General features: G+C 42.3%; 38 protein-coding genes and 4 pseudogenes (1 of these 42 running past the window's edge). 25 read left to right on the forward strand and 17 right to left on the reverse strand.

The window, feature by feature from the left end:
- The 3 genes and pseudogenes from V7K35_RS01360 to V7K35_RS01370 all read left to right on the forward strand — a co-directional run.
- A protein-coding gene (locus V7K35_RS01360) for an ATP-dependent helicase (RefSeq protein ID WP_335075746.1) crosses the window boundary here: on the forward strand, positions 1-1,492 show its 3' portion. The gene continues 908 nt to the left of window position 1, outside the view; 1,492 of the gene's 2,400 nt are visible here — the last part of the coding sequence; its start codon lies off the left edge, out of view; the stop codon is at positions 1,490-1,492.
- A gap of 94 nt (positions 1,493-1,586) precedes the next feature.
- On the forward strand, positions 1,587-2,318 hold the full coding sequence (locus V7K35_RS01365) for a hypothetical protein (protein ID WP_335075748.1): 732 nt from the start codon (positions 1,587-1,589) through the stop codon (positions 2,316-2,318).
- A gap of 6 nt (positions 2,319-2,324) precedes the next feature.
- Positions 2,325-2,546, forward strand: a pseudogene (locus V7K35_RS01370) (hypothetical protein); the annotation flags it as partial.
- Positions 2,547-2,672: 126 nt separating this feature from the next.
- On the opposite strand, the gene V7K35_RS01375 reads toward V7K35_RS01370, so the two are convergent.
- Positions 2,673-3,341 carry a DUF1345 domain-containing protein gene (locus tag V7K35_RS01375; RefSeq protein WP_335075752.1) on the reverse strand — a complete coding sequence of 223 codons (669 nt, stop codon included), beginning with the start codon at positions 3,339-3,341 and terminating at the stop codon, positions 2,673-2,675.
- Positions 3,342-3,513: 172 nt separating this feature from the next.
- Here V7K35_RS01375 and V7K35_RS01380 point away from each other — a divergent pair.
- Positions 3,514-3,711 (forward strand): annotated as a pseudogene (locus tag V7K35_RS01380) (alanine--glyoxylate aminotransferase family protein); the annotation flags it as partial.
- Between the two features lie 196 nt (positions 3,712-3,907).
- Here the strand turns inward: V7K35_RS01380 and V7K35_RS01385 are convergent.
- Entirely contained in the window at positions 3,908-4,312 is a 405-nt protein-coding gene (locus V7K35_RS01385; protein WP_334797252.1) for a response regulator, read from the reverse strand.
- A gap of 835 nt (positions 4,313-5,147) precedes the next feature.
- Entirely contained in the window at positions 5,148-5,507 is a 360-nt protein-coding gene (locus V7K35_RS01390; RefSeq protein ID WP_334797237.1) for a VOC family protein, read from the reverse strand.
- 279 nt (positions 5,508-5,786) lie between these two features.
- Here V7K35_RS01390 and V7K35_RS01395 point away from each other — a divergent pair, with 279 nt between their 5' ends.
- On the forward strand, positions 5,787-5,945 hold the full coding sequence (locus V7K35_RS01395) for a hypothetical protein (RefSeq protein WP_335075754.1): 159 nt from the start codon (positions 5,787-5,789) through the stop codon (positions 5,943-5,945).
- 125 nt (positions 5,946-6,070) lie between these two features.
- On the opposite strand, the gene V7K35_RS01400 is transcribed toward V7K35_RS01395, so the two are convergent.
- Entirely contained in the window at positions 6,071-6,760 is a 690-nt protein-coding gene (locus V7K35_RS01400; protein ID WP_335075756.1) for a class I SAM-dependent methyltransferase, read from the reverse strand.
- Between the two features lie 213 nt (positions 6,761-6,973).
- Between V7K35_RS01400 and V7K35_RS01405 the strand changes: the two genes are divergently transcribed.
- Positions 6,974-8,050: a sulfonate ABC transporter substrate-binding protein gene (locus tag V7K35_RS01405; protein WP_335075803.1), complete on the forward strand. Its 1,077-nt coding sequence runs from the start codon at positions 6,974-6,976 to the stop codon at positions 8,048-8,050.
- Positions 8,051-8,252: 202 nt separating this feature from the next.
- Here the strand turns inward: V7K35_RS01405 and V7K35_RS01410 are convergent, their stop codons facing one another.
- Both V7K35_RS01410 and V7K35_RS01415 read right to left on the reverse strand, forming a co-directional pair.
- Positions 8,253-8,852, reverse strand: a complete 600-nt coding sequence (locus V7K35_RS01410; protein WP_335075758.1) for an arsinothricin resistance N-acetyltransferase ArsN1 family B — start codon at positions 8,850-8,852, stop codon at positions 8,253-8,255.
- Positions 8,853-8,880: 28 nt separating this feature from the next.
- On the reverse strand, positions 8,881-9,087 hold the full coding sequence (locus V7K35_RS01415) for a hypothetical protein (protein ID WP_335075760.1): 207 nt from the start codon (positions 9,085-9,087) through the stop codon (positions 8,881-8,883).
- Positions 9,088-9,721: 634 nt separating this feature from the next.
- Between V7K35_RS01415 and V7K35_RS01420 the strand changes: the two genes are divergently transcribed.
- The 4 genes from V7K35_RS01420 (at position 9,722) to V7K35_RS01440 (ending at position 13,331) form a co-directional block, all read left to right on the forward strand.
- Entirely contained in the window at positions 9,722-10,573 is an 852-nt protein-coding gene (locus V7K35_RS01420; protein WP_335075761.1) for an ABC transporter ATP-binding protein, read from the forward strand.
- On the forward strand, positions 10,530-11,384 hold the full coding sequence (locus tag V7K35_RS01425; RefSeq protein WP_335075763.1) for an ABC transporter permease: 855 nt from the start codon (positions 10,530-10,532) through the stop codon (positions 11,382-11,384). The genes V7K35_RS01420 and V7K35_RS01425 overlap by 44 nt, the downstream gene beginning before the upstream one ends.
- 239 nt (positions 11,385-11,623) lie before the next feature.
- Positions 11,624-12,097: a MarR family winged helix-turn-helix transcriptional regulator gene (locus V7K35_RS01435; protein WP_334871600.1), complete on the forward strand. Its 474-nt coding sequence runs from the start codon at positions 11,624-11,626 to the stop codon at positions 12,095-12,097.
- On the forward strand, positions 12,063-13,331 hold the full coding sequence (locus tag V7K35_RS01440) for an MFS transporter (protein WP_335075765.1): 1,269 nt from the start codon (positions 12,063-12,065) through the stop codon (positions 13,329-13,331). The genes V7K35_RS01435 and V7K35_RS01440 overlap by 35 nt, the downstream gene beginning before the upstream one ends.
- 560 nt (positions 13,332-13,891) lie before the next feature.
- Here the strand turns inward: V7K35_RS01440 and V7K35_RS01445 are convergent.
- Positions 13,892-14,275 carry a hypothetical protein gene (locus tag V7K35_RS01445; protein ID WP_335075767.1) on the reverse strand — a complete coding sequence of 128 codons (384 nt, stop codon included), beginning with the start codon at positions 14,273-14,275 and terminating at the stop codon, positions 13,892-13,894.
- A 578-nt stretch (positions 14,276-14,853) separates the two neighbouring features.
- Here V7K35_RS01445 and V7K35_RS01450 point away from each other — a divergent pair.
- The 4 genes and pseudogenes from V7K35_RS01450 to efeB all read left to right on the forward strand — a co-directional run.
- Positions 14,854-15,077, forward strand: a pseudogene (locus tag V7K35_RS01450) (TonB-dependent receptor domain-containing protein); the annotation flags it as partial.
- Positions 15,078-15,706: 629 nt separating this feature from the next.
- Positions 15,707-16,540, forward strand: a complete 834-nt coding sequence (gene efeU / locus V7K35_RS01455) for an iron uptake transporter permease EfeU (protein WP_335075769.1) — start codon at positions 15,707-15,709, stop codon at positions 16,538-16,540.
- A 31-nt stretch (positions 16,541-16,571) separates the two neighbouring features.
- On the forward strand, positions 16,572-17,759 hold the full coding sequence (efeO, locus tag V7K35_RS01460) for an iron uptake system protein EfeO (RefSeq protein WP_335075771.1): 1,188 nt from the start codon (positions 16,572-16,574) through the stop codon (positions 17,757-17,759).
- Positions 17,760-17,788: 29 nt separating this feature from the next.
- On the forward strand, positions 17,789-19,057 hold the full coding sequence (gene efeB / locus V7K35_RS01465; RefSeq protein WP_335075773.1) for an iron uptake transporter deferrochelatase/peroxidase subunit: 1,269 nt from the start codon (positions 17,789-17,791) through the stop codon (positions 19,055-19,057).
- Positions 19,058-19,065: 8 nt separating this feature from the next.
- Here the strand turns inward: efeB and recN are convergent, their stop codons facing one another.
- Entirely contained in the window at positions 19,066-20,814 is a 1,749-nt protein-coding gene (recN, locus tag V7K35_RS01470) for a DNA repair protein RecN (protein WP_335075805.1), read from the reverse strand.
- Between the two features lie 248 nt (positions 20,815-21,062).
- On the opposite strand from recN, the gene V7K35_RS01475 reads away from it, so the two are divergent.
- Complete coding sequence (locus tag V7K35_RS01475; RefSeq protein ID WP_335075775.1) at positions 21,063-23,051, forward strand: ABC1 kinase family protein; 1,989 nt, start codon at positions 21,063-21,065, stop codon at positions 23,049-23,051.
- A gap of 137 nt (positions 23,052-23,188) precedes the next feature.
- On the opposite strand, the gene V7K35_RS01480 is transcribed toward V7K35_RS01475, so the two are convergent.
- Positions 23,189-23,623, reverse strand: coding sequence for a hypothetical protein (locus V7K35_RS01480; protein ID WP_335075777.1), 435 nt, complete (start codon positions 23,621-23,623; stop codon positions 23,189-23,191).
- Between the two features lie 294 nt (positions 23,624-23,917).
- A complete protein-coding gene (locus V7K35_RS01485; protein WP_335075779.1) occupies positions 23,918-26,902 on the reverse strand; it encodes a valine--tRNA ligase in 2,985 nt (994 codons plus the stop codon).
- 145 nt (positions 26,903-27,047) lie between these two features.
- On the opposite strand from V7K35_RS01485, the gene V7K35_RS01490 reads away from it, so the two are divergent.
- The 3 genes and pseudogenes from V7K35_RS01490 to V7K35_RS01500 all read left to right on the forward strand — a co-directional run bounded on the left by V7K35_RS01490 (position 27,048) and on the right by V7K35_RS01500 (position 28,591).
- Complete coding sequence (locus V7K35_RS01490) at positions 27,048-27,416, forward strand: GxxExxY protein (RefSeq protein WP_335075781.1); 369 nt, start codon at positions 27,048-27,050, stop codon at positions 27,414-27,416.
- A 48-nt stretch (positions 27,417-27,464) separates the two neighbouring features.
- A pseudogene (locus V7K35_RS01495) lies at positions 27,465-27,650 on the forward strand (MFS transporter); the annotation flags it as partial.
- Positions 27,605-28,591 (forward strand): N-acetylglucosamine kinase, encoded by a 987-nt coding sequence (locus V7K35_RS01500; protein ID WP_335075783.1) that lies wholly within the window; start codon positions 27,605-27,607, stop codon positions 28,589-28,591. The pseudogene V7K35_RS01495 and the gene V7K35_RS01500, both read left to right, overlap by 46 nt.
- Before the next feature lie 26 nt (positions 28,592-28,617).
- On the opposite strand, the gene V7K35_RS01505 is transcribed toward V7K35_RS01500, so the two are convergent.
- A complete protein-coding gene (locus V7K35_RS01505; protein WP_335075785.1) occupies positions 28,618-29,358 on the reverse strand; it encodes a dienelactone hydrolase family protein in 741 nt (246 codons plus the stop codon).
- A gap of 379 nt (positions 29,359-29,737) precedes the next feature.
- On the opposite strand from V7K35_RS01505, the gene V7K35_RS01510 reads away from it, so the two are divergent.
- The 3 genes from V7K35_RS01510 to V7K35_RS01520 are packed head-to-tail and all read left to right on the forward strand — an operon-like array spanning position 29,738 to position 33,567.
- Positions 29,738-31,852: an McrB family protein gene (locus V7K35_RS01510; protein WP_335075787.1), complete on the forward strand. Its 2,115-nt coding sequence runs from the start codon at positions 29,738-29,740 to the stop codon at positions 31,850-31,852.
- Entirely contained in the window at positions 31,830-33,413 is a 1,584-nt protein-coding gene (locus V7K35_RS01515) for a DUF2357 domain-containing protein (RefSeq protein WP_335075789.1), read from the forward strand. Before V7K35_RS01510 ends, V7K35_RS01515 begins: the two co-directional genes overlap by 23 nt.
- A gap of 22 nt (positions 33,414-33,435) precedes the next feature.
- On the forward strand, positions 33,436-33,567 hold the full coding sequence (locus tag V7K35_RS01520) for a hypothetical protein (RefSeq protein ID WP_335075791.1): 132 nt from the start codon (positions 33,436-33,438) through the stop codon (positions 33,565-33,567).
- A gap of 201 nt (positions 33,568-33,768) precedes the next feature.
- Here V7K35_RS01520 and V7K35_RS01525 read toward each other — a convergent pair whose 3' ends face one another.
- Positions 33,769-35,040: an FGGY-family carbohydrate kinase gene (locus V7K35_RS01525; protein ID WP_335075793.1), complete on the reverse strand. Its 1,272-nt coding sequence runs from the start codon at positions 35,038-35,040 to the stop codon at positions 33,769-33,771.
- 199 nt (positions 35,041-35,239) lie between these two features.
- On the opposite strand from V7K35_RS01525, the gene psaM reads away from it, so the two are divergent.
- Positions 35,240-35,329: a photosystem I reaction center subunit XII gene (gene psaM / locus V7K35_RS01530; protein WP_040630342.1), complete on the forward strand. Its 90-nt coding sequence runs from the start codon at positions 35,240-35,242 to the stop codon at positions 35,327-35,329.
- A gap of 248 nt (positions 35,330-35,577) precedes the next feature.
- Positions 35,578-35,988: a hypothetical protein gene (locus V7K35_RS01535; protein ID WP_335075795.1), complete on the forward strand. Its 411-nt coding sequence runs from the start codon at positions 35,578-35,580 to the stop codon at positions 35,986-35,988.
- 374 nt (positions 35,989-36,362) lie between these two features.
- Here the strand turns inward: V7K35_RS01535 and V7K35_RS01540 are convergent, their stop codons facing one another.
- Positions 36,363-37,082, reverse strand: a complete 720-nt coding sequence (locus tag V7K35_RS01540) for a tetratricopeptide repeat protein (RefSeq protein ID WP_335075797.1) — start codon at positions 37,080-37,082, stop codon at positions 36,363-36,365.
- 519 nt (positions 37,083-37,601) lie between these two features.
- On the opposite strand from V7K35_RS01540, the gene V7K35_RS01545 reads away from it, so the two are divergent.
- Positions 37,602-38,066 carry a hypothetical protein gene (locus tag V7K35_RS01545; protein WP_334796268.1) on the forward strand — a complete coding sequence of 155 codons (465 nt, stop codon included), beginning with the start codon at positions 37,602-37,604 and terminating at the stop codon, positions 38,064-38,066.
- Between the two features lie 6 nt (positions 38,067-38,072).
- Entirely contained in the window at positions 38,073-38,630 is a 558-nt protein-coding gene (locus tag V7K35_RS01550) for a glutathione S-transferase family protein (RefSeq protein WP_335075799.1), read from the forward strand.
- A gap of 339 nt (positions 38,631-38,969) precedes the next feature.
- On the opposite strand, the gene V7K35_RS01555 is transcribed toward V7K35_RS01550, so the two are convergent.
- From V7K35_RS01555 to V7K35_RS29570, 4 genes are all read right to left on the reverse strand, one after another.
- A complete protein-coding gene (locus V7K35_RS01555) occupies positions 38,970-39,461 on the reverse strand; it encodes a YajQ family cyclic di-GMP-binding protein (protein ID WP_273767944.1) in 492 nt (163 codons plus the stop codon).
- Between the two features lie 81 nt (positions 39,462-39,542).
- Positions 39,543-39,941, reverse strand: coding sequence for an MAPEG family protein (locus V7K35_RS01560; protein ID WP_335075801.1), 399 nt, complete (start codon positions 39,939-39,941; stop codon positions 39,543-39,545).
- An 80-nt stretch (positions 39,942-40,021) separates the two neighbouring features.
- Entirely contained in the window at positions 40,022-40,525 is a 504-nt protein-coding gene (locus tag V7K35_RS01565) for a DNA recombination-mediator protein A (protein WP_334796264.1), read from the reverse strand.
- An 81-nt stretch (positions 40,526-40,606) separates the two neighbouring features.
- Positions 40,607-40,690 (reverse strand): hypothetical protein, encoded by an 84-nt coding sequence (locus tag V7K35_RS29570; protein ID WP_442939660.1) that lies wholly within the window; start codon positions 40,688-40,690, stop codon positions 40,607-40,609.
- Positions 40,691-40,961 lie beyond the last annotated feature (271 nt).

The following is a 40,961-nucleotide window of genomic DNA, read 5'->3' on the forward strand; positions in this document are numbered from 1 at the left end:
AATTTTGGCGAGTGATGGGGACAACAGGGATAACTCCTCACTCCTCACTCCTCACTCCTCACTCAATCTAGTACGAGTTGGCGACCCCAACCAAGCGATTAACTCCACCTTCACCCCAGCCGATCCGATTTATTTTCGGCAATTTTGCGAAGAGTGCGATCGCATCGAACGATTGGCAACGATGGATCAAGCTGGACGTAGTACTAGAATTATCATTGAAGCTGCTAACTTTGCCCTGAAATGGATCAATAATCAATCCTTAGCAAAAACGAACAACGGACAACAGACTCCTGACAACCGACAAGTACCATTTCGCTTGCAGACAATTCGCCTTGTTGAAGTTGGTGATCCCCAAAAGGGAGCCAACCCAGCACCAGTAGGACGAGGACTGGAACTTTATACCCCGCGTGACATTCATCACACCGTTGAATTGTTATCTCAAAGAGTGATTGAGTTATTTGGTGAAGATCCAACAAAAACTAGTGCCGCGATTTTAGTGCGAGAAAATCGCCAAGGACGATGGTTAGCAGAGGCTCTAACACCTATATGCAAAGAGCATAATATTACACTTTATGATGTGGGAGAACGCGATCGCCGTTCCCATGTCCCCCAAGAGATTTTAGCATTACTGCAATTTTGCGATCGCCCCCACTCCCCTGATTACCTCAAAGCCGCACTAGAAGCATTAGTACAGCGCCAGTTAATTCCTACCCAAGACCTCAATGCCCTTGCTAGTCTCCCAGAAGAATTTTTGTATCCTGGCCCCCTAGCAGCACCCCAGTCAGAAACAATCCAAAAAGCCGCTCGCTTGTGTCGCAGTTTACTCCGCGCTCGGTTAGAATTACCCCTGTATCAGCTAATTTCCTTTCTTGCCTTGACCTTAAATTACGATCAAGCAGAATTGGCAACTGCTGACAAACTCGCAGAACGGGTAAACCAGCAGATAGCTGGTAATAGTTCGATGGGGGGAATGCTGTCAGCTTTAAGTGAAATCGTCAGTTCCGAACGGTTTGAACCAGTGGAAACCGAGGATTCGGAAGAACGTTATACTCGTTGCGGTCAACTGACTATTATTACGATGCACAAAGCCAAAGGGCTGGATTGGGACTATGTGTTTCTTCCCTTTCTCCACGAAAACTTGATTCCTGGGAGATTTTGGGTTCCTCCTCAAAGCCAGTTTTTAGGGGATTTTACTTTATCAGAAGTAGCCCGCGCTCAAATTCGTGCTGCTCTCCACGGTGAATCTACCATACCAGATGTTACGCAAGCATGGGAACAAGCAAAGCATTTGAAAATATCTGAGGAGTACCGTTTACTCTACGTTGCGATGACACGAGCAAAGGTTTTGTTATGGATGTCTGCGGCGCAGAAAGCCCCCTTTACTTGGAGTAAACCGGAGAATTTACAAGAACAAGCGCCTTGTCCGGTTTTTCCAGCATTAAAGCGCCAGTTTCCTGAATGTGTGGCAAATTTAGCGGTAATGACCAAATAAGCTTGATGAAAATACTTGAACAATTAAAAGTGTAGCGTCAAATGAAGTATTGTCTGTAGTTAGTAATATTATCCGTTAAATTTTCAAGGTATCTATGAAATCTTTGATCAAAATATCTGTTGTAATTAAAAGCACCCTCCAGTTGCCCAGAGGAGTTGTATTGACGCTGGCGTTGACGAGCTTGCTATCTTGTGGATTGGGACTCACCCAGAACAATTCTGCTGCGGCTGTTGTGAACACAAACACCACTCAATTGTCCCAAAGACTACAGGCGCAATCAAACAATTTGCCGAGAGCGATCGCCAATAGAATTTTACGGGATGCGTTCAAGCGTTCCGGCGTAGCTAAAAGGGAATTACAGATTACCCAAGTGATATCGAAAACCTTTAGCAATCCCTGTCTGTTCAATTTTGGAGAAATTTGCACCAGGGAATACAACCCCATTGAGGGCTGGGAAGTAGTTGTCAGAGTCCGGCAAGATTTGTGGACTTACCATGTAGATAAATCTGGAAAACAAATCGTTTTAGATCCCAAGGTGAGCGCTTTACAGATATTGCCGAAGGCGATCGCATATACAATTTTGAGCGATGCTTCAAACCGTTCTAGGGTACTAATTGCTGATTTAAAAATTACTCAAGCTACACCAAAAACCTTTGGAAATCCCTGCCAATTTAACTTTGGTGAAATCTGTACCCAGCAGTACGACCCCGTTGAGGGCTGGGAAGTGATTGTCAAGGTTAAAGGGCAATTTTGGACTTACCATGTCAATAAATCTGGTTCGCAAATTGCTTTAGATCCCAAAGTCAGCGCCATTAACAAAAGTTAAATAATCAAGGAGTACCGTTTACTCCACGTTGTGATGACACGAGCAAAGCGTCTAGCGTGGATGTCAGCACAGAAAGCCCCCTTTACTTGGAGTAAACCGGATAATTTACAAGAACAAGCGCCTTGTCCGGTGTTTCCAGCATTAAAGGCGCAGACGGAGATTGGATTGAGCGGCGGAATACAATTACCCAAGCCAGGACACACCCAAGTATGCAGTAGCAGTGCTTGATACTGCTTTAGCGTTGCTTACGGTTATAGCTTAATATCAAACAATCTTAAAAAATTGGCAATATAATTTCTTCTTTCTGTAGGTAGAGAACTAAATAATCATCCTTTTGGCGGAGTCAAGCAATTTTTAAATCAGCGATGCAATGATATTAATAGTCATAGATACAATGGTGGTATTGAAAAAGAAGGAGAATATGCTATGTAACAAAGTCAAGCGCCTCATCTCAGGTGATGTCGTCTGCACATCTGAAACTTGACTAGTCATGCCAACTACAAAAGAATAATATAAAAATTCCCAATAGTCTGGACAGTCGTTATGAGGAAAATCTAATCCTCTGGTGATTTCTTCACTATTATTACGATTAATATATTTGTAATAGCTGTGTGCATATTGTACTGCAAACATCGTATGCACTAGTAACCAGGAAGCGAGAAGGGTCATAATTGCAAGTATGACATGTAGGGTAAGCAGAATTGTTGACAACCCTTTTTTATCATTTAGTAAAAACCCAATGGCTAAAACACTCGCACTAGCTGCACATATCACCAGCATGAATATAGCCAAATGTCCTTCATATTCATTCTCAGCATAACGGCGAATTTTTTCTGGCGTAGCCTTGTTCATTTTCCACCACGTTAAGGCTAAGAAAAATTCAGCACCGGAGTTCCAAGCGCAGAGAATGCGAGTGGGTAAGCGCAGCCAAGGCGGAACGATTACTAAAACGAATACAGCGAGTCCGATAGCAATGATCAGTCGGGGTCGGGAGTCAAAGTTTTTAAATAAATTCAGGTTCACAAATATCTTGCACCAAGTGATAGAGATTAGAAATTGTACTTCAATTGATAGCCTTTGGAGAACCCGAAGGAGTACAAGTCTATGAAGTCACCCAACATGCTGACTCGGCTATACAGAAGCAGCTTCCCTTAGTCGGTAGGGAAACAAGCTACGCCCAGCGTCAGCCAAAAAAATGCACGTTGAGCAAGAGTATAGACTGTCAACGCTTACTACTGTCCGCATTCCAACAGGGGTAGATGGGAAAGCGATCGCTCGGCAGTTACTCAATGAACATAATATTGAAATTGGCGGTGGTCTTGGCGAACTCACTGGTAGAGTTTGGCGCGTGGGATTGATGGGCTTTAATAGTCGTAAGGAAAGTGTTAACTAACTTTTAGCAGCACTACGGCAGGTTTTGCCTAAGTAGTTTTGGGTTAATTAGGTGTGTTAACTGTCTTCGTAACGCACCTGATAAAAGGCGTAGGCGTAGCCCGCCGTAGGCATCGCGCTAACATTGTTTGATAATTAAAGCAAAGCTGATACTCCACACTTGTATTATGTCCGGTTAATCAAGCTGAGTAAAATCGTTACCAATTACAACAAGCAACCAAGCTTGCCACTATCTCAACTAGTTCTTCTGGATCAATCGGTTTACATACATGAGTGTCAAAGCCACCTTCCAAGGCACGAATACGAGCCTCAGTATCAGTATAGGCTGTTAAAGCAATAGCCGGGACTCGTCCACCATTCTTTGGTTTGAGCGCACGAAATTTGCGGATGAAAGTGTAGCCATCCTCCCCAGGTAACCCAATATCAGAAATTAAAACATCGGGCTGCAATTCGGATAACACTTTGCGTGCCGCATCTGCTGATATTACTGGTATAACTTTTGCTCCATCCATTTCCAACACAGTAGTGATGAAAAAGCGAGTATCATTATCATCCTCAACTACCAGAATATCTAAACCAGCAAGAGTTCCAGAAGGTTCCATAAATGACATTTTATTCTAACTTTCTGTAACGCATTCCCCACGAATAAAGTCGCAGGCTTTTAGAAGTGTAAACTTTTTAGCTATTCCAGCCCATTCAATTTGCAAATTTTTGATTTTAGTAACTTTATACCGTCATCAGGTTATTTCTTCCAAGGTAGTTTAGTTCCCATTTCAGTCAATGCAGAAAAGATGAGATAGACAATAAGTAACCCAGCAGCTGCAAAGAAAGCCAGTAAATCGTTATCCATAAATCCTATTCGCTAAAACTTTGCTAATCATAGCGGAATCACCTAATCTTTAACATTTTTCTGAGCCTGTAATCTTTGGTCTTCCCGGTGCAAATTGGTATAACGCGGAATTGCTCGACTGCAACTTGGTATAAACATCAAAAGCCCGGTCATGAAGACCGAGCTTTTGAGCGGAAACAATGGGGCTATATTCCCCGAAGGTTAGTTATAGAGGTTCAGTATAATATCGATGCTCTAATAAGTGATACCACCCCGCTGTTATCGATTCCGGAAAATTCGCTAAGAATTTTTGAGTAGCCTTTATCTCCCAAAATACAGCAAGCGACTAATGCAGCACAGTAGAAATAACTATCCAGTTGAAAAAACCTAAAAAGCTTACTGTATAAGCTTTATTACTTCTTGGATTATAGCAATCCGATTTGAAACGTGAGAAAATACGGAGATTAAAAGTACGTATTTATAGGCATTTCAGCGATTTTATCTCTCACGAATGATTTAGGATTGCTATCTATAGCGCTGTTGGATGATTTTGATTAGCCAATCTGATTGCAGCCTTCACAGCAAATCCTTTTTGGGCTAAAAATTAATTATCCAAACTCAACATACTCAATAATGGTTCCATCAGGATGCATCGCTCGCATATTAACTCCAGTGGGAACATTGTTAGGTTCTGCCAGAATCACTGCACCCTGCTGAATAAGTACTTCTTTAAAATCATTGAGGGAGTCAACGAGAAATGTTGCGTGTGTACTTTTGAATGGAGAGAGTGTTTCATCTGAACCAGCAATTAAAAGAATAGAACCCACACCTGCGAGTTCCAACTCCGCCTCGGAATATTGAAACCACAACCAACATTTTTCTGTAAAAAGGTTTTCATAGAAAGCGATCGCCTCATCCAAGTCTATCGGACTTAGATAGACTCTGGTTAATACTTTAATAATTTGCATTGCAAACTGTCTATTAGGCAGCTAGTGTATTTTATTTTGCTTACTCGGCAATCATAGTTTACTAAGATTGTAAATAGCTTATCTTCAATTTGAAAAAGGTCTTTAACTCTCTGTTTACCTAGCTCTTGATCACGTTGTTCACTGTCAATCAAAATACATTTCATTTCTACACCTTTAGCTCCACAGAAGTCATCTGTATAGCTATTACCAATATATATACATGCTCAAGCATCAGTACTTAGCTTTAGAGGATGTCTGAAAATTTTTTGCATACACAAAATGCTTAGAGATCCCTCTAAATCCACGCCACTTGCTTATGGGGAGCAAATGCGGTCTTGTCCCCAAGTGCGGATCTGGCGACTTGAGCGGACTGGCGTCAAGTGGCGTGAGACGATACCCTACCAGAGGCTGCGCCAAAGAGTCCGCGTTCGCCTCTGATCTTGTAAAGAGCGTCTGAGGTTTCCCCAAGTCGAGCGACTGGCGTGGGGAGTAGGGGGATCAGCAAATATTTGATACTTCTGAAACATCCTCTCAGGAGTGTGTCACAAGTCTCTGGGCATCTGCTAAACCTTTTTCCCCTGTGCATAAATAAAATAGTTATCTGTCACCTTCACCTCAGCCTGAAAACCTGCTTTTTTTAGCTTATCCTTAAGTTTATCTGGCTGATAAAAAACTTTAAAAATCTGGAATTCTTGACCATTATTTAACTTACGGGTTTTATATATGTTTCCATCGTCTTCAAGAATATGATTGTTAGCCGTTGATGTCGGTTCAAAAGAAGAATCAATGATAAATACTTGTCCACCAACGCGAACAGATTGATAAACTTTCGTCAAAAATGAATCGAGTAATTTTGGTGGCACATGAGACAGCCAAAAGGCAAAGAACACCAAATCATATTCAGTATCAGGTTGCCATGCAAATAAATCAATTAAGTGATATTCAACACTAAGTGAAAATAACTTAGAGCGATTAATTGCAATCACTTCTTCAGAGGCATCGATCGCAGTAATTTTTTTACCGATACTTAAAAGCTCCTGCGTCCAGATACCTGTTCCACATGCTAACTCTAAAATATCATCCACTACGCCAATTTGGTGTAATGTATTTTTAATAACAGCTACTTCATTAAACCAGCGCTGATTGTTTTCGATACCGCGATCGTAGCGTCCTATCCTATAGAACCACTGATCATATTCGTTGGCTCTAGCGCGATAGTACTCAATCTGTTGTTGAAGAATATTATCTGTCATCGCCTACTTTGTGATCCGATTGAGTTTAGATTTGACACCAACAGCCATAGCTTTGAGGAAAATTTTTTATTCAGCGAATAAACTTGCTTTTTTACCTTAACTATGTGATATTTTTATCATTCTCTAATCATACGGTAAATCAATAAACTTGCCGGAGTTATGCCGTAGGTTTGCTGAAGTCTGATATTAATTTATCCTGAAAGCAGAGTGATGATGTTGAATAAGTTCTCTTTAACCCAACTGTTGGGTATGGGTTTTGCCTTCCTCCAAAGGTTGCAACAACAAAGAATCCGCACCTTTTCCCTACTGTTTGCAGTGGGATTTAGTTTAACTTTGGCTGTCTCTGCTTGTTCTCCAAGCGCAAGCAACAATGCCACACAAGAGACAACTAGCCCCAGCCCAGCAGCTAGCGGCACTACAGTTCACATAGGTTATCAGAAAGCGTCAACTGTCCTTTATGCACTGAAGGCGAAAGGGGAATTAGAGAAAGCTTTTGCAGCTTCAGGATCTTCCGTAACTTGGTCGGAATTTCCGGCTGGCCCTCCACTCCTAGAGGCATTGAATTCAGGCAGTATTGATTTTGGCTATACCGGAGAATCACCACCTATATTTGCTCAAGCTGGGGGTGTTCCTTTGGTTTATGTTGCCTACGATCCTTGGAGTCCCAAGGCTGAAGCCATCCTGGTGCCCAAGGATTCACCTATTAAAAGTGTGGCTGAACTCAAGGGCAAAAAAATTGCTTTTGCCAAAGGTTCTAATGCTAACTACCTATTGGTGAAAGCACTGGAAAAGGCAGGGGTAAACTACAGTGACATCCAACGAGTAACTCTCACTCCCGCCGATGCTCGTGCTGTCTTTGAAAGAAAAAAGGTTGATGCCTGGGCAATTTGGGACCCTTACTTAGCCGTAGCAGAAGCAGCAACAGGCGCACGTACTTTAACAGACGCGACGGGATTAGCTCCCAATCGTGGTTATTATCTGGCTGCAAAATCTTTTGTTGATGCCAAGCCGGATGCCTTGAAAATAGTTCTAGATAAGGTAAAAAAAGTCAGCAATTGGGCAAAGAATAATCCTGGTGAAGTTGCTAAATTGCTTTCTCCTGCTTTGGGTATAGATGCTCCTGTGTTGGAAATAGCAGAAAAGCGGCGTAAGTATGATGTACTTCCGCTCACAGATGAAGTAATCACTAAACAACAAGAGGTTGCAGATACCTTCTACAAAATTAAATTGATCCCGAAAGAAATCAAAGTTAAGGAAATTGTTTGGCAAGGCAAAGTGAATAATTCGTAATTCCTAATTTGGATAAAAATCACCCCAACCTAAATATTTTGTAGTATGACCAATCTCAGCGTTAACCTTAACAAAGTTGCTTTACTCAGGAATACTCGAAATTTTGGTAATCCTATCTTTGAATTAAATTTAAAAACTTTTCTGAATTCCAAAAGTACTTCAAAAGTTAGTCTGTCAGAATCTATAATGGCAAGAAGCTAATTTAAACTCGAAGTAGCAAGAGTCCACTTCTTAAGGCTTCATCCCACAGAGACAATTTTTTAAGTTCTAGTAAAGAAAGAGGTGGATTTAGAGGTAGGGGTTGCTCTTGTTGCAGAGATAGTTGCCACCACCCGACATCATGCCACTCACTAAATTTATACCCAACTCTGCAAAATACACCTACAGGTGAAAAACCGACAGCCTCATGCACAGCTACACTTGCTGGATTAGGTAAAGCGATCGCGGCAAAAACGTTGTAAAATCCTTGGAGTTGAAGTAACTGAAAAAGGGAACTATACAAGGCTTTAGCAACTCCTTTTCTGCGATGCTCAACATTTACGTACACGGATGATTCCACAGACCATTGGTAAGCGGCACGAGTCCGGTAAGGAGTAGCATAGGCATAACCTAGAAGCTCACCGTTAATTTGACACACTAGCCAAGGCATTTGCTGTTGATAGTTCTTGATGCGCCCTTGAAATTCAGTTTCACTAGGAGGTTCTATCTCAAAGGAAATCGAAGTTTCTCGGACAACTGGCGCATAAATTGCCAACATTTTTAAGGCATCACTTTCATTAGCTAGTCTAATTGTAGCCTTCATAGCAGATCCTTTTTGGGCTAAAAATTAATCAAGCGAACTCAACATACTCAATAATTGTTCCATCAGAATGCATCACTCGCATATTGATTTTAATGGGAATTTTATTCGGTTCAGCCAGAATCACTGCACGCTGCTGAATAAGTGTTCCTTTAAAATCATTGAGTGAGTCAACGAGAAATGTTGCTTGTGTACTTTTGAATGGAGAGAGGGCTTCATCTGCTATCAAGGATTTCATGCAATGCATAATTAATTTTTGGAGATATCTAATGGGATTGGGGATCGTAGTTCTAATTCTGGGCTAAGGGAAACAACGATCGCCATAATCAGAATTATTAATACTGTTATATTAAATCACGTCAATTTTGGAAACTGTAGCTTTTTCAACAGCCTGTTGAAGTATATATAAATAATCTTAAATGAGTTGTGAAAATGAACGAACCGCCAAGCCGCCAAGAGCGCCAAGAAAAGAAAAAGAAGTTTTAACATATGATTTAGGACTGCTATAGCCTTAGATATATAAGCTTTTCAGGCAATACTATAAAAACTATAGGTTTAAACTTGTACGAGGTTTAAGTTATTACATATGGCACTTGTAAGAATTTCCCAGTAAAAAAACTATCCTTCATTTTCATCACCCAGAAAAATAAAGCATAATTAACCTTTATAGCCATTAGCCACAGTAAAATTGCTGACGATGGGTAGACTGTGATCGCTGTCAGTGATACTTCGCCCATGAATAACTTCACTGCCACTCTACTGTGTTTATTTTTACTCAGATTCAAATTTCCGCTAGAAATCTATTGACTTCAAACAAATATATTGAGAAACTAATAGTTAGTTTAACTAATTAATGCTGGTGCATCAAACTTGTGACAATACTGACGGGAAAAATAAATCGGTTAGAACCTCCTAGCGAACCAAAACCGTTGATTTTGGAAACTCAGGGACTTACACGCCGTTTTGGCAGGTTAACGGCTGTTAATAACCTGAGCATATCTGTGGAACAGGGTGAAGTATTTGGCTTACTTGGCCCCAATGGGGCAGGTAAAAGTACAGTTATTAAGATGTTGACAACTTTACTGCCTATCAGTGCAGGAAAAGCAACTCTGGCTGGCTATGATGTGACTCACCAATCTGATCCGGTGAGACGGGCTATCGGCTATGTCCCCCAGGCGCTTTCTGCTGATGGTAGCCTCACGGGTTACGAAAATCTCTTAATCTTTGCCAAGCTGTATGGAATACCTGCCAAAGGACGCGATCGCCGCATCTATGAAATTCTAGAATACATGGGTTTGCAAGATGCGGCGAAGCGCTTGGTACGAAACTACTCTGGTGGGATGATTCGTAAGCTGGAAATCGGCGTATCAGTTCTGCATCAACCCAAAATTTTGTTTCTAGATGAGCCGACTGTTGGACTAGATCCGATCGCTCGAACTCAAGTATGGCAACTTGTGCTACAACTCTGTGCTGATTACGGCACAACTATATTTTTAACAACCCACTTTTTAGAAGAAGCGGACAGCTTATGTAACCGAGTGGCGATTATGCGACAAGGTGAAGTCGTAATTACAGGCGCACCAAGCGATTTAAAAGCCTCTTTAGATAAGCCTAACGCAACTTTGGATGATGTCTTTATTTACTATACAGGCGACCAGTTAACATCAGGAGTCAATTACCGTGACACAGCAAGAACCAGACGTACTGCTCAACGGTTGGGTTAAAACACCACCTATTCGCCGAGTAAATATCATCTCTGCAATTAAAGAGCTAATTACGAAAACTCTGGCGATCGCTGAATTGGAAGTGCGTAAACTCCGCCACGATCCCACTGATTTAGTAGTCAGATCAGTGCAACCGTCATTATGGTTGCTAATTTTTGGGCAAGTGTTCTCCAAACTCCGGGAAATTCCGACAGGGAACTTACCATATTTAGACTTCATGGCTGCTGGCATTCTCGCTCAAAGCGTGTTGAATGTGGCCATTTTCACCGGTGGAATGACACTAATTTGGGAGCGAGATTTAGGAATTGTCCATAAATTCCTTGCTAGTCCTACACCCCGTCTAGCAATGGTCTTGGGCAAAGCTCTAGCATGTGGGGTACGGTGTTTATCACAGGTAGTAGTAATTTATGTATTGTCTTTTGTCTTACGTGTAAAATTAAATCTCCATCCTCTAGCTTTTCTACAAGTGCTACTGATAGTAATGCTGGGGGCGGCTTGCTTTTGTCTTTTTTCATTAATTATTGGCTGTTTGGCAAAAACCAGAGAGCGGATGACCGGAATTGGACAAATGTTAACTATGCCGTTATTCTTTGCCAGCAATGCTATTTATCCAATCTCAATGATGCCCGACTGGTTAAAGTTTCTTTCCCACTTAAATCCCTTAACTTATGAGGTTGACGCCTTACGCAGCACAATGTTAGTGGATGGAATCAGCGTCTATGGCTTTGGTTGGGATTTGGCAATTCTCTTATTAACAGTAACAGTCTTGGCAATCATCGGTGGACGACTTTATCCACGGGTAGCAATGTAATCCCCAATGGCACTAGTACAACACGGTGTAAATAGAGCAACCATTTAAAAACCCTAAAAAGCCCATTCCGTAATACTTTTGACTTTTGGCTTTTGACTTTTGACTTCCGCCTTGCGGTACTAGCATCTATGACTTTGGTCAGGATTGTACAATTCTCTTATTAACACTAATAATCTTAGCCATCATTAGTGGAAAACTTAATCCACAGGTGGTGATGTAATCAGGAGAACAACAAGCCCATGACCTTGGATAAACCTACTCAAGGTACAACTTCCGAAGAATGTGCCGCTAGGGTAATGGACACAGTTCCATTAATGATGCGGTTTATCCGAGCGGATATGCGTGCCCATAGTGCCGCCTTTTTATCTATACCTCAGTTGCGATCGCTAGCATTTATCAACCGCAATCCTGGTGCTTCATTATCTGATTTGGCAGAGCATTTAGGTGTCACCTCTGCCACAGCATCAGCAACCATAGAACGCTTGGTACAACGCGACTTTGTGCAACGCATCGCTCATCCTCAAGAGCGGCGGCGGGTGCTGCTCAATTTGACTGAAGATGGAAAACACCATCTCAAGCAATCTCAAGATCAAACTCGTGCTCATATTACCGATCTCCTGAAAGGTCTTACAGAAGAACAAATTTCCAACATTGAAGAAGGCTTAACTCTACTAAAAAATGTCTTCGAGAAAACAGAACTCAAATCCCCATAAATCTGAGGTTGTACAGCACGATCCCTTTGCAGCCCTGAAGTTTCGAGACTATCGGCTATTTACCATTGGACGGCTGGTGCTGTCCATAGGGTCGCAAATGCAAACTGTAGCTATCGGCTGGGAACTCTATGAGCGGACTAACTCAGCTATCATTTTGGGTGGTGTGGGATTAGCGCAAGTCTTGCCGATGATTGCTCTCACCTTAATTGCCGGAGATGTGGCCGATCGCCGCGAACGCAAACTCACGATGTTACTGTCAGTAATGTTGCTAGCTCTCTGCTCGCTGGCTTTAGCAGTACTTTCCTATACTCAAGGTACAATTTTTCTAATTTACGCCTGCTTGGTATTAACAGGTGTCGCTAGGGCGTTCTCTAGACCTGCTAGTGATGCTCTGATGTGGCAGTTGATACCTGTCAGTGTATTTACGAATGCAGCTACATGGAATAGTAGTAGCTTTCAGTTAGCCGCTGTGATTGGCCCTACCTTAGGGGGATTCGGCATCGCTTTGCTAGGAAGGGCTACAGGCGTATATGTGCTAGCAGCGATCGCCGCGTTACTGTGTTTTATTTTAACAGTACCAATTAAAGAGCAAAAAGTCATCCGCACAACTGAGCCAATCTCATTCAAAGCCCTGTCATCTGGTGCTAAATTTGTCTGGCAGAATCAGTTGATTTTAGCAGCGATCACATTGGATATGTTTGCTGTATTGTTGGGTGGTGCGATCGCCCTGCTACCCATCTTTGCCAAAGATATTTTACATGTGGGGCCAGTGGAGTTGGGATACTTACAGGCAGGCCACTCCATCGGTGCTTTGACTATGGCGATTACCCTCGCGTATTTACCACCGTTACGTAAAGCAGGCCCAGCCTTATTGTGGTCAGTGGTTGGCTTTGGGGTTGTAACAATTATCTTTGGGCTTTCTCGTTCCTTTTGGCTGTCTATGTTAATGCTGACTCTTGGTGGCGCACTGGATAGTATTAGCGTTGTGATTCGCCATACATTAGTTCAAATCAGAACTCCAGATCATTTGCGTGGTCGGGTTGCTGCTATTAATAGCGTGTTTATTAGTGCCTCGAATGAGTTAGGGGGCTTTGAGTCAGGCTTGACTGCTGCATTGTTTGGCCCCGTGATTTCGGTTGTGGGTGGTGGAATTGGCACAATTGTAGTAGTGATTGCTACAGCTATGATTTGGCCGGGAATTCGGAAGTTAGGGGCTTTGCAGGAGTATAAATAGAAGTGCTTATCTATTTATATTAGTACTTACGCACACTCTACGATTCTTGGCGTTCTTGGCACGGCAGTTGCTTCAAGTCGGCAGAGCCGCCCAACGCACTGCCTCGTCTTGGCGGTTCGATAAATTAAGCGAAGTTGGCAATTTTTGCGTAAGTCCTATATATAAATTGCATTCTATAGCAATCCGATTTAATTTTTGAAAAAATCTAAGTATACATAGGGAAGCCAGCCGCGTGGGCGGGTTTCCCGACTTTAGCGGACTGGCGTTGTGTTATAACGGAGTCCGTAACGTACCAAAAAACCCCTTCAAAAGACAGAATTGTTTCAATATAAAAAGGAAAATCGTAGTATCAGATGATTAAGTTATAGCTTCTATAAAATCTTACATAGATAACAAAAATTCCACCCCAGCAAGAGATAACAATCAGAATATCGTAGCTTTTGCATAGGGTAGAATTTTTGTTTAGCGAAAGTAGCACATCGCGTAATTAAAAGGTAGAAAAACCCAGATTTTTGGGATAATGTCTAACTTCAATTGCCTTGAAAGTTATGCAATTGGCACTAAGCAATCGGGAAAGGACTGTTACTAGCACCAAGATTTGGTATACTGCCATTAGTTGGACTACCAATATTTAAGCTGCCTTCATTTGGAATTCCATACTTAGTAGGGTCAAAGCTGTTAGACGTTGGGATCACAGAGCTACCCAAATTAAAGCTGCCTTCTTTTGGAATACCATATTTAGTAGGGTCAAAGCTGCCTTCTTTCGGAATACCATACTTAGTAGGGTCAAAGCTGCCTTCTTTTGGAATACCATACTTATCAAAGTCGAAGCTGTTAGCCGTTGGGATGCCAAAAGCGCCTCCAGGTGCGAACGGATCGCTGAGATTGCTAGGCTGAGTACCACCAAGGGAGTTACCAAAAACAGAATTTGCATCAGATGCCATTAGATTTAATCCTCCTATTAGGATATAAATTTTGCTTCATTAATAAATTTCCAGAAAGCATGATTTAGCTTACTTGGTAGCTTTTTTTTGTTTTTTTAATTGCTAATATTGAGCTTTTTAGACTCAATTACAGAGCGTTTTGATGAAATTTACTGACTCAAACAAACCTGTAATTAATAGTCGTTATGTCAATAAATATATAAAAATTAACTTATTTTTACAATGAAAAATTTTTAGATGCTTGTGTCAAATCTTTAGATACTTTGACTACTAAAATTTGCCGATAAAAATCATTTAAATTGGTATAAATCGGGCTTGACAAATGGACATAACAAATAATGCTACTTTTAAAACTTCAAGAAGCAGATTGCTCGCATACCTCAAACAGTGTCTGGAGAAGGGGAGTGGCAAACCTATTTTTTACCAAAATCTTTAATTCAAATAGCGTGCATTTGAATAACTACAGTTTTTGCTACTAATAGCACGAACGCAAAGATAAATGAAAATCGTTCTTTGGCTCTAGATTGACACTATTTTGGCAAAAGGTAACGAGTGGCAGACAGTGGCACAGCAAATAGTCATTTACTCCAGTAGGGGGAACTAGCTTTGAAGGTAAACAGTTCCAACCGGAGCGCGGTACTCAGTATGAAGTTGGGGTTAAGGCAGATGTCAATGACAGACTTTCGGCAACGCTTGCTCTTTTCAACCTGACTCGCTCTAATGTTACGACAGATGATACTAGACTCGGCGTACCCCAGACTTTTCCATTCAGGTTGGTGAACAACGAAGTCGTGGGATTGAATTAAGGAATAAGAATTAAATAACATACAATTTATGTCACCGACTTACCTCACCCTCAATCCCTCTCCGATATATTGGAGAGGGAAGCAAGATAGAGGATGAACTTTTGCATTTATATTTAATCCACGTTCTTAAGGGTTGCAGGCGAAATTTTACCGGGATGGAAAATCATTACGGGCTATATTTACACGGATGTAGAAATCAATAGAGACAATACACTTACAGTTGGTACTCTTCTAAGAGGATGTCCCTGAACATAGCTTTAACGTGTGTGTGAGCAAAGTTTCGGGCTTCAGTGCGTAAGTCATAATCTTATTTTTAGCGATCGCATCAAAACGGAAAGCTAAATGTTCAATTTAAACAACACCCATATTCTATATTTTACATCAACTCCTTCTATTGGACTGACACTCTAGCAATGCGTTGCAAGAGTTGTTTTATTTATTTACGTAGTCTCAGTGAGTAATAATTTACAGTCGGCAATATTTTTTTGACAGACTGTCATTTAAATAGAAAATTTATTCTTCCAGGATTTTAGAGATTTTTAACTTGCAGTTATATACAAATGTTCTCAAGTAAGTTATTATTTTCATGATGATTTGATAGTAATTATAACTAATAAGGTTATCCATGCTTTTTCCCTTCTTGATCATGTTCCGAGAGGGCGTTGAAGCTGCACTTGTCGTGGGGATTATTGCCAGTTATCTCAAGCAAACTGGACGTACCCATTTGATGAAGTCAGTCTGGATTGGCATCGCACTGGCGAGTTTGATTTGTCTAGCGGCTGGGATTATTTTGCAAATAACCAGTCAGGAGTTTCCCCAAAAACAACAAGAACTATTTGAAGCGGTAATTTCCATCGTCGCAGTTGGGGTTCTCACCTGGATGGTTTTCTGGATGCGCCGTGCTGCTCGTTCGATTAAAGGTGAGTTACAGTCTCAAATTGAAACTGCGATTCAGTCGGGTGATAAATGGGGACTAGCGCTGGTGGGGATGGCATTCTTTGCAGTACTGCGGGAAGGTTTGGAAACAGTAGTGTTTTTGCTGGCCACGTTTCAGCAAAATTTGGGAATTCAAGCTCCTGTGGGGGCATTGTTTGGATATGCAGCCGCCCTAGCCGTCGGTGTAGGCATCTATCAGGGTGGTATCCGCATCAACTTGAGGCGATTTTTTAAATGGACAGGAGCCTTCATTATCGTGGTTGCTGCTGGACTCTTAGCAAGTGGGGTGAGAGCTTTCCATGAAGCGGGAGTCTGGAATTCATTACAATCAGTAATATTTGATGCTAGTGGGGTACTTCCCAAAAACGGGTTTCTCGGTTCACTTTTGACAGGATTTTTTGGCTATAACGATACCCCGACTATCAGTGAGGCGATCGCCTATTTTGGCTATCTAATTCCTACCATGTCGCTGTTCTTCTTAGGGGATAACGCCAGACAGAAGGCTACAGCAAGGCATTCTTAGCTACTTGAATAATTTTTAGGAAAATACAAGAATGAAAAATGTTTTAAAGTACTCAACAATTATCTGTCTAATTGCCTTGATAGCTGCCTGTGAATCCAACAAATCAAGCGATACTTCCACGAATAATTCTCCAGAAGCTAAGGTAGCCAGCGATACCTCTACTAAAAATTCTACAGAAACTGCTTTGACTGTGACAGATAAAGGTTGCGAACCCAATCAGCTGACACTAGCATCTGGGGAAAACAACTTTGTGCTTACCAATAAAAGCAGCCAACCTTTAGAGTGGGAGATTTTGTCTGGGGTGAAAGTGATTGAGGAAAAGGAAAATATTGCTCCTGGCTTCGTTCAAAAACTCAAAACCAATCTACAACCGGGTGAATATGACATGGCTTGCGGTTTACGCAGCAATCCCAAAGGGAAACTCACTGTCAAAGCAGGAGGAGGAAATTCTGAAGCCAAAGGGACTGTAGATCAAGGACAATTAGTCGGTGCGATCGCCGAATACAAAGTCTACGTCACTAAAGAAACTGACCAACTAGTGGCAGACACCAAGACCTTCACGGATGCTGTGATTGCTGGAGACGTGGCGAAAGCTCAGAAACTCTATCCCTCTACTCATGTCCATTGGGAACGCGCAGAACCGATAGCTGAACTGTTCTCCGATCTCGATAAAACTATGGATTCCCGTGCTGATGACTTTGCTAAAAAAGAGGCTGACCCAGCATTCACTGGATACCATCGTATAGAGAAAGCTTTATTCCAGGACAAAACTACAAAAGGCATGAAACCTTTTGCCGAAAAGCTCCAAAAAGATGGACTAGACTTGCAAAAGCGCATTGCCACCTTGACCATTGAACCCAAAAATATGGTTGGCGGTGCTGCTGGCTTGATTGAAGAAGTAGCTGCTACCAAAATTTCTGGGGAAGAAGACCGTTACAGCCATACTGACCTCTGGGACTTCAGCGCTAATGTAGATGGTTCCCAAAAGATTGTAGAGTTATTGCGCCCCGTCATCCAAAAAGCCAACCCAGATTTATTAGCGCGTGTGGATGCAAATTTCACCAAAGTTGACCAAAAACTTGCTAAATACAAAACCCCTGATGGTGGTTTTGCTACCTACGACAAAGTGAGTGAAGCAGACAAGAAAGACATGAAAACAGCGATCGCTGCTCTTTCTGAAGATTTGTCTCAGTTGCGCGGCACTCTGGGTGTTAACTAATTGATCAAGAATTCCTAGACGAGTAAATTATGTCTATTACAAAGCAACCAAGTTTACGCATTACTCCTAAGCTAGGCCGTCGTGACTTGTTAATCGGCATGGCAGCAGCAGGTGGAATCGCAGCCTTGACGACTTTGGGTTATCGTACTCTTCTGGGATCGCCTCTTGACCCGTCTGAAGAGGTCGTGCCGTTCTTTGGGCTTCACCAAGCAGGTATTCTTACCCCTACTCCTGCTTCGGGTCTATTTGTATCATTTGATACTAGTGCTATAAATAAAGCAGATTTAGTGCGGTTGTTCAAAACTTTAACTGAGCGCATCCAATTTCTCATGGCAGGGGGAACACCCAAGCCGCGCGACCCCAAATTTCCCCCCAGTGATTCGGGGATTATGGGCCCGGAAATCGCTCCCAATAACTTGACAATCACCCTAGCTGTGGGTAACTCACTATTCGACAACCGCTTTGGACTTGGCAACTTGAAACCCAAGCGGTTAGATACTATGGCTAATTTTCACAATGACCAGCTTGACCCAGATTTATGTCATGGGGATATACTGTTGCAATTTTGTGCGAATACTGAGGAATCGAATCTCCACGCTTTACGCGATATCATTAAGAACTTACCTGACTTGCTCACTTTGCGTTGGCAAATAGCGGGGTTTCTGCCACCAAATACCCACAAAAAACAAGGCAAATCTACGGTGCGTAACCTGCTTGGTTTTAAAGATGGGACAGCAAATCTAAATGCTAGTGACGACAAATTGATGAACCGGATTGTCTGGGTACAGCCAAATAGTGGTGAACCAGCTTGGACAGTGGGAGGAAGCTATCAAGTAGTGCGAGTGATCCGCAACTTAGTCGAACGCTGGGATCGCACACCACTACAGGAACAAGAGACAATTATTGGACGCATTAAGGATTCTGGCGCACCTTTAGCGATGAAGTACGAGAAAGATACTCCCAATTATGATCAAGACCCTAAAGGTAAACAAATTCCTCTCGATGCTCATATCCGCCTTGCTAATCCACGCAAATCAGAGTCGAGTTTGATTCTGCGGCGTGGTTTCAATTATTCACGCGGGTTTGACAAATCTGGACATTTAGATATGGGTTTATTGTTTGTGTGTTTTCAAGCTGATTTAGAGAAGGGATTTGTGACAGTGCAAAATCGCCTAATTGGGGAACCTTTGGAGGAGTATATTCGCCCTATTGGTGGTGGATATTTCTTTGCTTTACCTGGTGTCAAAGCTGAAGAAAATTACCTTGGTCAGTCATTACTAGAAGTATCAGGGGTGTAGATTCATCTTTAATTTTTAATTTTTTGGCGATGATTAGCAGCTTGTAATAACAGAGATTCTGCAAAAGCGATCGCATCACTTGCAGATTTACCACCAGCTAATTGCGCTAATTCTTCCCGGCGAGTGCTTAAATTATCCAAGGTACTAACTCTGACAACGGTACGCTGTTCAGCATTTCCATTGTTGGTTTTTTTACCCTTGCCTTGATTGATAGTTTGCTTATCTACGCGGAAATGGCGATCGGCCATGGCAGCAACTAAAGGTTGATGGGTAACACATAATACTTGGTTGCGTTGACTTAGCTGGTATAACTTTTCCGCGATCGCTTGGGCTACTCTTCCCGAAACCCCGACATCAATTTCATCAAATACCATTGTTCCAACTACATCAACCTGAGAAAAACAAGCTTTCAGAGCCAGTAAAAAGCGGCTCATTTCCCCACCAGAGGCAATTTCTGTTAAAGGTTGTAGTGGTTCTCCAGGGTTGGGACTAAACATAAAGGTAATTTTATCTGCTCCGGTGGCAGTTGGGGAAGCTGGTACGATCTCAACCTGAAACTTCACTTTTTCCATCGCTAGGGGCTTGAGTTCAGCTATCAAACGTGATTCTAAATTAGCAGCCGCCTTACTCCGCAGTTGAGTTAACTGATTACTTGCTTGGGTGAGTTTCTCAAAACACGCCTTTTCTTGCTGTTCTAGATTTTCGATAGATTGCTCGCTGTCGTTAAGTTGGGCTAATTCCTCTTGAATACGTTGGTAATAAGCGATCGCTTCAGTAAGTGTCGGCCCGTACTTGCGGCAAATTTGCTTTAATTCCTGAATGCGGAGTTCCACCTCTTCCAACCTGTGGGGATCGGCTTCTAAACCATCCCCGTAGGCATTAATCTGCCTTCCCACTTCCATTACCGCAGCTTGCGCGTCCCGCACCAATTCCAATAGGGGTTGCAGTTGGGTGTCGTATTCCACCATATGATTTAATGTCGCCTCACTGTCTCCCAATAAATCTGCGGCGGCTGGGATTTCATTATCGTTTTGATACAAAGCCTGATAAACTTTGTAACTCATCTGTTGCAAATCGACGACGTGATTTAGGCGTTCCCGTTCTTGTCCTAACTGTTCCAATTCATTCGGTTCGCTGAGATTGGCTGCTCCCAATTCTTGCACTTGATAGGTGAGCAAGTCGAATTGTTGCAACCGTTCCCGTTCTGATGTCCGGCGTTTTTCTAATACTAAATGCGCCTGTTGGTAAGTACTGAAGCTGGTGGCAACTTTATGACGTTGCTGCATCAAGGAGTCGCCGCCATATAAATCTAGCCAGTCGCGGACTTGGGCAGATTGTCCCACTTGTACCGTTTGACCTTGGGCTGTGATTTCCACCAAGCGATCGCGCATTCCTCCCATGATCTGCCGATTTACCAACACGCCATTCACCCGCGATCGGCTGCGGACATTACTAGCAGTGACTGTGATTTCGCGGCTAATGACTACAGAATTTTCATCAAGCAAATCTATTTCCTGTTCACTCAACCAAGCTGCTAGGGGGGCGTTTGAGGTGAAAGTAGCTTCTACCATTGCCCGACTTGTCCCGGTGCGAATCACTCGACTAGAGACTTTGCCACCCAAAGCGGCATCAATGGCATCCAAAATAATCGATTTTCCAGCGCCGGTTTCACCTGTCAATACATTTAGTCCCGCGTCAAATTCCAATTCCAGTTGGTCAATTAGGGCAAAGTTTTCAATTCGCAGGCAAAGCAACATCAAACCAAATTCTCCGTTAGGACAGATGCCGGATACTTCTAACTTACAGGACAATAAGTATGATATTTCAGCAACTAGCAATACCTACTACTATTGAACTAGTATGCCCATTTAAGTGTAGCAAACCGCTGGGAACTGGAAAAAAATTATTTTAATTCCAATGCCCTGTTTTGCCTATACCTAATGCTCAATTTCTAAACATATTGTTACAATACTTAATGTGATCGTTCTGACTGGTGGCCTTCTTCATGATTGTTAAGACACTTCCCCCTAGTTCCCGACCGATTCAGGAGGACAGTCGCAACGGCACAAATAGCCGAGGCGAACTGGACGTTATTGATGTAGTGCCAGAAAATGGTACACCAAGCTTAGTTGTACGCTCGCCAAGACTCTTAGCTGCCCAAAAGGTGAGGACAGCAGCCCAACCTGAGACGCTTTACGATCCTGTGGGCATAGCGGCGCATTACCAAAATAGAAAAGTGCAAGTTTTACGGCGGATTTTTGCCGTGTTGGGGCCGACTCTATCCTTTGCTTTTGGGTTGTGGTCGGATAGCAAACGGGGAATTGTCGCTAAAAATAACCGCCGCCGAGCCACTCAGCTACGAGTATTACTTACCCAACTGGGGCCTGCTTACATCAAAATTGGACAAGCTTTGTCCACCAGACCGGATTTGGTTCCTCCCGTATACTTAGAAGAATTAACTAAGTTACAAGACCAATTGCCGCCTTTTGCCAACGAAATTGCTTACCAGTTTATCAAAGAAGAACTAGGCGCACCTCCAGAAGAAGTTTACGCCGAACTCTCAGCCCAGCCAATTGCTGCGGCTTCATTGGGACAAGTCTATAAAGGTAAGCTAAAAACTGGTGAAGAAGTCGCTGTTAAAGTTCAACGCCCCGACTTAAGAGAAGGGATCACCATTGACTTATATATCTTGCGTAACCTCGCCGCTTGGGTGCAGAAAAAGGTTAAACGCGTAAGAAGTGACTTAGTTGGTATTCTTGATGAATTAGGCGATCGCATCTTTGAAGAGATGGACTACATCCATGAGGGTGAAAATGCCGAAAGATTTTTCGAGTTATACGGTCATATAAAAGACGTATATGTACCGCAAATTTACTGGGAATACACCAATCGTCGTGTCTTGACGATGGAGTGGATTAACGGTACGAAATTAACCCAGACAGAAGAAATTAGCGCCCAAGGGATAGATGCTCGTTATCTAATTGAAGTGGGTGTCCAGTGTTCCCTACGCCAACTGCTAGAACATGGATTTTTCCACGCCGATCCCCACCCTGGTAATTTGTTAGCAACAACCGATGGCAAATTGGCTTATCTCGACTTTGGGATGATGAGCGAGATTAAGCCACCACAGCGTTATGGTTTAATTGAAGCGATCGTCCACGTCGTCAACCGCGACTTTGAAGGATTAGCAAAAGACTACGTTAAGTTAGATTTCTTATCACCAGAAACTGATTTAACACCAATTATCCCAGCTTTTGCCAGAGTCTTTGCTGATGCCCAAGGAGCCAGCGTAGCCGAACTTAACATTAAAAGCATTACCGATGAACTATCGGCTTTGATGTATGAGTATCCTTTCCGCGTACCGCCCTACTACGCTTTAATTATTCGCTCTCTGGTGACGCTCGAAGGGATTGCAATATTTATAGATCCCAACTTTAAAGTCCTCAGTGAAGCTTATCCCTACGTTTCTAAACGCCTGTTAACAGACCCAGCACCGCAATTAAGAACATCATTGCAAGATTTGCTATTTAAAGATGGCAGATTTCGCTGGAATCGCTTAGAAAACTTGTTACTTAATGCGCGTAAGAGTCAAGACTACGACTTTGACTTAGTGCTGAATCAAGGGATAGAATTTCTGTCATCTGAACGCGGTGCTTTCATTCGTGACAAGCTGGTAGATGAATTTGTCAACGGAATCGATGCTTTAGGTAAAAATGTTTTGCACAACTTCACCTATCTGCTGCGAGAACGCGTTGGGTTGACAGCAGTAAATAAAACTCCGGCGGCGACAGTTGAGCAACAACAAACCTTGGAGCATATTAAACGTATATTAGGTATTCTCCGAGAAACACGAGGCTTTGATCCAGTGCAACTTGCGCCCCAAATTGCCCAGTTATTGGTAAATTCTGATGTCCAACGTTTGGGTCAAAAAATTGCCAGCCGCTTCACGCAAAAGGCTGTAGCCAGGTTAATTCGGCAATTATTGGCATCCTAGTAAAAATTATGAGTTAAAAACTTTTTTAACTCATAAATCATTCACTCTAGCAACTATATAACCCAACTCTTCCAGCTTTTCTAAGACCTTAATTACACTTTGAGTAACGCTTTCTTAGTTAGTTTTGCATTCGACTTTTAACTTTCCTCTTGGAGATAGCCATTTTTATCGCGTTTGAGGCTTTCTTCTAAGGCTTGAATTTGTTCACGACGAGCTTCCAATTCCAAGGAACGCCGCGCTAAGTCTTGGTTTTGCAACGTCAGGGATTGTCGCCAATGTTCTGCTCGTTCAGCTTCCTGCTGCAAAAATTCTGGAGTAATGCCGCTGGTGAGGTAGTTTTGTACTAAATGAAGTATCCAGTTAGTAGCATCTTCTAGTTTTTGAATGTCGCCTGTAGGGGAAAGTTCTACTAAAACAAGCAAGTTCTCACTGATAATTTTTCCCTTTCCCAGCAAAATAAAAGCCTCTTCTGGAATTATCGCCCACAAGTTATCAGCTTCTTGACGCGCCAACAAGCGTAACTGGTGCTGGTCTAAAAAATCGTTTTTACGCACCTGGGCTAGATATAGCATGAGAGTCGCTTCGCTCCAATTCAAAATTCAAAATCACCGTTGGCGCAGCGTCTGCGATTGGAGAAGTTCTAATCTAAGGAAGCCTTAAGCTTCGACTTCTCTGGAGTAACGGAAACGTTCCCGGCTCCGCTCAAAATTCCAAAAATGATTTTTAATAAAAAACAAGGACAAAATTGGTATTTGGAATAAATTTAATTGGTAATGGGTGATTGGGAATTAATAACTTTCCCATTACCCATTACAGTTATCCTAAGCCATGTAGGTGACGCCTACAGCAATCCCTTCAAACGATGCCTACGGCAACGCCTTAAGGCGTACGCGCAAAATTTCAGCTTGCTTCTGTGCTTCTGCTAAGGCATCCCGCGCCCCCTGTACCACGTCGGCTCTAGCTCTATCCACAAAACTAGGATTGTTTAATCTGGTACTCAGGGATTGAACTTCGGCTTCAGCTTTACTCAGGCTTTTGTCTAACTTGGCACGCACAGCTTCAATATCCACTACACCGCTAAGAGGAATTAGCACTTGTATTGTACCAATCACACCAGCGATCGCATTTTCTGGTTCTTGTGATTGTTGTGATTGTCTCTGCGGGAAAAAGCGTCTCCATAAACTAAGTCTCGCTTGAGCAGTTAGTAAATTTTGGCTAACAAACCAAGCTGTGTAACTAAAACCAACTATTTCAAAGAAAGTTCCGACAATGGGAGTATCATCAATGGCATTCCCTACAGCTAAACCCAATCTACCTAAGAAAATCGCCAAAATAACTAAGCCAATTGTCTTCAAACCACTCTGAGGTTTTTTAGCAGCAACAGTTTGGTTTTCTTGCTTGTCAGTAATGCTTAAAGTCTCAACCTTAGCCAAATCTTTAATGTAATCTTGTCCAGCAGTCAGAATTTCCCGCTCCTTCTCACTTTCAGTTTGCAAATTCGCTATCACTTTTACCCCTGGCTTAATATCCGCTTCAGCACGCAAATTCCGAATTGTGCGGATAGTCGCAATCAGCAATTCAAACTGTTCTTCCAAAGCTGGAGCAATCAAGTTTGCATCCACCTGGGGATAGATTTGTAATGGTAAAGTTTGTGGGGAATCTGCTGGTTGTTGGGTGAGAGTTTGCCAAATTTCCTCGGTAATATGAGGCATCAAGGGATGAAGCAGTTTCATAATCCCTTCTAATATGTAGCCGAGGGTTTGCTGTGCTAACCGCCGCGATGCTGGATCGGCATCTGCTTGCAATCTGGATTTCACCAGTTCAATATACTGATCACAGAAATCACCCCAAATAAAATCGTACAATCCCTTAGCTGCTTCCCCTAAACCGTAGTTGTCGATGAAATTGGTAGTTTGTTTGACAACTTGATGATACCGCGAGATAATCCAGCGATCGCTCAATTCGGTAGCGACTGGGTTCCCCAATTGTTCCGGTGTCTGTCCATCCAAATTCATCATCACAAACCGGGCTGCATTCCACAACTTGTTAGCAAAGTTGCGGGACGCTTCTACCGATGCCGATTCATCCTTTTTGCGATCGTATTCCAGGCGGATATCTTGACCCGCACCAGCCACTTCTCTAATTAGGGTGTAGCGCAGGGCATCAGTACCATATTTGTCAATTAATAACAGCGGGTCAATGCCATTACCTTTGGTCTTAGACATCTTCTGACCTTTTTCATCTAACACCAAGCCGTGGATGTAAACTGTTTGGAAAGGCATTTGCCCCGTAAAGTGCCCACCCATCATAGTCATTCTCGCTACCCAGAAAAAGATGATGTCAAAACCTGTCACCAAGGTAGTAGTCGGGTAGTAAGTTGTTAAATCCTGAGTTTGTTCCGGCCAGCCCAGAGTCGAAAATGGCCAGAGTCCAGAAGAAAACCAAGTATCTAGCACATCTGGGTCTTGTTCTAGTTTGACATTCTCACCAAATTGTGCCTTCCCTTTCTCCCAAGCTTCAGTTTCCGATTTCGCCACCACAAACGGCGTATTATCAGTAATTTGCCCATCCGTTTCACTGACAGCGTACCAAGCCGGAATTTGGTGTCCCCACCATAATTGGCGAGAGATACACCAATCAGTGAGTTTTACTAGCCAATCACGATAAACTTTAGTCCAGCGTTGGGGGACAAACTCTGGGGAAGTTTGCTGGTCAAGGAATTCGAGAGTTTGGTCAGCGAGGGGGCGAATTTTGACAAACCATTGAGTCGAGAGGAGAGGTTCAATGGGTACTTTACCGCGATCGCTGTAGGGAACGGTATGTTTATAATCTTCTATCTTCACCAGAAAGCCATCTGCTTCTAAGCGAGAAACCACATTTTTTCTAGCAGCAAAGCGGTCTTGTCCTTGAAACTCCCCAGCATTGGCGTTGAGAGTGCCGTCTTTGTTCATAATGTTGATTAACGGCAGATTGTGACGCTTACCCATGTCAAAATCGTTCGGGTCATGGGCGGGAGTTATTTTTACGCAACCCGTGCCGAAAGTGGGATCAACGTATTCATCGCCAATGATCGGAATTTCTCGGTGTAGAATTGGCAGAGTTAGAGTTTTACCGATGAGATGTTTATAGCGATCGTCATTGGGATTAACTGCTACAGCCGTATCGCCCAGCATCGTTTCTGGTCTAGTTGTCGCCACCTCCACATAACCGGAACCATCGGTGAGGGGATAACGGAAGTGCCAGAGATTTCCGTTAACTTCTTGATTTTCTACTTCCACGTCAGACACAGCCGACTGGGAAGCGGGACACCAGTTAACTAAATATTCACCACGATAAATTAAGCCTTCCTCGTAGAGGCGAGTAAATGCCTCGACAACAGCTTTGGATAAACCCTCATCCAGGGTAAACCTTTCCCGTGACCAGTCCACCGAGACACCCAAGCGTCGTAGCTGATTCAGAATCGTTCCCTCAGATTCCGCTTTCCATTGCCAAGCGCGTTCTAAGAATTTCTCGCGCCCCAATTCGTAGCGAGTTTTACCCTCTTTTTTGAGTTGCTTTTCCAGCATACTATGTACAGCAATGCTGGCGTGGTCAGTTCCGGGTAGCCACAGGGTATTGCGCCCCTGCATCCGGTGGTAGCGCACGAGGGTATCAATTAAGGCACTTTCAAAAGCGTGACCCATGTGCAAACTGCCGGTGACATTCGGTGGGGGAATGACAATGCAGTAGGGTTCGCCGCCTTTGTTGGGGTCAGCTTTGTAAACTTGGTTGTCTTCCCAGAATTTTTGCCACTTGGCTTCGGTGGAAAAGGGGTCGTAGAGACTGGGGAGATTGGGAATGGTTGCGGTCATGCTGGGCAAACTAGGTATGGAAGGACTTTAATAAATTTTGCCATAGGGTTGGAGAGGGATTGATGGAAACGTAGACACGAAGTGGCTTCCCGAAGGGTACCGCCAAGACGCCAAGGACGCCAAGAGAAGGGAGCCAAGTGAGGAGGTGGATAGACTAATTTATGCTGTGATTGGGGCGGCGATTGAGGTGCATAAAGTGTTGGGGCTAGGGTTTTTGGAGGAGGTGTATAAGGAGGCGCTAATTATAGAATTTTTCAGGTGCGGTATACCTCATGTGGTTGAGAAAGGGGTAACAGTAAATTACAAAGGACATGAAGTAGGCAAGGGTAGATTAGATTTTCTGGTTGCCAATTGTTTAATTGTGGAATTAAAAGCTGTCCAAAATTTAGCCCCAATCCACGAAGCTCAAGTCCTCTCCTACCTTAAAATGACTAATTACCCCCTAGCCCTCCTCATCAACTTTAACGTCCCCCTCCTCAAAGACGGCATCAAACGCATCATCCTCTCTTCTTAATCTTCCCTTGGCGCACTTGGCGTCTTGGCGGTTCGTTAACCAAAATCCATGAAACAAACCATATCCCCTTCCCCTTGGACATACATCCCCACCCTATATTTCACCTCCGGCATACCCTACGTCATCATCAACACAGTTTCCGTAATCTTTTACAAAAAACTCGGAATAGATAACACTCAAATCACCTTATGGACAAGTTTTCTCTATCTACCTTGGGTCATCAAAATGTTTTGGGAATAGATGGCGGCGGTAGCAAGACTGTTTGTGTCTTGATGGATGATTTGCGTCAAGTGCTAGGTCGTGGTGAAGCAGGCCCATCTAATTATCAGAGTATAGGTATTGAAGCCACTCTCCAATCTATTCAATCTGCAATTCACAATGCGGTTGAGACAGCAAGAATTACAAATAATGTGAAGATTGACGCGATATGCTTGGGTTTAGCAGGTGTAGGTCGTGCAGCAGATATCGAAGTAGTAAAAGCTTTAGTACAAGAGTTGCAGAATAACAAATTGCCTATTACTTGGACATTACAGCCAGCGAATATTGTAATTTGTAACGATGCTTTAATTGCTTTAGTTGGTGGAATTGGTCAACCTGTAGGAATCGTAGTTGCAGCAGGTACTGGCTCGATAGTTTTTGGGCGAAATCATCAAGGACATACCAAGCGAGTTGGAGGCTGGGGATATATTTTAGGAGATGAAGGTAGCGCCTATGAAATTGCGATCGCAGGCATGAACGCAGCATTAAAATCTGATGACGGACGGGAAATATCAACGAGTTTGATAGAGGATTTCAAACAGCATCTTGATTTGGAAAGTATAGAAGATTTAATAGAAGTAATATATCGCCAAGGATGGGAAGTAAAACAGATAGCTGCTTTAGCACCAATTGTAGATTTTGCAGCAGCATCAGGTGATATAGTAGCAAATACTATCATTGATGATGCTGTCAAAGAGTTAGTGAAAGCTACATCTACAGTAATTGATGCAATTTTTACTGCCAACTCAGTTTTAGAAGTAGTTACAACAGGAAGTGTCTGGCAGGGTAAATGCAATATTCATGAAAGATTTGCAGCATCTATTGTTAAGAAGTTTCCTGAAGTAAAGGTGATTTTTCCGAGGTATGAACCTGCTTATGGTGCTGGTTTGTTAGCATTGCAGACAACTCAACTTTGATGCCAAGAAAGCAATAATAGGAGTTTTCAGTCTGTAAATATGCGCCCCAAAAAAGTTATTATTTCAGACCAAGCTGCGGTGCTAGCACTAGAATCATAACGATAACCGTCATCGCGCATAAATGTATGTTCTGCTTCATACAAGAAAACTTGGTGAGGTATGTTAGCATTCTCAATTGCTTTTATTATAGTTTGGCGATCGCTCTCTGGTATATGAGGGTCAAGAGTACCGAATACCATTAGCATCTCGCCTTTAATTTCACTTACTCGCTGAATTGTATCGGCTACCTCTTTACCCAGTTTACCACTGGGAATACCAGTAGGGTAACAGCAAACAGCAGCCCGAATTTCGCTTTGAAATGCGGCGCGGAATGCTAAATGTCCACCAATACAAAAGCCGAGAGTGCCTATTTGATTTGGAGAAACCGCACTCTCTGTTTTCAAAAATTCAATCACAGCAAGGCAATCGGCATCATAATCAGCTACGGAGGTTCGACGCGCATCATCATTACCGCGCATCCTTCCCAGATCGTCTGGTTCAATTACTAAACCAACTGGCTCAATTCGGTGAAAAATTTCTGGGGCTGCTACTACATAGCCGTATCCTGCTAAGTAGTTAGCTAGACGAATCATGGGATCACCTAACTGATAAATATCACTGTAGAAGACAATACCAGGGTATTTTCCTGCTGCTTTGGGAGCTGCAACATAAACACGCATTAAGCTGCCATCTACTCTTAACTCAACGTTGCGCTTAGTGATTTGCACTTTTTTGTCTCCGTGTTACGCTTGCTGTCATTAGCTTCTACACTGTAGCGCCGCAGTATCCGGTTACTTTCAACCCACAATTTGGCGTTCTTTTACCATCACTGCGATCGTTTAATATCACCAGTTGTTAAGAATTTTTCTGAGGTAAAAGTAATTTTTGTGAGGTATGAACCTGCTTATAGTGCTGGTTTATTAGCGTTACAGAGGTTAGCAAGGGAAGCTGAATGAAAAAGCGATCACATTTTAACAAAGAAACGAACCGCAGAGGCTCAGAGGACACAGAGAGGTTAAGAGTGCGATCGCATTTCTCAAGTAGTGAAGTGCTTGAATTTGGTGTAGTATGTCACAATAATAATTTTAGTTATTGTTATCAGGCCAAATGACAGAAGTTTTTGTAAATCCAGAATGCCCATTTTCATTAAAAAGCTTTGACCTTCTTGCACAATTAAAGAAAAATTCAAGAAAAAAAGATTTTTATTTAACAAATGAAGAAGATTTCAAAAACTATATTGAGCAACCATTTCAGCAGCTATACCAGCTTATCATTGCTCAATTATCAGGTGAAATAATAAAACAAATTAATACAAATATTCAGTTAGATAGTTATTTGACTGAACCATATTTTGAATACAATTTATTTTTAAAACAAATGGAAACTCAATGGAATAATGCTCAATTTTTTATACGGATTATCGAAAATGGTTTATGGTTTGGGTTATATATCTCTGAGAGAAGTGTGAATAGGCAAAAATTTATTAAAAATCTCCAAAATAACACAACACTCAAAGAAATTCTTCTTCAAAATACTCGAATACATGAGAATTTGTCTTTTTATTCTGAATCTAGTCAGCAGATTAGTACAATTAATCGTTTAGCTGACTGGTTAAAAATTGTAGCTCGGCAAAAGAGTGCTACTAAGTGTATTCAAGCTACTAGATATCTTACATTTTATCAAATATTAACTTTTGACTATCAACAGCTAACTAATGAAATAAAACAGGTATTTGAAGGAATTTTTCCTATATTTTTGGTTGCAACGTGTGATGAACCAATTACAGCTATTGAAGAATATTTACATCAAACTAATATAAAAAATGGTAAATATTACTGCCGACAAGGAGTGAATAAATATCAAGAAGGAAACTACCAAGATGCTATTAAACAATTTGATATAGCTTTAGAGCAAGCTCCAAATATAGCCGATGCTTATCGATATCGAGGAAAAGTAAAAGCTGAATTAGGACATACTGACGATGCTATATCTGACTATAATTATTTACTACTTATTCAACCTAAAAATTACGAAGTTTACGATGAGCGAGGTCAGATTTACTATAAGCTTGAAAATGACGAGAAAGCCATTGATGATTATAACCAATCTTTACATATTAATCCTAACTTTGCTTTAGCATATTACCATCGAGGACTTACATATTTAGAACTGAATAATCAGCAAAAAGCTTTTGAGGATTTATACAGAGCTACAGAATTATTTGATAAGGAAAAAGACGTGGATAATTACGAAGAAGCAGAGCGTATCCTCAAAACTATTTATCCAGACTATTCTGAACCTTTGTTTACAGAGATTAATCAAAATATCCGCTCTAAAGGTCTGCGTATTTCTGAAAGTATCTTGCGACGCTACCACTTAGCCCTTAAAACTAGAAAATTTGTAATTCTTTCAGGAACTAGCGGGACTGGCAAAACTTGGCTTACCAAAGCTTATGCTGAGGTAGTAGCGGCTGAATACCTTTTAGTTCCTGTGGCTCCTAATTGGACTACTAACGAAGATTTGCTCGGCTACTTCAATCCAATGGACAAAGAATACCATTACACTGCGTTTAGTCTTTTTTTAGAAAAAGCGGCTCAAGAGTATGAACAAGCTCAAACAGAAAAACGCACCCCCAAACCTTACCATTTGATCTTGGATGAGATGAACTTAGCACGGGTAGAGTATTACTTTGCCAAGTTTCTCTCAGTGATGGAAGTTAGGATGCGTGAAGGACTAGCCCAAATTGAACTTGCATCTGAGAAACAAATTTTGTTACCACCTAACCTTTACTTTATTGGCACAGTCAATGTAGACGAAACTACTCACAATTTTGCTGACAAAGTTTATGATAGAGCGCAAATGATAGAACTTGAGGTTTGCCGTAATGATTTATTTGAGCATTTGGGCGAAGTTGACTATCGTGAAATTTTAATGGAAGTTTGGGATAATCTGCACCTAGTAACTCCATTTGCTTTTCGTGTTTTAGATGAAATAAATAACTATGTGAATGAAGCTAAAGTTTTGGGTATCTCTTGGGAAGAAGCTTTAGACGAACAATTGTTACAAAAGATTCTGCCCAAACTAAAAGGTGCTGATGATAGAGTGGGAGAAGCCCTTAAGGCATTTGTTGATATTGCTGAAAATAAATTTAATCTAAGCCACGCTAAAGCTAGCAAAATGCTAAAAACATTTGAACAACATGGATTTACCTCCTACTTCTAAACTGAGTTTTATTAGCCGCGAAGGCGAGATTATAGAGGCTCCAGGTGAGTGGCAACCTGCTTGGCTGGAAGTTCATGTACCTCAAGAAAAATTACAACAAATACGGCTTTGGCTTCAAGATAAAAAACTCCCACTTTTGGTAATGGATTTGAGTGGAAAGTTTCGAGTACTAGCTGATTGGCCTCGCTCAAACCCTGGCTATTACCAACTGCGACTTGAGTATCAAAATGAGATTGAGGAACAGACAATTGCGGTTTGGCCTCAGAAAATTAGTCGTGAAGCCTTTGCTCAGATGCTAGAGGATCTCGATTCTCGTCTGCCAACCTCAGTAGCGATAGGCTTACAGCGTACCGGGGCTTTAGCTGGTCTGAAATTACCACAATTAGGCGAAACTACTTTAGCTCAGGAACTACTTCGCTTACGTCGGGCTATTAATGGCACAGGCAAAAGACCAGGACTGAGTGAGATTTTGAGTCGACTTGCTCGCAATCCTCATCAAATTCTCAAAACTAATGAAATTTGGGTTCGGCAAGATCAAGTCCGCAAACCTCCTCTTGGGACTCTAGTTCAAGCTTTTTTTCGAGGGCATAACTTGGATGTGAGCGGAAGACCGATTCGCGTACCGGATCTCAGAGTTGAGCATACTGTTGATGTTTATGAGAACCAGTTGGTTAGGTTATTTTTTGAGCTTGTCAATCAGAGACTTAGACGAATTCGGCAAGCTTTTGAAGCTGACCCTAAAGGTAAGCCTTTGGAAGAGATTAAATCTCTGTTTTACCAATTAAAAAAAGCCCGTCAACAAGCAGATTTTCTGGATGAGGTGAGCCAGCCTAAATATTTGCCCAATCAAATTACAATGGTTTTGTTAAACCGTCCACTTTACCATGCTGCTTTGGAAGGCTATCTGGAATTTATCAGAAGTCCTGCTGTGCGTTTGGATGATTCAGACCTTGATGCACCTTTGGAGAATCTCTACAAACTTTACCAAATTTGGGGAACTTTGTGGATAATTGCAACGCTGCTGGAAGTAGCTATAGACAAAGGATACAAAGTTGAAACCCAGTGTTTAGTTGCTAGGGATAAAACGGGAGTCTACGTCAGAATTTTACCCAATGGACAACCAGCATTAGTTTTAATTCACCCGCAACACAAGACAAAAATTAAGTTAATTCCTGAACGAAGCTATGGCAAAGATGGAGAACTGCAAAGCGCCAGCGTTACATTGCGCCCTGATGTAGCAGTAGAGATCAAACTAGCTAATGGCTCTCAACAAGTCTATTTATTTGATCCCAAATACAAACTTGAGAGTGAGTCACTGGAAAACACAAGCAACGAAGGAAAGCCTAAAAGTGTTGATATTCAGAAGATGCACACTTACCATGACGCTATCCAAAACAGAGAAGGTAGGCAAGTAGTTAATTATGCTGCGATTATTTACCCTGGTTCCTATGTATCTCATTCCAACGCTGAAATTGAGGCTCTTCCAGCTTATCCTGGAGCTGAAACTACCCTACAGGAGCATCTGAGTCGGGTGCTAAATAAAGCCCTCGAAGTTTCCTGACAATAAATCATCTGGACTTCTGATGTCGGACTTGACGAATCCGGTAAATGACATTCATGGCTTTCTTTTACCATCACTGCGATCGGTTAATATGCCCAGTGAAAGTTTGTGCGATCGCCTTAATACACTCGTTACCTTAGCGACGGTAGGCTAGTTAAAACTCACACCAATAATTAATAAAGGGGATAGATGACATTCGCTTGTGGCGAAGCACCCATCCCCGAATAGCTGCCCAGAGAATTAACCTGGAATCTATAGTCCGGTATCTAATAGTTCCAATATCGGCCGAGATATATCGATTGTCACTGGGATAGATACTGATTTACGAAATACCTATGAAAAGATAGTTACACAATTACTCTTGTTCACCCCTTCTTCCTTTCCCCATCGCTAATAGCGCCGTTCCGTAAGCAGCTTCTGTATATACTGACGCGACTACAGGAACCTGCAAATAACGCGCCCTAATCGCAGTCCAAGTATCATTCGCTGCGCCACCGCCAGCAGTATAAACACGGCTCAACTTATCTGCGCCCATTTGTTGTAATAATTCATATCCTCGCGCTTCTATACGGGCAATGCTTTCTAACAACCCATGCAAAAATTCCACTGGATGATCTGGGCGTGGTTCTAAACGTGGGGCTAGATTGGGATCATTAATCGGAAAGCGATCGCCTGCTTTCAACAACGGATAATAATCTAACTCGCTGGCAATTGAAGCATCAATCTCCCGGCTAAGGCTTTCTAAGTCAGCGTTTGTGAAAAATTGCTTTAGCACTGCACCCCCAGTATTAGAAGCACCCCCAGTTAGCCACAAATCACCCAACCGATGGCTGTAAATCCCATATCGCGCATCTTCTACACGGGTACAACTTAACAACTTTAGTACCAACGTTGAACCAAGGGAAGTCACAGCTTCACCAGGTAATTTTGCCCCACTGGCGAGAAAAGCGGCAATACTATCAGTTGTACCTGCACACACCAGACAATCACGGCAAAAACCGAACTTATCGGCAATTTCAGGACGCAATTTTGCAATGGGAGTCCCAGGAGTTAAAACTTTGGGTAGCTGTATCGGTATTTGCAACTTTTCTAGCCATTCTGGGTATTTCAACTCTTCTACGTCATAACCCAGCTTTAAAGCATTATGGTAATCGCTAATACCCAACTGACCATGTAGGAGAAACGCCAGCCAATCTGCTTGATGCAGGAAATATCTAGCTTCGCTAAAAGAGGGTAATTGCCTCATCCACAAAAGTTTGGCCAGGCTGGAGGTGGCACTCAACACGGTATGATTAGGAGGTACTATACTCCTCAAATGCTCTAGCATCAATGATCCCCGCGCATCGTTATACAACAATGGTGCATCTGTGGGATTGCCAGCAGCATCGACCAACAAGACGGTGGAGGAAGTACCATTAATTGCGATCGCTTTAATTTCTCGCCGCAATTGATCAGGTATTAGTTCCACCAGCACAAACAAAGCCTCCTGCCAAATTTTTGGCATAACAGGGGCTGGTGAATCCTGGAAGGGATATCGTACCTCAGCTTGAATACAAGAACCTTCCTCGTCAATCACCACACCGCGGGCGCCAGATGTGCCAAAGTCGATACCCAAATACAAATTCATATTTTTATAAATTTTTCTAAAGTCGAATCACTAACGACTACTGACCAATAACTGCTTTTGTTGCATCTTGTAACAAGATATTCCCCAATCTTGGCAAAACAAGGAAAAGTAGTAAACGAACTGTTCAAAATCCATTCAGGTTAGGAGGTTTTCAGCCATGCCTATCTTAGATACTCTGTACATTGCTCAGATATCTTCTATCTCAGATACTCAAGTCTACATCGCTCTAGTTGTGGCGCTGATCCCAGGAGTTCTAGCTTGGCGATTAGCCACAGAACTTTACAAATAACGCTACGATGTGACACAGTTAAAAAGCTAATAATCCTGGCAGTACGGGGTGCAATTTCCAATGCTTGTGGCTTTATGCCATAAGTAGCTAGGATGGCACTTACGTAAGCCAGGTTATTTTTTAACTGCTGCAACACTTGTAGTTATTTCAAAAAAATGAAGTAATATGACAGCTAAATCAAGCAGTAATTAGCGCCAGAACGCTTTTGCAGTGCTTCCCTTTATTAAACGAGGTTATTTTTTAGCATCATGAACGCGATTCAACCCTCCAAACCATCGTTACAACCTATACAAAAACGCCGGGCCGTTCCTCGACCAAAGCGGCATCTTCGTCAACGTTCTTACCAGGTGATGGCACTGGAAAGCACAGCCAAAATAGCGGTTAATCTTGCCGTTACAGCCGTTGCAGTATCTGCATTAGCACAACTTTTGCCTTATCATTGGTTACAGCAAGAAAAGTTGCGAGAAATTAGTACTGAAGTCAAGCTGATGGAAAGACATGTAAATGGTTTGCAGGCGAAATTTGGCCGTAACTTCGATCCTCAGCAAACTAAAACTATTATGCAAGAACAAGGATACCGATTTGATCCCAGCCAGCGTCGGGTCGTGTTGATGAATCAGGATCGCCGAGAAGATGAACAAACTGAGTCATCACCCTAAGACAAATAGCGAATTTGGGATTATTCAGGTTTCTTGTGATTCAAGCTACGCATAAACCGGGTGTTAATTTATATTATTGCTAATAAATAATGGTTAATAGCTAATTTTTGAATAGCTATGTAGTTATCATCTATTAGTCATTAGCGATACAGGGTCGCTCCAATTCAAAATTCAAAATGAAGAATCTACTTTTTGAATATTGAATTTGCAAAAAGAACTAAATCTAGGACTTACGCAAAAATTGCCAACTTCGCTTAATTTATTGAACCGCCAAGACGAGGCAGTGCGTTGGGCGGCTCTGCCGACTTGAAGCAACTGCCGTGCCAAGAGCGCCAAGAATTCGTAGAGTGTGCGTAAGTCCTATAATCTACCAATTAGGATGCTGATTCAGATAGCAACTCGTTTAGCCAATTTTCGAGTTGTAAACGCAAGCGACAACCCGTAATATCCTTATTGTTGTCGATAGAGGGCAGTTGAGTGAGGGCACGACGATAATCAGCGATCGCACAATTCCAGTCGCCCCAAAGATGGTAAGTCCTGCCGCGTTCAGCCCAGATATGACCTTCTAGTTGACCGAAAAGCAGTGCTACCTCAAAATTCTCAATTGCCTCTTCATAGTGTCCCAAATCACGCCAGGTAATGCCTCGGTTAATCCACGCCCGGACATGACGAGGATTGAAATCAATCGCTTGATCGTAGTCGGCAAGTGCTGCTGCTAATTCTCCACAAGCAGCGTAGTAATTTGCCCGATTATTATAAGTACTAGCTAAATAGGGATTAAGTTTCAAGGCGGTGTTATAGTCGTCAAGCGCTTTTTGCCTTTCACCACTTTGGAAATAAATCAGCCCGCGATTGTTGTAATCAACGGCATTGTGCGGATGGCGAAAAATTAGTTGGTTAAAAAGTGCGATCGCCTCAGTATAATCTCCTTGTTGAGCCGACTTCAAAGCAAAAGAGCGTAAGTAGCTATCCCCTAAAGTAGATTCGCTGCGATCGTTCATCCTCTGCTCTTGAACTTTATTTGTACTATTTAGAACATATTTGTATTGCTTACTTTGCTGGTCATCGTTAGCTAGAAATGAGTGAGTGTTCATCTTTTCCTACATGAAATCAATGCTTTTTGAAATCCAATTCTAGTTTTTTACCGCTAGTGGTTTTACCACTGTCTCTATTTTTAAGGTATTTAGGGTTACATTAAAGCTATCTAAAGAGAGAACTTAACTTAGCCGCATAAGAGAAATTTACGCCCTAAATAAACAATTGCTCCTCAAACCTAATCATGGATACTTGATCCCGAAGCTGAATTCCAGAAATAGCAAATGTTAATCTCAAAGACTAGTCAAGTAGTGAGAGCAACAAATTGGTAGAATGCCAACAAGCCGTTCATTAAACAGAGGATGAGCAGGATAAGGGATAAGGGTAATCTGTGAGAGAACAATTAATACCGAATGACGCTACTTGCTTCTCCTGTTCAAAGACGCAACTCTTAGAGAGGCTCCGCCAATGCGTAGCTTGCTTCCCCGTAGGGGTACAACCGAGGGAACCCCGGCAACGCAGTGCCTCCCCCATGCCCCAGCCTCTAGATTCAATTTTTAAGTTTTGAGAAATTTCTGATGACAACCGCAATTTCCTATCCCAATGCCCCTGATTTAGCAACCGATGATTACATTGTTATCGGCTTGGCAACCTGCTTCGTCAAAGAAGATGGAGAAGTTTATCAAATCGAAGTTATAGAACCGATTCCCTCTGCGGCTTTGGAAGCGCTTTTAAAGGGCATCCCTACCTCCTATAAGCTGGCTCATGCAACAACTTTGGGATCTGTGCTGGATGGCGACTCACAACTGTTGCCAGATGGCTTTCCAGAGTCGGCTCAGTTTGGAGAGGAATTTCTGCCACGGGCATTTGCAGCAGCTCGTACCTACAAGCGTCGTGAATCTGCAAAATCCCTGATTCCCTTAGGTACAAACTACACTGAATTTAAGTATTCCATTGAGCGCAAGCGGGTGTTAAATGCCGCTAGAGTTGTCACTAAAGAAGACAACGTTAAACAGCATTCTCACACTCACAAAGTTCTTTAAGTAATTATGCTAAAACTTTACGGCGGTGCTAGGAGTCGAGCGTCAATTGTTCAGTGGTATTTAGAGGAATTAGCAGTCCCCTACGAATTTGTCAAGCTCGATATGCAGGCAGGTGTTCACCTCCAGCCTGAATATTTGGCAATTAACCCAATTGGTAAAGTTCCAGCAATTGTTGACGGGGATTTTCAGCTTTGGGAATCTGGGGCAATTTTGCTGTATCTTGCCGATAAGTATAGTAAAACTGCACTTTTACTCCAAGAACGTGCTGTATTTTCCCAATGGGTGTTGTTTGCCAATGCTACCCTTAGTCCAGGAATTTTTGTAGAAGCGAGTCGGGAGCGGGAAATGCCCCGCTTGTTGACTCCATTAAATGAAATTTTCAGTAAGCAACCTTTTTTGCTGGGTAATGAATTCACTGTTGTCGATGTGGCAGTGGGGTCTGTTCTGAATTACATTCCCATTATGCTGAAGCTAGACCTTAGCTCCTACCCAGCGGTGTTGAATTATATGAAGCAGTTATCTGAGCGTCCGGCATTTCAAAAAAGTATTAGCCAACGGGCTTGATTGTACCTGTTTTCAATACGGTGAAATACAAATGGTTCGTAGAGGCTGATAGCTTTCATTGGTGTTAACTTAAGCCAAAACCCTTTTCAAACCTCGTTTCCAGCCCCTGGTTGGAAATGCTGTTCATTGCGGTGTCGCGAGTCAAGAAGGCGGAGCCTATGAGTATGCATTCCCAGTCGGAGACTGGGAACGAGACAATCTTTAAAAGCTAGTTATAGACTGGTTTTAACGTTAAATTGACACCAATGGATAGCGATACGCCCCTATCCTGTATTACATCCAAACAAAAAATATTCACAAAACTTATTTTGGGTGGGCACTGCCCACCATACAAATCTTTTAACGATAATTTGTAAATTGCAAAGCAACTGGGTAGTCTTCTTGTTTCAGCCGCTGCATAACTACTTGTAAGTCATCTTTAGATTTGGCAGAAACCCGCACAACATCCCCTTGGATTGAAGCTTGTACCTTTTTGAATTCGTCGCGAATCAATTTGGAAATTTGTTTGGCGATTTCCTGACTGATGCCTTTTTTGAGTTTGATTTCTTGACGGACGCGATTACCACTAGCTGATTCAACTTTGCCAAAATCAAAGATTTTCTGGGAGAGGTTACGCTTGGCGGCTTTTTCCCGCAGGATGGTGTGTACAGAATCTAAGGTAAACTCGCTATCAGTACTAACGTTAATGCTTTCTTCGACTAACTCGACAGTAGTTTGAGTGTCTTTAAGGTCGTAACGACCTTTGATGTCTCGGATAACTTGATCGACAGCGTTAACCAACTCTTGTCGGTCAAAGTCGCTCACAATGTCAAAGGAAAAAGTAGAAGCCATAAAACATTTTGGATTTTAGATTTTGGATTTTGGATTGGGTATTGGGAAAACTTTTCCCAGTCCCCAGCCACAACTCCCCAATTAACTAGTAGCTTGGATGATGCTTAAGAAGATGAGACTGGCAGAGCCAAGGATGCCAATGCCAAACATCAGCGATCGCAAAAGGGGTATATTCAAAATATAAAAAATTGAGTATAGCAAACGGGCCACCACAAAGGCGATCGCAGCCACTTGTGCTATAGAAGAATTTACACCAGTTACGTATGCCATCAAGGCAGCTGCCGCAAACACCATAAACGCTTCAAAGGTGTTCTGATGTGCCCAAGTAGCTCGTTGGGCGTATGGTGGCAATTTATCAAACATAGCACGAGGAGTAGAAAACATTTCATACCCAATCCGCGCACGGGCATAAGCTACCACCAAAAATGGTAGGTAAATCAGAACGGCAGCAGCAGCGATCGAGTACAAAAAAATTATCATTACTTATTAGTTATTGGTTATTAGTCATCAGTCATCAGTCATTAGTCAAATATAAAGGACAAATGACAAATGACAAATGACTAATCAAAGTAGAAGAGGGTCACTACTTTTCTTTGTTCTTCTGCATCTTGACAAGTTTGCAGCAGGGTGCCACTGTCGTGAAATGCAAAGCAGATCAGTTGCTGGCAACGAGAGACAATTTCCTTGTTGCACAGGTAACTAGCTTCAGCAAGGGACAAATTATCATTACTGGAATTTTCCACTAGATGCATTACCTGTTCTAGTTGCTGGCGCGACTCCAAAGGCTGGCGTTCCAGGCTTTGGGGTAGAATCACCGTCAACAAATTCGGATCAGCCCGCGTTGCTCCCTTGATGGCAGCGGAATTTGTACCTGTAGCACCAGAAGTAATGATGCGATTACCCGATAGAACTAGGGCATATGTCATCATTTCAATAAGACTCTGATGCGTAATCGGGACGTGACGAGAACCTAGCAAGGCAATTCTTTTAGAACCCGTTTGCTGGATTGTCGCCAGTTCCTGCGCTAATGTATCGAGGTTAATTAGGTCTGTTGATTGGCTCAAAGATGGACATAATCCGATTAAACGACCCAGATATTTTACCAAACAGCGTGTAGGTGCGAGGCGAACCTGAGTTAGACTTTGCTACAATTTTTCGATTGTTTGGATTACTTGGTCACACCAAGCCAGCCAATGTGTTTCATAAGTAATGCCATTCAGGAGAGTCAAATACTGAAATTTTGCTGATTTTGGGAGTTCTTGCGGATTCTAAAAGCATTCTTGTTCTAAATCCTTGTACGCAGATAATTTTTTTAAGTGGGCTTTTTGGTAACGCTCTAGCTCTGCCAAAATCATCTGGTTAGAAGCAATATGCCAGCAAAAATCTTAACAAGCAAATCATCTTTAATTATAGGACTTACGCAAAAATTGCCAACTTCGCTTAATTTATCGAACCGCCAAGACGAGGCAGTGCGTTGGGCGGCTCTGCCGACTTGAAGCA

This window comes from Nostoc sp. (assembly GCF_036917275.1).
Lineage (GTDB): Bacteria > Cyanobacteriota > Cyanobacteriia > Cyanobacteriales > Nostocaceae > Nostoc.

Excerpts from the sequence above, each read along its gene's own strand:
- V7K35_RS01540 (WP_335075797.1), bottom strand. The coding sequence starts at position 37,082 with ATGAACACTCACTCATTTCTAGCTAACGATGACCAGCAAAGTAAGCAA.
- efeB (WP_335075773.1), top strand. The coding sequence starts at position 17,789 with ATGTCTATTACAAAGCAACCAAGTTTACGCATTACTCCTAAGCTAGGC.
- V7K35_RS01400 (WP_335075756.1), bottom strand. The coding sequence starts at position 6,760 with ATGACAGATAATATTCTTCAACAACAGATTGAGTACTATCGCGCTAGA.
- V7K35_RS01535 (WP_335075795.1), top strand. The coding sequence starts at position 35,578 with ATGAACGCGATTCAACCCTCCAAACCATCGTTACAACCTATACAAAAA.
- V7K35_RS01515 (WP_335075789.1), top strand. The coding sequence starts at position 31,830 with ATGGATTTACCTCCTACTTCTAAACTGAGTTTTATTAGCCGCGAAGGC.
- V7K35_RS01555 (WP_273767944.1), bottom strand. The coding sequence starts at position 39,461 with ATGGCTTCTACTTTTTCCTTTGACATTGTGAGCGACTTTGACCGACAA.
- V7K35_RS01475 (WP_335075775.1), top strand. The coding sequence starts at position 21,063 with ATGATTGTTAAGACACTTCCCCCTAGTTCCCGACCGATTCAGGAGGAC.
- efeU (WP_335075769.1), top strand. The coding sequence starts at position 15,707 with ATGCTTTTTCCCTTCTTGATCATGTTCCGAGAGGGCGTTGAAGCTGCA.
- efeO (WP_335075771.1), top strand. The coding sequence starts at position 16,572 with ATGAAAAATGTTTTAAAGTACTCAACAATTATCTGTCTAATTGCCTTG.
- V7K35_RS01545 (WP_334796268.1), top strand. The coding sequence starts at position 37,602 with ATGACAACCGCAATTTCCTATCCCAATGCCCCTGATTTAGCAACCGAT.
- V7K35_RS01385 (WP_334797252.1), bottom strand. The coding sequence starts at position 4,312 with ATGGAACCTTCTGGAACTCTTGCTGGTTTAGATATTCTGGTAGTTGAG.
- V7K35_RS01440 (WP_335075765.1), top strand. The coding sequence starts at position 12,063 with ATGTCTTCGAGAAAACAGAACTCAAATCCCCATAAATCTGAGGTTGTA.
- V7K35_RS01390 (WP_334797237.1), bottom strand. The coding sequence starts at position 5,507 with ATGCAAATTATTAAAGTATTAACCAGAGTCTATCTAAGTCCGATAGAC.
- V7K35_RS01405 (WP_335075803.1), top strand. The coding sequence starts at position 6,974 with ATGTTGAATAAGTTCTCTTTAACCCAACTGTTGGGTATGGGTTTTGCC.
- V7K35_RS01510 (WP_335075787.1), top strand. The coding sequence starts at position 29,738 with ATGACAGAAGTTTTTGTAAATCCAGAATGCCCATTTTCATTAAAAAGC.
- V7K35_RS01550 (WP_335075799.1), top strand. The coding sequence starts at position 38,073 with ATGCTAAAACTTTACGGCGGTGCTAGGAGTCGAGCGTCAATTGTTCAG.
- V7K35_RS01435 (WP_334871600.1), top strand. The coding sequence starts at position 11,624 with ATGACCTTGGATAAACCTACTCAAGGTACAACTTCCGAAGAATGTGCC.
- V7K35_RS01520 (WP_335075791.1), top strand. The coding sequence starts at position 33,436 with ATGTCGGACTTGACGAATCCGGTAAATGACATTCATGGCTTTCTTTTA.
- V7K35_RS01480 (WP_335075777.1), bottom strand. The coding sequence starts at position 23,623 with ATGCTATATCTAGCCCAGGTGCGTAAAAACGATTTTTTAGACCAGCAC.
- V7K35_RS01395 (WP_335075754.1), top strand. The coding sequence starts at position 5,787 with ATGCTTAGAGATCCCTCTAAATCCACGCCACTTGCTTATGGGGAGCAA.
- V7K35_RS01445 (WP_335075767.1), bottom strand. The coding sequence starts at position 14,275 with ATGGCATCTGATGCAAATTCTGTTTTTGGTAACTCCCTTGGTGGTACT.
- V7K35_RS01410 (WP_335075758.1), bottom strand. The coding sequence starts at position 8,852 with ATGAAGGCTACAATTAGACTAGCTAATGAAAGTGATGCCTTAAAAATG.
- V7K35_RS01525 (WP_335075793.1), bottom strand. The coding sequence starts at position 35,040 with ATGAATTTGTATTTGGGTATCGACTTTGGCACATCTGGCGCCCGCGGT.
- V7K35_RS01485 (WP_335075779.1), bottom strand. The coding sequence starts at position 26,902 with ATGACCGCAACCATTCCCAATCTCCCCAGTCTCTACGACCCCTTTTCC.
- V7K35_RS01500 (WP_335075783.1), top strand. The coding sequence starts at position 27,605 with ATGGACAAGTTTTCTCTATCTACCTTGGGTCATCAAAATGTTTTGGGA.
- V7K35_RS01415 (WP_335075760.1), bottom strand. The coding sequence starts at position 9,087 with ATGAAATCCTTGATAGCAGATGAAGCCCTCTCTCCATTCAAAAGTACA.
- V7K35_RS01560 (WP_335075801.1), bottom strand. The coding sequence starts at position 39,941 with ATGATAATTTTTTTGTACTCGATCGCTGCTGCTGCCGTTCTGATTTAC.
- recN (WP_335075805.1), bottom strand. The coding sequence starts at position 20,814 with ATGTTGCTTTGCCTGCGAATTGAAAACTTTGCCCTAATTGACCAACTG.
- V7K35_RS01365 (WP_335075748.1), top strand. The coding sequence starts at position 1,587 with ATGAAATCTTTGATCAAAATATCTGTTGTAATTAAAAGCACCCTCCAG.